The organism is Microcoleus sp. AT9b-C3 (assembly GCF_036705485.1).
Taxonomy (GTDB): domain Bacteria; phylum Cyanobacteriota; class Cyanobacteriia; order Cyanobacteriales; family Microcoleaceae; genus Microcoleus.
Window position 1 is genome coordinate 57,672 of record NZ_JAUBUR010000009.1, and the last position, 57,671, is coordinate 115,342.

Sequence of the window (57,671 nt, forward strand, 5' to 3'; positions counted from 1 at the left end):
GCGATCGTCCGGCAGTTGGTGGAACTCCACGGCGGCACGGTTTGGGCGAGCAGTCCGGGACTGGATAGGGGATCGACTTTTACTTTCCGTCTCCCTTCGCTGCAGGTAAATTCGATCGCCTGCGAGGAAGCGCAGGTTTTGGCTGGCGCTGGTAATTTACTGGGAGTTAAGATTTTGCTGGTTGATGACGAGGTTGATTCGCGGGAATTTATGAGGTTTGTCTTGGCAGATTCCGGGGCCGCTGTCAGGGCTGCATCGTCTGCTGCTGAGGCGTTTGAGGTGGCTTCGCAGTTTGGACCGGATGTTTTGGTCAGCGATATCGGAATGCCGCAGGAAGACGGCTATTCGCTGCTACGAAGGCTGCGTTCTTTGAACACTCAGACAGGGAAATTTTGGGCGATCGCTCTGACGGCTTATGCTAGGGATGAAGACCGCGATCGTGCTTTTACTGCGGGTTTTGACCGACATCTGTCTAAACCTGTGCAACCCGATGTCTTGGTAGAGACTATAGTCCAGTTGAGGCAGCAAGGGCTAACAACTTAAAAAATTATCTTAATAATTGGGAATTGGTAATTGAAAATTGGGAATTAGGAATTGTGTTTGTAGTGACGACTTTAATCCTCGTAAAACTCGCTCGTACTTGCATTCCTGACTACAAATATATAATGCTAATTTTACCGGATACGACCTGATTAACCCGACTGGATATCGACAGAATCGCTCACCTGAGAAATATAAAAATTTGTATTTTTCAAACTATTTAACTTCTTCTTGTGGAACCTTGCTTCTAGCCAGCCTAAAATATGCAATTTGTATGCCGATTAGGTGAGTGGTTTGTGTTAATATGCTAAAATATCCAACAACCACGCGGTAATTAGGTGGACAAAATTCAGACAGATATAGAGGCAATTTACTCTCAAATAGAGGAATTGCGACTGGAACGCCAGCAGCTTACTATTGCCGATGCTGTCCCAGCCGGTGATTCGCCCCAAGCGATCGCCGATGCTTATCGGCGTCACGCGAGGGAAAAAGCACAAGTGTCGGCAGAAGTCAAGGGTATAGATGACGCGATCGCGGCTCTGTCTGCTCAACTGAGTCAGAAACAGCAGCAGTCGGTAAAGTTGCAAAGAATCACTCCGATGGAGCAGCAAGTTGAAGAAGGAAGATTGCTCGCTCACGGACACGCGGAACGGATTAATGAACTGGCGGCGGAACTGGCGGCGGAAGTGAAGGGACTCAAAGCTATCGCCGACCAAATTAGTCCCAGCTACTGGCAGGTTTATTACAAGCCTTTTATTACTGGTTTTAAGAGTATTACTGTTCCCTACGTGCGCTCGGACGGGGATGTTTGGACTATTGTCAATCGAGTAGTTTAGAGAGGCTGCGGGAACAGAAATAATAAGCGCTCAAGACAATTTTTTCCTGTCCCTATTCCTCTACTTCAACCCCGCAGCAGTTGCTTAATAGTGCCGACCAATTCCTGTGGGTGAAATGGCTTGGCGATGTAAGCGTCGGCTCCTTGTTTCATTCCCCAATAGCGATCGAACTCTTCGCTTTTGCTCGAACACATTACCACCGGCAAATTTTGGGTTTTTGGGTCGCTTTTGAGCCGGCGACAGACTTCGTAGCCGTTCATCCGGGGCATCACGATATCCAGAACGACTAAATCTGGGCGGTTAGCCTTGATTTGCTCTAGAGCTTCTACGCCATCACTCGCTACTGTGACGTTGAGTCCTCTACCTTTGAGCAAGTCGGCGATCATCTCCCGCAGAGTGACGCTATCATCAACAACCATAACTGTACTCATAGAATAATCCCTACCAAGTTTCTGGGTTGAAACGTTCTCATTAACGTTTACACTAACGTTCACCTTCAAAGGTGTCTTTTCCTGATTGAGATTGCGCTCTGCTAAATGTAGTTTACCCACTTTTGCTGATTTCTCAATCATTTTCTGAGTAATTCCCGCAAAATTTAAAGATCCGCGCAATCTCGGTTGACACACGAGGCTATGTCCGTTAGTCTATCATTTTCTTTCTCAAATGGTACTATTATCAAAAAATCAGGGTATAGCTTGGTGGTGTGTTTCCCGTTGAGGACGGCGGCGCTCGGCCGTCTGCATCAACATTTGTCTAATTAGGATTTTTCGTACCTAAAGCCGATAATTTTTGGTCGTAGAGCGTGTCTAAAACGACGGGGCGCTGACGGTAGCTGTGACCGGTGTTTTTGCAGCCATTAGCAACGATTCCCAAGACGGAAGCTCCAGAAAATTTTAATTCTTCTAAAACTTTGCGAACTTGCGATCGGTCTGTTTGCCCAATTTGGACGACCATAATCGTAGCGTCTGTGTGAGCTGCGATCAAGTGGGTGTCTGCTAAGCCTGCTAGTGGCGGGGTGTCATAAATTACTAAGTCAAAAAATGCTTGAAATTGCTCCATCAGATACTGCATTTTTTTGGAAGAAAGAAGCTTGATCGGATCGGGGGGAATTTGGCCTGCGGTGAGTACGAACAAATTTTCTTGGTTTGGGGCTCGTTGAATTGCGTCGTTGAGGCTCAGATCAGTGGAGATGGCATCGCCCAGGCCACGCACGTTTGGCAGTCCTAACTTAGCGTGCAGTTGCGGGCAGCGCAAATCTGCATCTACTAACAATACTCGCTGTCCGACTGCTGCTGCTGTGGCTGCCAGGTGCAAAGCTACTGTAGATTTGCCGTCTCCGGCTAAGGCTGAGCCGACTAAGAGCGATCGAATTGCCGTGCCTGCACTCAGCAAGTGAATGTTCGTGTATAGCGATCGAAATGCTTCTAAAAAATGATAGTCCAAGTCGCTCAAAATACTTGATCTCCCGCTCATCGGATCAGTAGGTCTAGCTTCGACCGATTCGACTACTTCCACTTTCGAGTTCGATCGAGCCGATGTTAGTTTTCTCTGTCTAGCAGGCGGTCGGCGCTTAACTTTTTTGGTAAACGGAATCACCCCGATGATTGGCAATCTTGTAGCAATTCTCAGTGATTCTGGAGTGTGGAACACAGTATTTAATACCTCTACGAGCAAGCCGACTGCTATGCCTAGCAAACTGCTTAAAATTACTGCCAGCGCTAACTGTTTTCTGGTTTGTTTGACGGTAGCTGTTAGAGGCTTGCCAAATTTGTCTAGCGGAATTTCGGGAGGATTTATCAGCACCCAGGGTATTTGCTGCTGAGCTGCATCGATCCGCAAGGCTTCTCGTTTTGCCAAGAAGTCCGAAAAACTCTTAGTAACTACTTGCAGTTCCCGCTGTAAATTGTCGTATTGTCTGGTTGTGACTGAAAAGTTTCTAATTTTTTGGTTGAGAGCATTTTGCAAAGCTGTCATTTCGCGATCGCGCGCTTCAACTTCTTTGATTTGGGTCTCTAAATTTCCCATCACCACTTCTCTTGCTTGTTGGGTGGCGGTTAAAATCAGTTCTTCCCGACTTTTTCGCAGCGCTAAAACTGGCAAACTGTCTTCTCTGTACTGAGCTAATTTTAATGACAATTCCGAGTCTATTCTCTGAATTTGACCTAAGAGTCCGGCGTAAGCTTGTCCTTGGGTCATCAGCAGCCCCTGGGGATTATTTTCGTTGAGTAATTTTTCATAGCTTTGGTAGAGGTTTCGCATCCCTTTTAGCTGAACTCTAATTTCTACTTGCTTGCCCCGAATGCTTTGAACTTGTTCCGACAGAGATTTTCCCTCCATCTGAGGTTCAAACAAGTTGCTCTGCTGTCGCAGTCTTTGGACTTGCAGCTGCAGAACTTCCACTCTTTCTCGGAGCTTGGGCATCTCCCTATCTATAAATTTAATACCTTGATTAATGCCCATCAGCCGTTGCTGCAAGCTGTAATCTAGATAAGCTTTAGAAATTTTTTCCAATACGCGGTAAATTTTTTTTCGGTCGGAATCTTGGTAGCTAACTTGTAAAATTTTTGTGCCTTGCTGTTTGCCGTCTTTCGTGTAGCTAATGCGCTGGATCGACATTTTTGAGATCAGTTCGCTATAGTTCATTTTGGGATACGAAGCCCGCAATTCCTCAATCACTGGCTGCATCATTTTGGGACTTCGCAAAATCCTAATTTGGGTTTCGTAGTCTAGTAGGCTAATTCCTTCTATATTAATTCTTGCTAAGTCGGTCGATTGGGTGTTGTTTAATTGTTTGGATTGCAAACCTTCAGCCGTGGCTGGTTCTACTAACAGGGAAAAGGAGCCTTCATACTCGACCGTTATGCTTTTAGAAGTGGCGACAATCGCTGTTCCTGCCAGGGCGCTCAAAGCAATGGTGGCTGCAGCCATAACCAGGAATCGACGGCGCACGACGCCTAAGAGCCAGGACAAGTCTAGCTTTTCTTCTTCTCTCTCCTCTACGAAGTGATCTCTGTAGTTCTGAGCAGATAACTCCGGCAGTTTGCCATTCGATTTGGGTGTGAAGGGTTGGTAATCTTGTCTGCTATCCATATTCCGCCAGGGTATTTTTGAGGTTGATATTTTTGAGGTTGATATTTTTGAAGCGGCCAGGTCGCGGTTGGGTAATCTTATTGTTTAGTTTATTCTAGCCTTTGCCAGGAATTATCCACCTCACCCGCCGCCTTCTTACCTGAATAAAAATCGGAGAGCATTTATAAAATTTAACACCCCCGTAGCTGGTCCGACAGGTCCGATTACAGCGTTCATACGATCGACAAAATTGACGAGACCCCTGCGAGATACGATAATCATGTCGTTATTGCGAAGTTGAGGATTGGTTTCTTCGTTAATTCCTTGAGTTAAATTGACTTCGATCGTCCGTTTAGTAGCTGTACCGTCGGTATTGAGGCGGACCAGCTCAACTTTATCCCTTCTAGCTCTCGTATTTTCGTAGCCAAAAAATCCTCTGGAAACTAAAGCTTGATTCAGCGTGGCATTAGCTGGGAGCCTCAAGGGATCGAGGGATGTTCTGAGTTCTCCTACTACATAAACGTTAATGCCGACGGGGGCAAAGTTAGTGTTCGCGATCACACCAGCTTCTGCAGGGTTGACGATCGTGGCTTTGGGCACGACGATCGTGTCTCCCTCCTGGAGGATTGTATCTTGGGCGCCGTCGCCCGACTCTAGGAACTGCCACAGGTTGACTGGGATAATTTGTTCGCCTCTTCTGGTGACGCGCCGCACTTGGATTTGCCGGATGTCAGCATCGGAGGTGATGCCGCCAGCTAGCTGAATCGCCCGGATGACGGTGGGAAAACCTTCGCGGCTGAGGTCGTTTGTAGTGTTACCACCGATCACGACGTAAGCCCCAGGGCGGGTGACTTGACCAACGATGGAGATCGATCGAGGTTTTTCTGGGGGTGGCGAAAAGTTAGCCGTCGCAAATTGACGAGCTTCTGCTTGGTTGAAGTTGGCGACTGTGGGAATCACGATTGTGTCTCTGTCTTGCAAAATTATGTCTTGAGAGATGTCTCCTTCTTGCAAGAATTTCCACAGGTTGACGTTGAGCACTTGATCCGGGCCGTCTCGTTGGGGACGGCGGACGCGGATGTTGCGGATGTCGGCGACACCCGTGACGCCTTCTGCGAGTCTGATCGCTTGGGTGACGGTGGGGTACTGGACACTCGGCGTGGCTCCCGGCCCGGGAGTTAGGGTAATGGTGAAGTTTCCGGGCCTGGTTACTTCTCCGATGACGCCGACGTTGAGGGGGCGGGCGGCGACGAGGCTGACTGTGACTATGGGGTCTTTGAGGACGCGGCGGTAGGCGTTGCGGATGATGTTGGTGGCTTCTACTAAGGTGCGGCCACGGACGGAGACCAAGCCGATTAGCGGCAGGTTGACTGAACCGTCGGAAAGAACTTCGTAGCCGCGGCTGAGTTCGGGTACTTCGAGTATTTCTACTTGGATGCGATCGCCACCGCCGAGTTTATAGCTTTCCGGCGATCTCGTAACGGGCGCAACATTCTGCGCTTGCTGGGCGCCTAACGGGATGGGAAGTTGTGCCGGGGTGCTTCTGGCATCAGCGAGGACACTGGAAGCAAACAAGACAACACCCACAACCGACCGGGCTATCTGTCTTGGAAAATGGGTGTTAACCATACACCACCTAATTTTATTGACTATGATTTATATAAGTGTAGCCTTTTTAGTGCGGGGCAAAAAGCTCATTATTTTAAGCGATCGCCGAAAAAAAGATGCTCTAGTTTTGCTTTGTGGCTAATTTATGTGTTAGCGTAGTTGCGGGTTGACGGCTATATTTTATATCTATATAATTTGACTTGTTTTTGATAAAGGAAAGCAATAATGACTCAACCAGTGTCTAACGCAAACATGCTGAAAGAGCTGATTTTAGGTAGTTCTTCATTGACCTGGCTGCTAATGGCTATACTAGCACTTGCAACTTTATTATTATTTCAATTTGCTAGCTATAAAAAACTAGGTTTAGCTTTAGAAAAAAGCTTTGCTGGTCTTTATATTTTTATCTCTCCCTTTCTGACACAGCCTCCTTTTAATTATTTGCATTTTGTTAACTTGAAAGATCCCGAAGGTGGCATATTAAAACTAATGCCTTATTTTTTTTACCCCTGGGTAGTATTAATTTTGATTTCAAGAATTAAAATATTTAGTAACAATTTTATAGAAACTTTTGCCAAAATATTGATAATGAATCCTTTCTTTTTACTTTATATATTACTCCCATTACTGTCTACATTATGGTCTATATTTCCTGAAGGAACGCTAAGAGCAGGTCTAGCTTTTTCAGGATTTACTGCTTTCGGGTTTTACATTGCAGCCCAATATAAATGGGAGGATTTATCTCGTTTTTGGCGGTGGGGATACACGGCAATCGGTTTGGCAAGTTTTGTAATGAAACCCCCAGGAGCAGGCGATTTTGTTGGCTTAACCCAATCTAAAAATTCATTGGGGGGAGTCTTAGCTCTCTGTACGGCATTTTGGTATTTGCATTATTTTCAAGGAGCTAAAACTCAGAAAGAGCGGTGGATTGCTTTGGGAATGATGTTATTTTCATTTTACCTAGTAAGGGCGAATAAATCGGGTTCTGCTCTAGTGATTACTATCATATTAATAATTGCAGTGTCCTCACTAAACTTTCTAAAAAAATTAAGTTTTCAGTGGGCATTTACGGCAATTATATGCTTCCTAGTAGTCAGCATAATTATGACGGTTTTTGTAGTAGACAACCTAGAGGATATTATTGTAGGTGGGTTAGGCAAGGACTTGACTCTAACTGGGCGGACAGAATTCTGGCCGCAGTTAATGGCTGCGGTCAATCAGCGTCCCTGGTTGGGCTACGGATACGATGGATTTTTTCAACAAGATAAGTTAGGCTCGGCTACTCCTGCTTATTTTATTTATACTCCTAATGGATTTCAACCTAAAAATCCTCACAATGGGGGGATCGGGATCTTGTTAGCCTTCGGTTGGCCGGGATTAATTTTAATGATGGGTTCCTTGCTGCTGAATTTAGCTTATGCAGTTCGGTATTTGAGTCGTAGCACGCTGGAAGAAGCAGGAATACCTATTTGTTTTCTAGTGTCTATTATTATAAGCAACATCACAGAAGGTTATATTATAGAGATAGCAAATCCTTGGCTGAGTTACGCAATGTTGACGGTTCGACTTGCCATAGATAATACTAACAATTCTTCTAACAGTAGCAGCAGCAACCCTCCAAGGCGTTCTTTAGCTCGCACTGTCCATTGAAGTAACCTTGATTGGGCGAAGCGTGAATCCACTTGTGGTATGTTGTTATAGGATCAACAAGTCTAATTTTGCTAGATTGCCGACTCTGCCAGAACCGCGTTTGTGTTTTGTAAATATTTAAAATATTCTGATGCGAGATAAGTTAACTGCGGTGAGTCAAAGGCTCGGCCCTAGTCTGCGCCAGGTACTCAGCAATATAGCTTGGCTGTTCACTGACCAAATCTTGCAGATGGGTCTAGGCCTTTTTGTAGGTCTTTGGGTGGCTCGCTATCTTGGTCCGACACAATTTGGATTGCTCAACTACGCGCTCGCCTTTGTGTCGCTGTTTAGTTCGGTAGCAACAATGGGCTTGGGTACTCTGGTAGTGAGGAATATCGCTCGCGACCCAGAATGCAAAAATGAGACCCTGGGAACTGCCTTCGGACTCCAATTTACTGGTGGCTGCATCACTTTGGTGTTAACTGTCACCGTGATTGCGCTACTCAAGCCCAACGACACTCTGACTCGGTGGCTGGTAGGTATCATCGCAGCAGGAACTATATTTAACGCTTTTGAGGCTATCAATTTTTGGTTCCAGTCCCAAATCCAGTCAAAATATACAGTGTTGGCTAAAAATTCGGTATGTTTTTTAGTTGCTGCTGTCAGAATTGGGTTAGTGACAATTGAAGCCCCCCTGCTTGCCTTCGCCTGGGTTCGATTGGCAGAGGTGGCATTGGTAGGAATCGCTTATGTATATTTTTATAAGCTTACGGGGAATAAAATTAAGGATTGGCACTTCAGTTGGGAAAGGTGTAAGGAACTGCTATCGGAGAGTTGGCCGATAATTTTGTCGGGATTGGCAATTTATGTGTACTCAAAAACCGATCAGATAATGCTCGGTGCGATGAATCAAAATGCTCAACTGGGCTATTATGCTGCGGCTGTTAAAATTTCGGAAATCTGCGATTTCTTGCCGATGATCATATCCAGTTCTATTTTTCCCAAATTAGCGAATTTGAGAAAGACAAATTATGAAGAATATCTACATAAATTTCAAATTTACTCGGATATTATGATATTTTTATGGTTGGGAGTTGCCATACCGATATCATTACTTTCTCCCTGGATAGTGCATCTACTTTACGGTGAAAAATATACACAGTCAGCAGCGGTACTGTCAATCTATGTTTGGGCGCAATTTGGCAGTAACTTTGGAGTAGCACGGAGTACATATTTGAACATAGAAGGTCAGTTGCGCTACGGTCTTTACTTGACTGTAGTCGGCTCTATTTTTAATGTAGGGTTAAACTTTTTTCTGATTCCTAAGTATGGAGCTCTTGGAGCAACGGCGGCTACTCTGATAGCTTATTTTTACGTGATTATATTAGTCAATTTCTTGATTAAGGAATTGCGCCCATTCGGAAATTTAATCTGGCGCTCCCTTAACTTATACAAGGCCGCTTGTAGAATCAGAGGATTAGTAAAATGATTCAAATTAAACCTAACATCGAACAGCGCTCGAATTGCCCTTATTGCGGGACAGAACTCAATGCCAAAAATATTTTATGGCAAGGGATACATATTGTTCTTGACTGTAAGTGCGCGGGATGTGGCAGCGAAATAATCGACGAGTTGAGAGTAGGTCATGGAGTCAGAAATTCCCTCCAAGTTGATACAATCAAAGGTGAAGTTTTTGCAACAGTTGCTTACATAAAAGAATGGCTAGGCAAACCCTTACTAAATTCACTCCAAAATCCTCAATCAGAAAAACTTGAGATTGTCAAAGAAATTTTTGAACCCTGCAAACGGGTAATTATTTTAAACTGTATCGATCATCTTTATGGTCATTCCCTGCTGAAGTTGCTAAATGCACAAAGGCATTTAGAAGGCAACTCTGACTGCGGGTTAGTTGTGATAGTTCCTAAGTTTCTAAGGTGGATGGTTCCTGATGAAGTTGCAGAAGTCTGGACAGTACCTATTTCTTTAAAAAATGGTCAAAATTACTATCCCAGCTTCGCTGAGTTTGTTGAGGAAGAAACTAAACGCTTTGATGAAATTTATGTCAGCGAAGCTCATTCTCATCCGAGTCAGTTTGACATCACGCGGTTTACTAGAGTGCCCAAACACAAATTTGATGAACCAGAAACAAGAATTACTTTTATTTGGCGGGAAGATCGTTTATTAGTTAACAGTGGGCTGTTCCGAGTTCTGAAAAAGCTCAATCAACGAGAAAGGGCATTGCCATTGCAAAATTTGAAAATTCAGCAGTTATTTGAGAAAATCAGATTGCAAGTACCAGAAGCCAAATTTGCAGTAGCTGGTTTGGGGACAAAAACCCAGTTCCCAGCATGGATTGAAGATTACAGAGTGGATAGTTTTAATGAAAAAATTGAAAAGGAAATATGCAGTGTTTATTCACAAAGCCGTTTAGTAATTGGTCTTCACGGCTCTAATATGTTGCTACCTTCGGCTCATGCTGGTATGACAATTGATTTGATAGATGAGCGTTGGGGGAACTTTGCTCAAGATATTTTATACCAAGAGCGTGACCCGAGAATGGCTAGTTTTCGCTATAGATTTTTGCCCTATCAGACTAGCAATGATACACTGGCCTTCATAGCGGCTGTAATGCTTCTGAATTGGTCTAAGTTTAAATCCCAGATGACTGCTGATGTTATATAACCTAGGGTTTATTAGACATACTACCGAACCCGCGATCGTTCAACTATTTTCCGTGTTATAAAGATGGATAAATTTGTCAATGTTGTGAAAATATTTGACATTTTTTCTCAACCATTTTTCATCATTGTCCCACCACTTAAACTTCAGCAGAAAATCAATCTTTTGTTCATCAAACCTATAGCGAATAAGTTTGGCCGGAATTCCTCCATATATAGCATAAGGTGGCACATCTTTTGTGACAACAGCTCCGGCTGCGATAATGGCTCCATCACCAATAGTTACACCATCTACAACAATAACATTTGACCCAATCCAAACATCATTGCCGATATGGACAGCTTTTTCCTCTTCCTCAAAATATTTTTGGTCTACAAAGGTTGTCCCTACTAGCATCTTTGGCGAATAAAATATCGGATGGCTTGAAACAAAATTTCCCACAGGATGTAAGCCTAAGCGAATTATACAGTTTGGCCCTATCGAACAAAAATTGCCGACAACACCATTGAAAATTCGCGTATTATCGCGCACATAAGTGTAAGAACCAATGACAGAACCTTCTATGGCTACACGACTAGACACACTAACATTGTGACTGATAGTTGAATTTGTAACCAAAGCCATATAATCTTGATAAAAATTATTATATTTAAACTTGTTTCTCCACCAATTGACTAAAAATCGCAGATATTCAGTGATTGGATTTTTGAATATAGAAGTGAGAAATGTTGATATTTTAGACATGATTACTAATTACTTAGTGAAGGTTAAATATTGTGTTCCCACATAACTTATTTAATTTTTTCTTTATGCGCCTGATTAATGGGGGATGATAATCATAAAATGTATCTTGAGTGAATTGATCCGCTACAAAATTTCGGATCGCGTGGTTTGGATGCCTTAAAGGAAAGGTTATTGCTTCCGTTGGCATATTACTGTATATACTATCTTCTGCGGAAGTATGGGTGGCTTCACTGCCAAATCCAATATTAGAAATTAAATTTTTTTCTGGAATAATAGCAAGTCCATTTTGAACCCAACAAGTAAAAAGCCATCTAAAAAACCAATTGTTGACAGTTCCATCATAAGAAACCTGAAAAGCACTATCCCAAACTTTTACAGATTGAGGATTAGCTAATAAATTTTCGAGAAAACCTGTTTCCCGAAGTTGAGGCCATAACTTCATGTCAACATCATAGTATTGCCATGCTCTGCGCCAAGTCGCCCATCCCCAACAGTTACTAAAACGCGAAAAATAGTAACTGTCTTCTGTTCTTTTTCTACCAAATTGTAAATTTACGCCAGCGATTGACATAATCCGTTTGTCATCTCGATAATGCTCTAATAACTGCTCACAAAAAGGGAAGAAGTTTGGGTGGGGCAAACAGTCATCTTCTAAAATAATTGCTTCTTCTACGGTATTAAATACCCAGTCGAAACCGCTAGAAATGCGATCCCTGCAACCTAAATTAATCTCTGAATAATTTTTCAGAACTTCACAGTCCCAATCGACCCGATCGATAATTGCACGAACAGCGGCGCACTTTTCAGCTTCCCCAGGTTTGTTGGCACGAGGGCCGTCAGCAATTACTAACAGCTTAGAGGGTTTAACTTGTCGAATCGCCTCGAAGACTTTTTCAGTAGTATCCACTCGATTGAAAACCACAAAAACAATGGGAGTTTTTGTCTGATAATGGGGCATTTAAACTATTCAACTCCAACGATTATAAATATTTTTGCTTGGTAGAACTCATCAATATGATGAATGTGCTAGGAATTTTGCAGGCTTGGCTTGTTAACTTAAGTTCTTAGTTCCAATTTATCACCAAAAAGTTCGCTGGTCAACTATAATACAGTAATACTTTACCCAGACAGACTTCTACGACTGAGGCTCTTAAACTCTAAAACTTTGATACCCCCACACCGTTGCCCAAGTGCAGCGTGAGTTTATTCGGGTCGTATAATTATATAATATTGAGAGTGCGCTCGGATCAAGCCTGCGAGCCATCACGCTTGATTATCATTACAAAAGTTCATCAGCAATCAATTTAATTGTAGCAATTAAATCAGTACCAGACCACCGACATCCGAGAGGAATTAGACACCCCCTATGGCTGATACTCACAATAATTTTATTGGGCAGTTGTACGGGATATTGGGGATATCAACCCTTGGTGGAGTTGACCAAAAATCACCGCTCGACTCTGATAAAACTCTTTAACCTCCCGCAGGATATTAGCTTCCCATCGGACGCAAATTTTAGAAAAATTACTCACTCATTAGATTTTGAAGTGATTGCCGTTCTTTTTAATGTATGGTCGCAACAGACTTTACCGCTCGCACGCCTGAGAATTGATGGCAAGTGATGGAAAAAATATTAAAAGTACCAGTGTCGGTGGTAATAGCTATTACCAAAATTTTGTGAGTATAGTTTCTGTATACAGCCATAAGAGCGGGTGGGTAGTGCGGCACAAAGTTAGGGAAAATCAGCATCAGAGTGCAATAGAAGTTGTCGAGGAACTCATCAAAAAACTCTCAGGTACTCAAGTAGTTATTACAGCGGATGCCTTGCATTGTCAAAAAAACTCTTGCTTTAATCATTGATGGTGGTAATGACTACATAGTTACTATCAAAAAGAATCAATCAAATCTATTTAAAGTCGCTCAAAAATTAGTCAAATCCACTGCGCCGCTCGACTTAGCTCACACCTCGGAACGCCTACATGGACGCACCACAACTCGCCATACCACAAGTTATCCCATAGCAGCTCAATTATTACCGGCGTGGGCGGGTGCCAAACGTATAATTGCGAGAGAACTGGCAACCCATTGGAAGGTAAAAAAAGCCGTCGTCGCTTGGTTGATTTCCATGAAGTACATTACTATTTAAGTAGTAAGGATTGGTCAGCCCATCAATTTGCTGAGGCTGTTCGGGGACATTGGTTGCTAGAGAATCGGCTACATTGAATTAAAGATGTGACCTTAAATGAGGATAACTGCATTCATCGCGGTGGCAACGCACCTGCTAATTGGGCAATGGGCGTGACAGTTTTTAGCATCGCTCGCATGAGTGAGTGGTACAAATACTCTTCCTCAAGCTTTAAGATTGATGGCTAAAAAACTTGAATATATTAACGAGTTGCTTTTCGGTTTTAAAACTTGAGACAAAGCAGTTAAATTGTTCTCGATAGCGTCAGCAAATAAGTGTATCCCTTGATTTACTCTTTCAACCATAAATCCACCCTGCCACACCGTTGCCCAAGTGGGGAACTCTTAAAGCCCTCTTGTGAATGGGGGGGGAGCGACTACGTAAGCCCTAATTTCATTTTTGTAGCGACGGTTGCAACCGCCGATCGAGTGGTAAAATAAAACACTGTTACTTTTACTCTTACCTATCGTTAAAAGCAGCAAAATTGGGAACAATGAACCGTACTAAAATCGCCGCCCTTTTAACTTGCTTCAACCGCAAAGAGAAAACATTAGCTTGCTTAGATGCTCTTTTTAAGCAGGCACTTCCAGCCGATGTTGATATTTTAGCATATTTAGTGGATGATGCCAGTACCGATGGCACCAGCGAGGCAGTTCGTCAAATCTATCCTCAAGTCAATATTTTTTCCGGCGATGGAAACTTATTTTGGAACGGGGGAATGCGTGGGGCTTTCACGGAAGCAATGAAAAATGATCCCGACTACTACCTATGGTTAAATGATGACACTATTCTTGAGCCAAAAACCGTAAGTGTGTTGCTAGAAACAACTCAAAAATTATCAGAAAAAGGAGAAACAAAAGCCATCATTGGCGGTTCAACTTGCGACCCCGAAACGGGTAAAACAACATACGGTGGTGTGGTGCGAAATAACCCTTTGCACCCCTTCCGATATCGTATCCTCGAACCAACAAAAGAGCCTCAGATGTGCGATACTATGCACGGCAACTGCGTATTAATTCCCCGCAGCGTTGTGCAAATGGTCGGCAACCTCGATCCGGCTTTTGTCCATTATATTGGCGATTGGGATTATGGTTTACGAGCCAGACAAAAAGGATGTACAGTTTGGATTGCTCCTGGCTATTTAGGCACTTGTTCTCTCAACCCCCAGGTGACCAAAACGGCTGCTGATAATTTAAGTGAAGGATTGGATAAAATGAGCAAACCGAAAGGTTTATCCTTCAAAGATGCTACCCTGCAACCGGCTCAAGAGTGGAAAGTATTTACTCAGCGGCATGGGGGCTGGTTGTGGCCAATTTATTGGCTGCTACCTTATCGCAGGTTAGTTTGGCTTTCAGTATTGAGTAAACTGGGATTGACTAAAAACAAAACTCAAGGTGAATAGGATGGTTGATAGAAATGAAGTCCGCATTGCTTGGCTTGTCCCTTCGGCCGAATTTGGCGCCTATTGGCCGCCGATTTTACATGAACTCAAAAAACTAATTCCGAACACGATTTTTTATACAGGTCGCCTCTGGCCTCGCTATGATCCGGAAGCTCCTGGTACAGAAGTAGTCCAAGTTGTGGGAGATACTCAATTCATCACCACCCAAAAGATAGAAACGGGGTACAGTCGTGGTTATATTAAGGCTACTCCTGGGATTATTTTTCCTCTTTTGAAATTCAAGCCCCAGGTCATTTTTGCTAGTGGATTTTCGATCTGGACATTGGTAGCTATAATTTTTAAGCCTATAGGGAAATGGCGACTGGTCTTAGTTTATGAAAGTAGTTCCCCGAATGTAGACTTTCGAGATTCTAAGGTGCGCTCGACTATTCGACGCTGGATGGGTAAATTTGCTGATACCTTTGTTTCTAATAGTCGCCGAGGTAAAGAATATTTGGTAGAAGTGATAGGGGCCGCCGAAAGTAATATCTTTGCTAAACCTTACATGGTTCCTGATGCTCAAGCTTTGGTACAAAAGTTAGAAAATAATAAGTCTGTATCCTTGTCATTTCCCCACCCTATTTTTTTGTGCGTGGGTCAAGTAATTTCTCGCAAAGGGATTAAGAATCTGTTAGAAGCTTGCACAATTTTGCAAATCCAGGGATACTCGAATTACACAGTCATTATCGTTGGAGACGGAGAACAGCGATCGGAACTAGAAGCACTTACAAAAGAAAGGGGTTTAGAAAAACAAATTGTTTGGACAGGGTGGATAGAATACGGATACTTGGGATCTTATTTTCTAGAAGCTGATGTGTTTGTTTTTCCTACGTTAGAAGATACTTGGGGAATGGTGGTGCTAGAAGCGATGGCATTTGGTAAGCCGGTTTTGTGTTCAAAATGGGCTGGGGCTTGCGAAATGATCGTTGAAGGTGAAAATGGTTATATTTTTGATCCCTATGAGTCGGAAGGTATGGCAAACGCGATGCGGGACTTGATTGATTGCCCTGAAAAGTTAGTGATGATGGGCCAAAAATCCCAGCAACTGATCGCTGAACATACACCGGAAAAGGCGGCAAAATTAATAGCCGATGTGACATCGCTAGTATTGGAGAAAAGTTGATGAAAATTCTTTTATCTGCCTTTGCCTGCGAACCCGGACAAGGATCTGAGGAAGGAGTGGGCTGGAATGCGGTAGTAGAAGCCGCCAAACATCAAGAAGTTTGGGTACTAACTCGCACCTTTTACCGTGCCGCTATTGAAGCTTTCCTCGCCGCGAACCCTAACCCTAACCTGCACTTCGTCTACATTGAGCCTTTCGGCTGGAGCGAAAATTTTAAAGGTAGACAGGGAGGGCTGCAATTGCACTATTACCTGTGGCAAATTTTGGCTTATTTAGAGGCGCGCCAGCTCCACCGCCAAATTAATTTCGACATCGCCCGCCACGTCACCTACGTTAAATTTTGGTCGCCCAGCTTCATCTCGCTGCTGCCTATTCCTTTTATTTGGGGGCCTGTGGGCGGTGGCGAAGCAGCCCCTAAACCTTTTTGGGAAGATTTTAGCTTTAAGGCAAAACTTTACGAAACAGCGCGAGACTGGGGGCAGCGCCTGGGTGAGAGAGATCCCTTTGCCAGGATGACGGCTCGGAGAAGCCTCTTAGCTTTGGCGACGACGGAGGACACGGCTAAGCGGGTGCGGGCGATGGGGGCTAATAAGGTGCAGGTGCTTTCTGAAGCCGGTCTGTCAAAGGCAGAGATGGCGCGGCTGGGAGAGTGCAAAATGCCCGGGGATTCGCCGATCAGGTTCATCAGTATGGGGCGGTTGCTGCACTGGAAAGGCTATCACCTGGCGGTACGGGCTTTTGCCCAAGCTAACTTGCCGAATGCCGAATATTGGCTGCTGGGGGATGGCCCGGAACGGGATCGCCTTCAGTCTTTAGCGCAAGACTTGGGCATTGCTTCTCAAGTTAAGTTGTGGGGGAGGCTGCCACGGGAGGAAACTTTGAGTAAGCTAGGGGAGTCTCATGTACTTATTCACCCTAGCTTGCACGATTCAGGTGGGTGGACTTGCTTGGAGGGGATGGCGGCGGGGCGTCCCATCATCTGCTTGGATCTGGGAGGGCCTGCTACTCAAGTGACGGCGCAAACGGGGGTAAAAGTATCTGGTTACAATCCAGAACAGGCAGTGCAGGGTCTAGCTGAAGCGATCGCTAATTTAGCCGGCGATGCAGAGTTGCGATCGCGCTTGGGTGAAGCAGGTCGCAATCACGTCCGGGAAGTATATGATTGGGATGTTAAAGGCGAATTCTTTGCTCAATTGTGCGAAGATATAGTCTATCGAAAATCAGGATAACTTCTGATGGGTTCGATCAGGCCAAACAAAGAAAACTATATTTTTTCAGGCGGTGAAACGTGGGCGTTGCAATCATTACTGGCTCAGCGGGTTTAATTGGCTCTGAGGCGTGTCAGTTCTTTGCCAAACAAGGCTTAGATATAGTTGGCATCGACAATAATATGCGCCAGTTCTTTTTTGGTGCTGATGGTTCTACAAACTGGAACCGCCAACTGCTCGAAAAGTCTTTGGGTACCAAGTATTATCACTTAGATGTGGACATTCGCGACTATGAAGCGATTACCAATATCTTTCAGCGGTACGGAGAGTCGATCGAATTAGTAATTCACACAGCAGCCCAGCCCAGCCATGATTGGGCTTCCCGTGCTCCGAAAATAGACTTTACCGTCAATGCCAACGGCACTCTCAATCTTCTAGAAGTAACTCGCCTGTACTGTCCTAAAGCTGTTTTTATTTTCACTTCTACCAATAAAGTATACGGCGATACGCCTAACAGTTTGCCTTTAATTGAATTAGAACACAGGTGGGAAATTGAACCCGGGCATACTTACGAAGGTGGCATTCGGGAAGATATGTCAATCGACCAGTGCCTGCACAGTTTGTTTGGTGCTTCTAAGGTAGCTGCTGACGTTTTAGTTCAAGAATACGGTCGATATTTTAATATGAACACCGCTTGTTTTCGCGGTGGCTGTTTGACGGGGCCCAATCACTCGGGAGCTCAATTGCACGGCTTCCTCGCCTACTTGATGAAGTGTGCTGTCACGGGAACTCCTTACACCGTGTTTGGCTACAAAGGCAAGCAAGTTCGCGATAACATTCATAGCGCTGATTTAATTTCGGCATTTTATGAATTTTATAAAGCTCCCCGAAGTGCCCAAGTTTATAATACAGGAGGAGGCAGGTACAGCAATTGTTCGATGTTAGAAGCTATCCAGATGTGCGAGGCAATTGCGGAACGCAAATTTAATTGGACTTATGCTGAAGGGAATCGCATTGGTGATCACATTTGGTGGATTAGCGACAATTCCAAATTTTCCAGTCACTATCCCAACTGGAAAATGAAATATGACGTTAAACAAATCTTACAGGAGATTTATGACTGTAACCGCGAGCGTTGGCTGAAAGAGGATTCCAATGGTTGAGCGGGGCAAAAAGAATGTGGTGGGAATTTCGGTAAAGGATTGAAGAATACAAGGTTAAACAAATCTTAGGGGAGATTTATGACTGTAACTGCGAGCGTTGGCTTAAAGAGGAGTTCCATGATTGATAAAGGGAAAAAGAATGTACTCGGCATATTAGTAAATGCCGTTAATTATGAAGCGGCTGTTAGCCAAATTATTGCGGCAGCCAGCGCCGGAAAACCAATGTCAGTTTCTGCTCTAGCGGTTCACGGGGTAATGACTGGGGTTCTCGACAGAACTCATCGTTATCGGATTAATCACATAGACTTAGTATTGCCAGACGGACAGCCGGTCAGGTGGGCGTTAAATTGGCTATACCATACGGAATTGCCCGATCGAGTTTGCGGGCCGAATGCGATGTTACAAATCTGCGAACGTGCGGCAGAAGAAGGATTACCTATCTATTTGTACGGCTCTCAAGCTTCAGTACTGGAAGCTTTATCTCGCAATCTCTGCCAGCGTTTTCCCAAGTTAATTATTGCTGGAAGTCAGCCTTCTAAATTTAGGCAAGTTTCGCCCCAAGAGAAACAAGAAATTGCACAGCAAATTCGCAACAGCGGTGCAGCAATTACTTTTGTCGGTTTGGGGTGTCCCCGGCAAGAAGTCTGGGCTTACGAATACCGGAACGACTTATCAATGCCGTTGATTGCTGTAGGTGCTGCTTACGATTTTCATGCGGGTAATTTGGCTAAATCTCCTGACTTTTTATCTAAAATAGGTTTGGAATGGCTGTTTCGGATGATGAAGGAACCTCGGCGCCTTTGGCAGCGGTATGTTTTTTTAAATCCGCTTTATATCTGGCTGTTTTTGCTACAAGCTTTGAAAATCAAACAGTTCGACCCCACAGACGCCACGCCGCCTGTAGAAGAAGTATTATATGGTTGAAATTTAAAAGTTTCGGGTGAATTATGGGTGCTCACAAGAAAAAAGTAAAAAAGAAAACACATCGTAACTAATCGTTTTGAGGCGCCACTGCGATCGCCTATTTAAGAAAATTTATATCAAATCCGGTGGCATCCGCATTAAAGTGGGAGCTTAATATCTCGCTACCCAAATCGCGATATCTTAAGCTCCCACTGACATGATCCAAATATATTATTCTGATGCAACCGGAAACGATATTGCGCCAGAAAACAATTTTTACATTATCTATGCGGTAAGCGGCAGACTGCACACCTTACATACAAATTTTGTGCGTGAGTCTCGATCGAGTCAGGTGGATTGCTGGGTCAATAGTCGCATTTGGTGTGACTGTATTCCTGGCATGGGCGATGAGCGCAGGGTATCGCAAAAGTATGGTGAGTGTGTAACCAAACTTAATAATCAAACCAAAAGTTTATTGTCCTTCCCTCGATATGACTATGGCTTTTGTGCCACAATCCTGATCGAATCGTACTTGTTTTCATCAGCAGCAAAAATTGTTTTCAGCAGTAGCTTCCAAGCTTGGAATTTACTGTTTTCTTTGGGCTTTACTATCTGATGAGATGCCATTGAATCGAACACACGAAAAATTTTTCTTTCATCATTAATCCAAGTGTTGTCAAATTGGCGATAGTAGCCATTAAATTGGGTAGAAATTATCTCAAATCCTACTTTTTCACAGATAGTGCGAAAGCTCTGCGGTGTGAAGAAATACAAATGCCTTGGTACATCTAGATGCATCCATGCAATCCCTGATGACTTCAGCCCAATACAAGAGTTATTTGGTACTTCCATCACCAATTTGCCGCCATCCACGAGCAACTGCATGGCATTGCGGAGTGCAAGTAAAGGATCTCTGGTATGTTCGAGTACGTGGTTCATCACAATTATGTCGTACTGTCTAGACGTGACTTCCGGAGGCAAAGATTCAGCAGTACCATCAAATACATTAAGACCTCGCTGCTGTGCCAAAACCAAAGCTTGTCGATCGGGTTCTACGCCCCAGACTTTGTGACCATCTGCTTGCAGTTGTTGCAGCAGGTGTCCGTTGGCGCAACCAATTTCTAAGATCGAGGAGGAAGCAGTCCCGAACTGTTGCTTCCACCATTTACTTGTGACATCTACTCCGCGATCGAAACGCCAAGCTAGATGGGTACGCAATTTATCGAAGAAGGAAATAGAAGAGGCAGATACGAAGCCTGTAAAGTCTATATGATGAGTATAATACTCATCGATGTCGTAGAAGCTGGCGATTTTGTTGAGTTCGGGTAGAGGATGAACGCATCCAAGTTGTGACTTTTGGCACCAGTACAATTGAAATGACTCTTTGTTTCCAGGTCTACGCCAATCACCGGGTATGAATAGCCACGGTTTCATAATCTGTCCCGATATCGGACAGGCGACATTAGGGCTTAAGGACGTTTGACTTTGCATTTTAGTTTGCCTTACTTAGGAACTTGATGTACTAATAACCACTCACGTTGGATCGATCCGGGACGTGATGTACTGGTGATAATTGCGGAATCCGAGATATAGCAGATGAATGCCTAAAACTTATGAAGTTTTGGGAATACAATTGCTGATGCGTGGTTTTCAGGTAACATCGAATTTAAGATAACGCATTTAACTGGCTTTGTCACTTTTGATAACAAATTACACCTTCCGCGAGCGGGCTGTGAGTAAGTTTTTCTATTGTCAATCATTCAGCAATCATTTAAGGATATATTAAGTTATAAACAGGGTAGGTCTCTCGGCTATAATAATAAAAGCAGTTGTGCATATCCCTAAATACTGAATCAGTTGATTGAACAAGATTTCAACTAAAACCCCTGTTAGTTTTGCCAGTTGCGGTGGAAAAGAAAATGAGTTGGTCGCTCAATGCTTTAGATTTGGTGTGGGATCTGGTAGTTGCCCAGAAAATGTAACCCGTTAAATGAGACTTGAGAACCTATGGAAGAAATGCGATCGCCCAATCGAGTTTGATGCTATTAAGTTTGAAACAAAACATCTAAATCTAATGGCGATCGCTCACCTCAACCATTGCCTTTACAAGACCTCGGATTTCCGTGGCTACCTTAATGAAACCTGTCTCAATCATAGGCAGAAGGATTCTTAAGGCTGTTGACTGTATGCCAAAACCAGATCTGGAGCATCACATACTTGACTTTCGGTGACTTGACTAGGCCGTGTTGAGTAGGCAATAGCCTGCATATGTTTTATGCGAGCTTGAAAAGTCTTCTCAAATGTGTGCTGTTGAGCAAACTTCAGCGACTTGAACGACATCGATTTAATTTCTTCTCGGTTGTGGCTGAGTTCTGCAATTTTCTTCGCCATCTGTTTAGGCTGATTCATTGGCACCACCCATCCTGCCTCCGACATTTCTGCAATTCCCTGGAATGCTTCGTTGGCATATCCAATAATCGGCACGCCACCAGCCATAGTTTCTATGTAAGTACAAGAAGGGTCGCCCTGCCGATGACAGCAAACAAACAAATCAATATTGTTCTTGACAAAGGGGAAAAACTCTGTTTTAAAGTCAGGCACTCCGAGCATTTTCACGCAATCATTAAGTTGATGGGCAGCTATTTGCTGGTGCATCATCTCTTCTAATTCACCAATACCACTGATGAACATTTCAAATTTCACCTTCAGTTGTTTGAGTTCTTTAGCGACCTCAAGTAAATGATCGGCTCCTTTCATCTTAATTAGGCGACCGGAGAATACTAGCCGGAGAGGCATATCTTGAGAGCGGTTTTTAGTGCGCCCTTCAATGTTAGCTTCTGTTGCTAACATATCCTCTCTAATCCGCGTGTCCAAGAACAACTGTGGGTTTCGATTGAGATGCTTGTATTGTTGGTATGTAGGAGTGCCGTTGCACTGCAATCCCTCTGCCATTGCGATCGCCTTGCGCTGCTTATATTCCTGACTGTAGGTCCAGATGATTCTCCGCAACCGGATCAGGGGATTTTTCGTACTCACATTCACGATCTGTTTGCGAGTTTTCAGACTGTATTCGGAAACGTAAATACACGGTACTCCCGCTATTTTACACACTTGACTGATATGGTTCTGCCTGTATTCCGGGGCTGCCAATACCAGCGCACTCTGATGCTGATGTAGTAAAGCTGGGGTGATTCGATCAAAAGAAATTATTTCTAGTTTGAATGGCAATTCATCAAGTTTGAATATTTTTGCATCCATCTGGTCGTTGTCTTCTTTCGTTTCTTCCATCATCACAGTAATTGAACCCGACCAATAGGTGGCTAACTCACCAACTGCTTCTATTAACTTCCGGGTCAGTAAAACTTCACTGTTTGGCAAAAACTTGGCTTTTAGTGGCTGTACGATTGTCAGATTGTTGTTAGTAAGCATAGGTGAAGTAGTCCCTGATTTTAAGTGTTTACTGATGCGGTAGCGAATCTTTGCTGTACTTGGCAAGGGCTGTTGAGCGATCTATATAACAGACATCTACCTAATTTAAATTTCGTCGCCTGATAGGCGAAGCATTTCAGACTCTATTTCGGAGATATCTAATACTTAAGATGGTGTCAGCAACTGGATTAGACCTTTATTATTTAAGGTGAGGTCTGTTTGATATCTCGCAATCATCTGCGATCTACGTATAAGTGTCAATAACCTTTTCCGAGCTTTACTCAATCTTTATAATTGAGCGGTCAATTATAAAGAAAAGCGCAATTTTAGGGTAAATTTGGTTAAAACAAGGGCTATCATAAGTGTTTATACTTACGTAAAAACATTTAACTGCTTCTAGCAAGAATGAGCGCGAGTTGCGAATACGGCGAGACCAATGCTTTAAGTAAATCGGCGCGAAAAAACACCCATAGGTAAACGAGGGCAAAGTCTCCAAATGCTCTCTAATGGCTGACTTAAACCTGTTTACATACTGTTACAGTATGCGGTTTAATCCGGCGTACCTACTGAAACCATAGATTTATAACAAATTTATTAAAACTTTACATAAATAGATAGGTTGTAACATAATATTTATTTACAATTCAAGGCGCAGCAGAAGGAATAAAAAAAAGAAATTTTATCCCTTCTCTCTTCGCTAATGCGAAGCCTTGATGCTGAACTTTTCTTTAATAAACCGGATATAAAGGTGTTTGAAAGCGGACTTCACGACGCGGGGCATACCAAAGTCAATTGGCATCATGCTTTCCGGCAACTTCCAATCCAAAACCTTGAGATTTTCCGGCTGCAAAAGCGGAAAATCAAGATCCTCTAAATTCGAGCAAAGCCCCAATCTCATCGCCGCAGCTACAGTGGGAACCGTCGCCGGATCTGCATTAATAATTTCCACTAAAGTTCTGTCCAAAGCAAACACATCATCAGACGCGGCCAAAATTCCCAAAAACTTAGGTTCGCCACCGCTTGGCCCGTTACCTTCGTGGCCGATAATGCCATCCAAAATCGTCAAATTTGGGTTAATTGCCCGGGCAGTTTCTACCAGCATTTCACCAAATTTGGCGCTGTCTTTGCCAGCTTCCATGTGCCACCAAGCCTTCATTTTGCCGGGGACGCAGCCAAACAAATTTTTCACGCCCATTGTCACTGTTAATTGAACGTGAGATTTGAGTTTGGGTAAATTAATTACTACATCCGCTTCCATTGCTTCTTTGCAAATTCGCAGATGATTGAAATCTTGGCTGACAGTTTCGTAGCGTTTTCCTTGAAACTCCACTACTGGCAAATTCAGTTCTTCCAACAGCGGCAAATAACCGTTGGCTTTGGCTACACCCATGGCGCTACCAAAAGCTGGACTATCACCTAAAAAGGGTTTTCCTCCCGCTTCAATCACCATTTTAGCCACACAGTAAACCAATTCCGGGCGGGTGACACATTCTTTTGTAGGGCGAGAACCTGTCAGGAGATTGGGTTTGAGTAAAACCCGATCGCCCGATTTGACAAAAGCCGAGATTCCGCCCAAGGGTGCCAACAAACTTTCTACAGAGGTTTGCAAGAGTTGGCGATCGTATGAATTTGCCTGAATTAAACTAACAGCCGACATAATTTTTAATTCTTTTCTAAGGGAAATGGGGAATTAGGAATTGGGGATTTTTACCGGGACTTACGTACAACTTCTATATGTAGGGTGCGCAGTGCGCACCTTACCGCTTGTTGGTAATTGGTTATCGATGGGGAATAATCTCAATATAATGCAGGCACAGAACACCCTAAGCCGGGTGATATGCGCCTGCATTATATTGAATCATCTCAATACAAACGAACTCTAACTATTCATGGGCAATCTACCAACTGCAGCCCGCTGCATGGTACTAACTCGCAGCGAGTTAGAGAATATTCCTTGACCTTGCAGTTCAGGTATAGCAGGTTTTACTTCTACTTTTACCACCCTGGCTGTGCAGATAAAAACGGTTTGGTCTGCTAAATGGAAAGTCAACCAAGGTTGATTTAACAAATGCAGCACTTCCTCTTGGAATTCTTGGGCAGGCATCGGAATAGTAAAGGTTTCTGCATGACCTTCCACATAATGAAATGTCACTTGAGTGGTGTTCTCTTTATCTTGAGTTAATTTTGCAAAAGAACCGGCGCGCATAAATCTTGCTCCCAAACTTTAGACTATAAAAAATCCAGAATTAAATTTAAAAAATTGAATTCTGAAGAGTTTAACTTTAACCTATGACAGCCGTTAGGCTGAACTCAGAAGGCAGAAGGCAGAATTAAGTCGAGTTCAGCCTTCTAGTTTCTAGGTGATACCTGCGAGCTCCTAAACGTTAGCAGAAGATGTCGGCATCGCACTCATTTTCTCTAAATCTAGAACTTTTGCCAAGTCTTCTGCACTCATTAAACCCTGTTCTAACACAATTTGCCGCAAAGATTTGCCGGTTTCTAGGGATTCTTTGGCGACGGCGGCGGCGTTGAGATAGCCGATGTGAGTGTTGAGGGCGGTAACGAGGGCGAGACTACCTTCAGCATAAGCGAGACATCGATCGCCCTTAGCTTCAATTTTGGCGAGGCATTGTGTAGTCAGCGCGCTGATGGTATTGCCCAAAATTTCGATGCTGTGAATGAGATTGTAGGCAATCAATGGCATCATCACGTTCAATTCTAATTGTCCTGCTTGGGCTGCCAGGGCGATCGCGCTATCGTAACCCATAACTTGAAAACAAACCATCGATGTCATTTCTGCCATCACAGGATTGTATTTTCCCGGCATAATTGACGAACCAGGTTGCACGGGAGGCAGTTGAATTTCTTTCAAACCCGTTTTCGGCCCTGAGTCCATCAAACGCAAGTCGTGGGAGATTTTAACGCAATCCTGAGCGAGATTTCGCAGTGCACCGGAGACATTTACAAACGGTGCCATACTCTGCATAGCAGCCATTAAATGCTTTGCTGGTTTCACGGGGTGGTCGATTAATTCGGAGAGAATTTCAGCAACTTTTTGACAGTATTCTGGGTGAGTGTTTAAGCCTGTTCCTGCCGCACTTCCCCCCAATCCCAGGGATGTCAAATCATCGGATGCCCTGTCAATTCTCAAGGTATGTTCTCTGAGAATTTGCGCCCAAGCGCCGAAGGTGTCGCCGAGTCGAACCGGCACAGCATCTTGTAGGTGAGTGCGGCCAGATTTAACAATATTTTTGAATTCTTCTGCTTTGTTTTCTAGGGCGACTACGGCATCCGACAAAGCCGGAAACAGAGTTTTTTCTAACGCCAACAATCCGCCGATCCGAATCGCAGTTGGAATCACATCATTTGTCGATTGACCGTAGTTTACATGATCGTTAGGACTGACCCGCTTGTAGTTGCCTTTTTCGTCGCCCATAATTTCTAAAGCGCGATTTGAAAGAACTTCATTAACGTTCATGTGGTGAGAAGTTCCGGCCCCGGCTTGGTAGACATCAACTACAAATTGATCGCGCAATTTGCCAGCTAGGATTTCATCTGCTGCTTGGACAATTGCTTGACTGATGTCTTGGGGAATGCAGCCGAGTTCGCCATTGGCGATCGCCGTTGCTTTTTTAATTAAAACACAAGCATCAACGTATGTTGATAAAGGCTTAATGCCACTGATCGGGAAATTTTCAACTGCGCGCAGGGTTTGGATGCCGTAGTATACAGTAGATGGGATTTGTTTGTCTCCCATTGAGTCGCTTTCAATGCGATAGGTTGCGGTTGGCTTTTGAGTCATATCGTCTGGTTTGTGATAATTAGGAATTGTGCAAACAGAACTTACGCACAGTTGGTCAGAAACCGGGTTTCTTGTCGGGGAATCTGTTTGAAAGCGTAGTTTTTTGTCAAGAAACCCGGTTTCTGAAGGTTTTTGTGTGTCCTAGACTGGCAATTTTTTTTGGTAACACGGCTGACGGGCGATCTTACTTTTGGGCGCCCGCAGGCAACTTTACAGTAATGCGTAAGTCGCGATCGTACAAAATTATCCCACATCTTAGGCTTCAATCTAAAATCTCAAAGCTGAAATCGAGTGACAGTTTGCAAAAGCTAAAATTAGTCTATTGGTAAGAGCGATCGCACGCAGACAAGGCGAGTCAGCTATAATCCTACAAGTAAATCCATTGCACAAGAGTGTTAAACTCCCATGAACAAACCAGCAAAAACTTTCAAACACCCGCTAAATATTTTGATAATCGGCTTAAGCGCCTCTGCGCTTTTTCCGGCTTCAGTAAAGGCTATATCCAGCATTGTTCCCACCGCAGCCATCCCGGAAAAACCGGCGATTTTAATGAGTCAGCGCCAGCAGGAGATTCAGTTTAAGCGCGGTGCTAGTTCAGCGGAAGTAAAAGGAGGAGTAGCGCGCGGCGAAGTCATGATTTATCTGATTAACGCCAAAGAAGGTCAAACCATGAATGTTGAGATCCAATCAGTTGAGGGAAATGCTGCTTTTAAGGTTGTCGATCCGAATACAAACGCCGTAGCTGAAGGAGAAAAAAGCTGGTCGGGAGAATTGCCCCTGACGGGAAAATATCAGATAGTTGTTGGTACAGAACGAGGAGGAGCTAGTTACACTCTATCAGTTTCGATCAACTAATTGTATGGTGCGTCGCCACGAGATATTGAAGCTGCTTGGAGATTGTTGGTAGCGACGCATTCTACGTTCTGTCTCGCGCGGGCAATTTTGCCGTCGATTTACCCGAGGCCGATGTGTTAATTCAGGTATCAGGAAAGTATGGTTCTCGCCAAGAAGAAGCGCAGCGCCGGGGACGGATTCTCCGCCCGAAATCCGATGGACACAAGGCCAGCTTTTATACATTAGTATCGCTACAAACTTGCGAGGAAGATTTTGCCCGACACCGCCAACTGTTTCTGACTGAACCGGGCTACAGTTATACTATTGAGGTTCAAGGCGATGGTTAGTCAGCGATCGATAAATTCTTGGTAAAACTGCTCGTGCAAACCGGAGAAATTATCCATCCCCTCCTTTGTCAGATACCCGCTATTCTTACCAGTGTGCGGGTTTCTTACGTAGCTAGAAATGGTTTTTGAAACATTAGGATTCTCGCTCCACCTAATGTTGAACGCTGCATACTTGGGGAAAAATGTCATTTCTGCATAAGCATCAATGTGGTCATGTATCCACCATGCCAATGCTGTCCAATCTTGAGTGCGTTCATAGTAAGGGATGAATGATGTAACAATAATACATACTGTTGCTCCCATATACCCCTCTGAATCTTTTACGTCCCAGATATGTTGTGCATAGTTGTACTCATTACTGGCACAGTTGTACTGATTTTCATTCTCTGCTCCTTTGGCGTTCACCGCACACGAACGATAGGCTGAGCGGATACTAATCCGACCAAGCGCATCTTGAATTGGTTCAAGCACCCTCTCACACAAATTCTTTCCTGCTGCGATCGCCAAGTCAGGATCGTTAGGAATGTTAGGGATACCTTCAATTTGAGAGATTTCTGAATAAAGAAACTCACGCATGAAAAAACTCTTAGAGAGTTGAACCCTTCCTAGCTTTTCCAAAGCTTTAACAGTTTGTGGTTTTCTCATAGAATTAACTACAGCAATTAGAGGTGAATACCTTAATGTTACAATACTGACAGATAACTTAGAAGCATTGTTTCAGGCAAAAGCGAAGCCAGCTAACTGATAATTGTACCGCATTTACGGTACCATACATGATAAAGTCTAAAAATACCGCAACTTGCCCATGTCTGTCCCCGCCTTCTTACCCCCGTCGGAATCTCCTGTTCTCGATCGACGGCGCACCACCCGACTCAAACATCTTACTCGTCGCACTTAAAAACGCGATCTTTGATTACATATTAGACTATTTACTTTCACAATAAGCGACATCCACAAGACATGGGAGCTGAAGAGATTCGTGCTAATCTTTCCTAACCTAAATTCTGGAATATCGAATGTCTAGACGCGATAATTTACATTCCTCCCTGCGTCGCACCCTCGAAAAAGACGGGTGGACAATTACGGACGATCCTTTAGTCTTAGTGTTAGAGCAGACTCTTTTGAAAGCCGACTTAGGAGCAGAAAAGTTTTTCAGTGCCGAAAAAGAAGGGCATAAAATCGCTGTTGAAATCAAAGACTTTGATTCACCATCAGTCATTAGCGAACTGGAAAAAACTATGGGACAACTTCAGCTTTACCAATGGGCATTGGAAAACCAAGAACCGGAGCGTCAGTTGTTTTTAGCAGTGAGCCAAGCGATCTACGTTAAGCACTTTCAAAAACCGATTTTTCAGTTAGCCGTCCAGCGAAATAAAATTAACTTATTAGTTTACGAACCAAGTCAAGAGGCGATTCTCCAATGGATAACTCACTAACCTATGCAGACATTCTCAAAAAAACCCTGCAAGAAGCAACTCGCGCGCAACCCCGTTTACAGGCGATCGACCTTTACTCTGTCTGTGATGTCGATTCGGGTCACTTTCTGATTCTCGCGACAGGCTGGGATAAACAACGCTGGATTGACACCATTCTGTTTCATGCTCGTTTAGTTGACGATCGAGTTGTAATTGAAGAGGATAACTTTGAGGAAGGTCTAAGCCGATCGCTGATTGAGTCTGGTATAAAATCAGAGCATATTGTGACTAGCTCTTTTCCTGTTGCAAAAAGCTAAAATTGATTGGTAAGCGCGATCGCACGCAGACCGAGCAAGTCAGCTATAATCGCATAAGTACATTAATTTTACTGTTAGTGTAAAACTCCCATGAACAAACCAGCAAAAACTTTCACATATCCAGTGATTTTTTTGAGACTCGGAAAGCTCGAAAAAAAATTGTTAGAAAATTTGCGACTGCTTCCGACAGAAAGGCGACAGGAAGTTCTTGACTTTGTGCAATTTCTCGTACACCAAGCACAAAAAGTAAAACAGCCACCGAATGAAAGTTCTGAATCTAATATTTCGCAAACAGAACTACCGCATTCCAAGCGCTCATTTATTGATTGTTTAAGGGTATTAGTAGAATCCCCTCCAATACTAGAACCGTTTGTAGAGATAACAACCCAACAAGATTTAACCGCTGCCCAATTAACAGAGTTTTTTGCAGTCAACAGCGAAGAATATTTAATTGACTCAGCTATTACTCGCAGCCACGACGCTTTTTTGAAAGGTTACGCACCAGAAGACGAAGGACTTTATGACGACTATTGAACCTGGTGATTTTTGGGTGGCAAATATTCCCTTTACAAGTGGCGCAGGCTTTAAAAAACGTCCCGTACTTTTACTGTGGTTAGATGGCGAGGATGTAGTAGCAGCAGCCGTTACTTCTGCAAAACCTCGCACCCAAACTGATGTATTGGTTAATGATTGGTCTGCCAGCGGTTTGCGCGTTGCTTCAACAGTACGCTTGTCTAGATTAGATTGTCTGGAAAAGTCTTTGTTGCTAGCGAAAATCCGGCAAATTTCTCAACCGGATGCAGCAGAAGTGAAACGAGTTTGGGATTTGTACGTTAAGCCTCAATTCTAACATATAAAGGTTCTGCGTAAGTCCCTATCAGTAAACAGGTTGGGTTGAGAAACCAGGTGGCTGCGTCAGTCCAAAAAATGCGTCGGGCACATTACTCAAAATTTCCATCTTCTAAAGCGCCATCGGACAAATTATATTCATCATCAAAAACTTCTGACCAAGCAAGTGAGGTTAATTGACATTTTTTACCCATTTCGTCCTCGGCATCTTTCACCGCGACTTGAAAACATTTCTCCCAGATTGACTCAATAAAATCACGATTTAAACTCGGCATTTCTTCTTGACTTTCTTCAATCTCTCGCCGCGCAGAACGAATACTAATAGCCCAGCTAGCAGTTCGTTTTTCAGGTTGAGATTTCCATTTAATAATATGAAGCATTAAACGAATCAACTGGCTTTTTACTGCTCGTTTTTCGGTTCTTCCCATTGCTTCAATTAAAGATTCTAAACCTGCCGTTGCTTCCATAGATTTTCCTTCTTTGAGAAGTGTCTGGACTGTGACAGCCGTTTGATAATGAGAACACACTGCTAACCAGTCCCAATCTTGTTTAGTCAGCATTGCCCTATCCTTGAAATTGCTTATATTCCTAAATTTATCATAGCGATCGCCCTCAACTGGGTTCTCCCATCCCCGAACCCCGCACAATACTTAATAAAAACTTTACAAAACTTACCCGATCGCCCAACATAGGTTAGAGTTATCCTAGAAAATCCAGCAATCCTGCAAAGCGTCAACCTTCTCGTCACTTATCCAGTGGTTCGATGACTCAAACCCAAAGCACTAAAACCGCCACCCCAACTGCAATTTATTCCTTGACAATTGCTCCTGCCTGTGTATTGCGAGGTCGATCGGCCATCGCACAAGCCGGAGATGCGATCGCCCGTTTCGGAAAGCGGCCGCTAATCGTCGGCGGCAGTAACTCCCTCGCCGCCGCCCAACCCTACCTGCAACCCATCCTCGAACAACAGCAGTTACAATCCGCTGAAACAGCCTACGGCAAGGATTGCAGCGAAACCAGCCTCGAAACCCTCCGCGCAGCAGCCCAAACCCATCAAGCCGATTTCATCATCGGTGTCGGCGGCGGCAAAGCCTTAGATGCAGCCAAACTCGTCGCCCATCAGTGCAAAATCCCGATCGTCACCATACCCACATCAGCAGCCACCTGTGCCGCTTGGACAGCCCTATCTAACATTTATTCCGAACAAGGTGCATTCCAATACGATGTCACATTAGCCAGATGTCCCGACTTATTAATACTCGACTACGGCTTAATTCAAACCGCACCGCAGCGGACATTAGTAGCAGGAATTGGAGATGCGATCGCCAAATGGTATGAAGCATCAGTCAGCAGCGGACACTCCGAACAAACCCTGATTATTTCCGCCGTTCAACAAGCTAGAATACTGCGCGATATATTATTCCAAAAATCAGCCGCCGCCCTCAAAGAACCCGGTAGCGAAACCTGGCAAGAAGTCACAGATGCCGCCGTATTGTTAGCAGGAGTAATCGGCGGAATTGGCGGCGCCCAATGTCGCACCGTCGCCGCCCACGCTGTCCACAACGGCCTAACTCATCTATTAGCAAGTCACGGCACATTGCACGGCGAAAAAGTTGCCTACGGCATTTTAGTACAACTGCGACTAGAAGAAATGCTGCAAAACAATCAACTCGCCGCTAGCGCCAGACAGCAACTGCTAAAATTCTACAGCGAGATTGGATTACCCCAAACTTTAGAAAACCTCGGACTCGGAGACATTACCATCACAGAATTGCAGCGCGCCGCCGACATAGCCTGCAATCCCAATTCCGACATCCACCGACTGCCTTTTAAAGTAGTTCCCCAACAATTAATGGCAGCGATGGTTTCTACCACCGCACCTGTGGGAGAATTAAAGATTAAAAATTAAAACAGTTTGTAGTAAGGACTAAAGTCCTGAAAAGGCTGTGCTAGCAAGGACGAAAGTCCTTACTACAAACCAGGAAAACTGACAACAGACAAAAAATAAATGACCTTGGATTGGATTACCCCTGCTGACAGGTTGCAAAAACTACCGCCCTACGTATTTGCCCGTCTCGACGAACTCAAAGCCCGCGCCCGCGAACAAGGACTCGATTTAATAGACTTAGGAATGGGAAACCCCGACGGTGCCACTCCTCAACCAGTAGTAGAAGCCGCTGTCGCAGCCATCCAAAATACTGCCAATCACGGCTATCCACCCTTTGAAGGAACTGCCAGTTTTCGCCGTACTATTACTAAATGGTACAGCCGCCGCTACAACGTTGAACTCGATCCAGAAAGCGAAGCATTGCCTTTGTTGGGTTCTAAAGAAGGTTTAGCACATTTTGCGATCGCCTATATCAATCCCGGGGACTTAATATTAGTACCAAGTCCTGCTTATCCCGTATTATTTCGCGGTCCGATTATTGCCGGTGCAAAAGTTCACAACATCCTCCTCAAACCAGAAAACGACTGGGTAATTGACTTAGCCGACATTCCCGACAGCGTAGCCGAACAAGCCAAAATACTCTATTTCAATTATCCCAGTAATCCGACTGGAGCAACTGCACCCCGCGAATTTTACAAAGATATTGTGGCTTTCGCACACAAACATCAAATTTTGCTGGTTCACGACTTGTGTTATGCGGAATTAGCCTTTGACGGCTATCAACCGACAAGTTTATTAGAAATTCCCGGCGGTAAAGAAATCGGTGTCGAATTTCACACGATGTCCAAAACTTACAATATGGCCGGCTGGCGCGTCGGTTTTGTAGTAGGAAATAGCAAAATTATTCAAGGTTTGCGGACATTAAAAACAAACCTAGATTACGGTATATTTGCCGCTTTGCAAACAGCAGCAGAAACAGCACTGCAATTGCCGGACAGTTACTTGCACGAAGTGCAGAATCGTTACAGGACTCGCCGGGATTTCATGGTGGAAGGATTGGCAGAATTAGGGTGGAATATTCCCAAACCTCTGGCTGCAATGTATCTTTGGGTTCCCTGCACTCGCGGCATGAGTTCGACTGATTTTGCCCTGAATGTTTTGCAGCAAACGGGTGTTGTGGTGACTCCTGGTAATGCTTTTGGGCCGGGCGGCGAAGGATATGTGAGAATTAGTTTAATTGCAGATTGCGATCGGCTGGGAGAAGCATTGCGGCGTTTGAAACAAGCAAACATTCGCTATTAGTTATTGGGAATTAGGCATTGGGAATTCGGCATTGGCTCGCGCAGGGCATTGACTTTCAAGTACAGGACTTACCCGCAAACTCTATTCGTAGGGTGCGCACTGCGCACCTTACATTATTGCTCGAATGGATAAGGTTCTGCCAATTACACTCGGCATAAAGTCGAACTCATGGACTGGCTAATTTCATAAAGTCCTTTTTTTGTCAACTCCTAATACTGAACCGACGCCCTAGGATGACGTTTGCTCGTCAACATATTTTTGACTATGTTAAGAAGTGCGGAATGTGGGTTTTAACCGGAACTTGCCCTGCTACGTTCTTAACTTTCCTCTGAAACCATTTAGCAATGCCAGATGCCCCATCCCCAATGTCCAATTCCCCATAACTACGCTCTTTTAATTTCCTCAGTAATCCAATCAAAAGTTTCCATAACTTGCTTGAGGGCAGATTCGTCTTGCAAAGTAAACAAAGCCAGACTCGGCGACCTTCTCTCCCCAGGTTCTATAGGTAGCGACAGACCGATCGAACTTAGCTTACTTCTCAATTCCAGCCAATTTTGTTCCGCATTAAAAGGCGGCTGGGAACCATAATTATCAGCAGAAATCTCCATTCTGCCAGCAATATCTACAGTGAATAACTGATAGGGTTTTCTTCCCCTTTGAACCAATTGAGCGACGAAACCGCCGTAGGCGTCCCCCGTTCCCCAGTGGATTTGAACTTCGGGTTCTTGACTTTTTGCCCACAGGTAAATAGCTTTTGCCATTTGCGCCTCGTCTGCGCCTCGTCTAGCTTTGATTTCTGCAAAAAATGAAGATTCATCCCAGCGCCTTCTTTCGCGTGTTGCGCTGGATTTTTTCTGCTGTGCTTCCGCTGTCTGACCGATCACTCTGGGAACCAGCGTTTTTAAACCGTCTTCACTTACATACTGCTTAATTTCGAGGGCCAAAACTTCAACCGGGTCCATTTGTTCGTTGAGAAATTCCACCACTCGGCGCATTTCAGCAGAAATCTCGTCAGCTACAAACACTAAGCGAACTTTACCCGCTTGCAAATTAGTTTTAACCTTCTGCCAAAATAGGTCTTCATTAGCATCTGCACCGAGAAACTCTTCAAAAATCTGTTCGGGATCGCGACCCCGATCGCGACAATTAGCTTCAAACAGAGCAATAATTGAATCTATGGGCCAGTAAAACAACGCATTAGCAGCATAGTCGATCGACTGACCCAAAACTTTTTGCCGCAGTTCGGCATTAGGAGTTCGCCGGACATCCACCAAAGTAGGAACGGCATTTTGGTCGAGAAACAAATGATCCAGCGACCACTGCACCGCTGTTTCCTCATCGCTGGGTGCAGCTTCCCGCGAAATTAACAGCCACCTCCGCGCCGTAGCCCGATCGATTTGGTCTCCCGCGATCAAATTGGGATAAGTTACTAGCAAGTCTTGTAACTGGTCTTCCGAGTCGTAGGGCTGTTCCATCATTTCTACCAGCCTGTCGTCATCCTGAATCAGATAAATACCTCCAGCCATGCAAGCCCACCTACTTAATTTTAGATTTTAGATTTTAGATTTTAGATTTTAGATTTCAGGCTTAGTCCAGCCGTCATTAGTGATTGTCCTGCCGTCCTGCCGTCATTGGTCATCGGTCATTAGTCATCGGTCAGAAGGAGTTTTTTGTGGAATTGACAAACAAGAAAAATTTTTGAATTCAAAACTTTTCTTTAATTATGAAAAATGCTCAATGACTAATGCCTTGCGCCTTGTGAACTCATTGCCTGAAGACTGATTACTGATGACGGCAGGACTACTGTCAACTGTCAACTGTCAACTGTCAACTGTCAACTAACTAATACAACCAGTAAATACTCGCTGTGCCGGCCCGGTCATGTAAATCCGCCCAGAAACTTCTGCCCATTCGATTTCCAAAACGCCGCCAGGGAGCTCAACCGCAGTTGCCCGATCGCACTTCCCTACCAACACCCCAGCTACCACAGCAGCACAAGCACCAGTCCCACAAGCTAGAGTAACACCCGCGCCTCTTTCCCACACCCGCATTTTTACGTAGTCCGAACGTATCACTTGAATAAATTCCGTATTGGTACGCTGCGGGAATGCTTTGTTGTGCTCGAATTGAGGCCCGACAGTTTCTAAAGCAACAGTCGCAACATCCTCTACAAAAGTAATGCAGTGAGGATTGCCCATGCTGACACAGGTAACAGACCAAGATTTATCGGCAACTTCGATCGGCACATCTATAGCTTTGGCATCCGCTGCAGCCAAAGTTGTCGGAATTTCCGCAGCCAGCAGCCGGGGAACCCCCATATCCACCTTCACCTGACCGTCCGATCGCAATTCCGGGGTAATCACACCAGCCAGAGTGTGGATGCGGTACTGAGTTTTCGCCTCTGACGCTTCCAAATCGGCGATAAACTTAGCCAAACACCGAATCCCGTTGCCGCACATTTCCGGTTCCGAACCATCGGAGTTAAAAATCCGCATTGTATAATCAGTGTCGTTTTGACCCGGAAGAGCAAATATCACACCGTCTGCGCCAATCCCGAAATGTCGATCGCACAAATCCACAGCTTGTTCTGGCGTGATCACTGGTTCTGACGAGTGGCGGTTGTCAATCAGAATAAAATCATTTCCCAGTCCGTGATACTTCGCAAACTCGATCGGCATAAAAACAAACCTCTTTTGGTTAAAACTGATTAGATAATTTGATGACCAAATTACCCATTTCCCACTATTATAAAACTTTATGCAATTTATAGTCCTTTCTCGTCAAATATCAACAAATATAATTTTTATAACTCTACAGGGATATCTAATTAATGCTGATGTCAATGGCTGAATGAATATCTGTAGAAAAGTAACCGCCAATGGGTTTATGCCTCATCGCGTAGACGCGCTTTTAGGTGCGGCAGTAAGGGTTAAACGGTATAAACAGAAGAATATGGTTTAAGGTAATATTTGACTATATTTTTCTGAACTATGCCTGAATTTGAAACCGGATTGCCCAGCGTTCGCTTAATACAAAGCTACATCAAAGACAAACAACAGGTGGAGATCAAACTCCTGACCGGCGACTTAGTAGCTGGCAGAATTTTTTGGCAGGATAATAGCTGCATTTGCCTCCTCGATCCATCAGAAACACAAATTCTGATCTCGCGGCCAGCAATTGCTTATGTCAAACCCAACGGCTGAGGAGACGGGGAGAGTGGGAGAGTGGGAGAGTGGGAGAGTGGGGGAGGGGGAGAGGGAGACAGTGGAACAAATGTTCCCTCTTCCCTCTTCCTTCTTCCCTCTTCCTTCTTCCCTCTTCCTTCTTCCTTCTTCCTTCTTCCTTCTTCCTTCTTCCCTCTTCCTTCTTCCCTCTTCCTTCTTCCTTCTTCCTTCTTCCTTCTTCCTTCCCTAATCGCTAAACAGCTTTTCGCTGACTTGAGCCTTGACCAAAGGCAGCTTTAAAGCAGGTTGTGGCACCCGCGGTGAGGCCGTCCGCTGCATCAAGCCGAGCTCGTAGAAGCCGCCGCACAGCAGCAAACGATCGCCTTCTTGCAAATTGCTAGTTCCGTCCGGCCAGCGAGTAAATTTCCCTTCCCGGCGGATCGCCCGCACCTGCACCCCGTACTGGGTCAGCAAATCTACCTCTGACAGTTTTTTGCCCAACCAGGGGCTGTTTGCTGGCAACCTCAGCCACTGGCAAGAACTGTCGCCCTGCGGGACAGCAACTTCCCCCTTCGCCAGCAACTCAAAACTGATGAGTTCTTCCGGTTCTCCCACTACAAAAAGTCGATCGCCCGAGTGCAAAGCTGTCTTGCCGTTAGGATAATCAATTTCCTCGCCATTCTCGCGGACGATCGCCATCACACTAACGCCTGTCAACTGCCGCAAGTTAGTTTCTTCCAGAGTCATGCTGGCAATGGGAGAACCCGACGGCAAGTTGTACCACTCGCTGTTCATATCTCGAACTGCCACTTTCAAATCCCGCGAAACCGCCAAAGGTTCGCGCGGTGGCCGCAATTCCAGATAGCGGCTGCTGCGAATTTGCTGCACTTCCCGCCCGATCGCCATTGCCGAGATCCCAATACTAGCCAACAAGTGGGCAGACAATTCTAAACTCGCCTCAAACTCCGGCTGCACGACTTCCCAAGCCCCCAGTTGGTAAAGCAGTTCGATATCTTTATCTTGGTTGGCCCGCACCACAATATCCAAATCCGGGACTAATTCTAAAGCCCGCTTCAGACACAAGCGCGTACTCATGGGATCGGGAAGGGCGATCGCCATTGCTTTTGCCCGTTCCACCCGCGCGGCTTCCAATACGTGTAAGCTGGCAGCATTCCCGTAAATGTAAGGAATTCCTTGCACTCTGCACTCTTGAATTCTACTTTCTGACTCGTCGATCACCACAACTGAACAGTTGCGACTTTGCAGCATTTTGACTAAAATTCTGCCGACTCGCCCGTAGCCACAAACCACAACATAATTTTGTTCCGGCAAAGTTTCAGCTATTGCCACAGGTTGAGATGTTTCGTCAAAATAGTGCTGCAAAGGCCCGAAATTTTCCGCCCATTTCAATAACTGTGGCACGCTTCTCAACACAAACGGAGTCAGCACGAGGGTGACTGCCGTCGTTCCTAAAATTAACAGGTAAACGTTCCGCGAAACCAGCCCCATAGCTTGGCCGGCACTAGCGAGTACAAAGGAGAATTCTCCTATTTGAGCTAAGCCCAAACCTGCGATCAATGCTGTTTTTAGCGGATAGCCAAATAATCGGACGATCGGCGTTATAATCAAGAATTTGCCGACAAATACTATAAATACCAGTCCCAGAATTACTTCTAGATGGTTCCACAGAAACATCGGGTCAATTAACATTCCGATGGTGACAAAAAATAAGGATGCAAAAATATCTCGCAAAGGCTCGACATAAGTTAGAGTTTGGTCGGCATATTCCACCTCCGAAATCATTAAACCCGCCACAAATGCGCCCATCTCGATCGAAAAACCCAAATATTCTGTCAGTAGCGCAATCCCTAAAGCCAAAACCACAACTCCCAGCAAAAACAGTTCCCGGCTTTCTGTTTGCGCGAGGTAGCGCAGCAACTGCGGTACGATCCAAATGCCTGCGACTACAGCACCGACAGCAAATAACCCGATCCGTAGCAGGGCCCACGCTACCGTCATGCCGATCGCTTCTGCTGGCTGATTGAGTGCCGGCAAAACTGCTAGCATTAGCCCCAATGCCAAATCTTGAACTACTAATATTCCCAGCATGACTTGGCCGTGGGAAGTACCGGATTCATTGCGCTCCATCAAGCACTTGAGTACAACTGCTGTCGAAGAAAGCGACAGAATCGCTCCTAAAAACACGCCTTGAGCGGGCGATTCTACCCAGCCTACAGCCAAGGAAATTGCAGTAGTAATGGCGATCGTCAGCACAATTTGCAAGCCCCCCCCGCCCAAACTAATGGCTTTTACTTTCTGGAGTTCGGCGAAAGAAAATTCCACTCCCAAGGCAAATAACAGAAAGGCAACCCCAAATTCAGCCAGGGTGTCTACCTGAATTAATTCTTTAATCAGCCCCAAACCTGCCGGCCCAACTACGATCCCTCCAAGGAGGTAGCCGAGAATTACCGGCTGTCGCAAAAGCGATGCAAAGAGTCCTCCTGCTGCGGCAGCAGCGAGAACTAGAACTAAGTCAACGATCAGTCGGAAGTCTTCTTGCACAAGTTTATGAAAAAAGTATAAAGTTATATTATAGTGTCTAATGTGTTGATTATGTTTAGTGGGTTGAATGTAGTTGGGGAGTCAGGGCAACTGCAACTATAGAACCAGGTATTTTCTGATACCAAAGAGTTTCACTCCTCAAAAGAAGCTTAACCTCTTGCAAGTAGAGCGAGGAATTGCGCCTTGATTGAGGGTAATGTTTCACCTCAACGATATGAGCGCGGAAAGATTAAATCAAGTTACTTTATTTAATGAATTTCAGGCGGAATAAAGTGGTGTTGATTACTTTTTTGTATTGGGCGTTTTTATCACGGTTTACGTTCACAGATCGGCGCTCGGTAAAAAGGATTAGTTAACATCGTTTTTATTTATTCAAGCCCTGCTTGCGGATTTACCCGATATACTGGATAATTACTCAGGCACTTTTGTGTCTTTTTCTAGTAATCCTCGGTTTTGCTAACAATAAAGATTTAGGTTTTAGACAAGTGATTTGGTCGTTGCTCTTGATACCTCAAAATGACTTGTCCATTCGGGATGTAGGTTGAACAAAGCTGCCATCGCACCTGTAAAGACTGCGCTAGTGGCGATCGACTCCCTAACTGCAGGACACCCGTATGAGCTCGGTCACGAACTGAGCATTGCCGATTTCTACCTAATTCCCGTCTTCACCTACCTATCGCAGACCCCAGAGTACGAAGCAACGATCGCGCGAACTTCAAAGCTGCGGACTTGGTGGAATGAGGTCAGTCAACTTCCTAGTGTGAAGAAAGTCTGTACTTGACATCTGTGCATTTATATAACTCACGGGTTTACAACTATGTCGCATTTATTTGAGCCATTGGATCAACGTGGTGTTACCTTCCGAAATCGCATTGCAGTTTCTCCCATGTGCCAATATTCAAGCGTTGATGGATTCGCCAATGATTGGCATCTAGTTCATCTCGTCAGTCGAGCCGTAGGAGGGGCAGGGCTGGTGATGACGGAAGCAGCCGCAGTCGAGCCTGAAGGACGAATTACGCCGCAAGATTTGGGAATCTGGGACGATGCTCACATTGAAATGTTGGCGCGAATCGTCGAGTTAATTCACCGCAACGGTGCGGTTGCGGGAATTCAACTTGCTCATGCAGGTCGAAAAGCCAGTACAGCACTTCCGTGGGATGGTGGCGAGGTGCTTTCGGAATCTCAGGGAGGCTGGACTTCGATCGCCCCTAGCGCCATTCCATTTGCACCCGATAGCCCCGCCCCGCAAGCTCTGAGTATCGAAGGCATTCAGAAGCAGACGACACTCTTTGTGAACGCAGCCCAACGCGCCCTCGCAGCCGGATTTGACGTAATCGAGATTCATGCGGCTCACGGCTACCTACTGCATGAATTTCTGTCTCCCTTGAGCAATCAACGAACAGATGACTATGGTGGCAGTTTTGAGCATCGCATCCGGTTTTTATGTGAAGTCGTAGAAGCGGTGCGAAATGTTTTACCCGATCGAACACCGCTTTGGGTTCGCATCTCTGCAACCGATTGGGTTCCAAATGGTTGGGACATTGAACAAAGTATTGCACTCAGCGATAAATTAAAGTCACTGGGCGTTGATTTAATCGATTGTTCGTCAGGCGCAATTGTACCGGGTGAAAAGATTCCGACGGGTGCAGGTTATCAAACTATTTTTGCCGATCGCATTCGACGCGAAGCCAACATCGCCACCGGAGCAGTTGGTATGATTACTGCACCCGCCCAGGCCGACCAAATCATCCGTACAGGTCAAGCAGATATGGTATTACTTGCCAGAGAAATGCTGCGCGATCCTTATTGGCCGATGCGGGCTGCGAAGCAACTACGTCAATCAGTGCCTGCTCCAATTCAATACGCTCGCGCTTGGTAATTAAGCGAATTTGCGATCGCCCGGGCGATTGCCTATGCCATCGAGCAGCCCGGTAATGTGGATGTCAACGAAATGATCATCCGTCCGACTCGTCAGCAGTTGTAAAGTGGGGCGCATGAAAGTCGATCGACTCAACTGAATTTAACCCAATGGCTCAACGGGAGACCGAATGGCTGGTGAAATGCACTACCTTCGAGGTTGCACAGGTAAGCCGTTGCTGCTGATTAATAGTTGGGCGAGAAGCTGGCGATCGGGGCATCCCATCCTCAACGAGATCGCTGCTAAACGCGATCGGCTTGCTTACGGAGAAATCAGCAAAGTTTGTCGGTGGGTTCGATCGCACATCGCCTCGCGATCGGTTGGCACTCCCTATTCGTTCTTCTGAGTGCATCGTTGTGTCGATCGCACCTTCTCCCGTCCCACCCAACAATCTAATCAATCTCGCAACCATAATATCGGATAATTGTAAAGCAATTAACCAAGCTAACAGCATGAGTATTGACCAATTAAACACAGACTACGGCATTGTCGGCCACCTCACCTTCGCCACGGGAAACGGTGGTTTCCCGATGATTCACATCGACAACGGTCAAGCCAAAGCCTTAATTTCTGTGTATTCCGGTCAAGTGCTCTCTTTTCAACCGGCCACCGAAACCACAGACTTGATGTTCGTCAGCGAAAAAGCCTACTATGCCGAAGGGAAAGCCATCAAAGGCGGTATACCAATCTGTTGGCCCTGGTTTGGCCCAGATCCCGAAGGCTTGGGGCGTCCGAGTCATGGGTTTGTGCGGAATCGCCTCTGGAATGTGCTAGAAACCGCCACAACCCCAGACGGCGCCACCAAAGTCACTCTAGGACTCAAGGATACCGATGAAACTAGAGCAATTTGGCCCCAAGCCTTTGAACTGGCGATCGTGATTACGATCGGCACCAGCCTCACTGTAGAATTAATCAGCCACAATCTAGGCGACAAAGCATTTCCCCTCACGCAAGCTTTGCATACCTATTTCCAAGTCGGCGATATCAACCGCGTGCAGGTTTTAGGCTTAGAAAATAGCCAGTATCTTGATAAAGCCGATGGTGGTGTCGAAAAAACTCAAGTGGGTGCAGTGGTAGTAACAGGTGAAGTCGATCGCATTTATCTCGATGTCACCAATGAATTAGTCATTGACGATAGCGCCCTCAATCGTCGTATTCGCATTAAATCATCGGGTAGTAAATCCGCCGTAGTGTGGAATCCCTGGGTGACAATTTCGGCAAATATGGCCGACCTTGATGATGCAGATTATCAGCGTTTACTCTGCGTAGAAACGACCAATGCAGCTACAGATATTGTGGAAGTTCCCCCGAATGGTGAGTTCCGCTTGCAGGCAATTTACAGCGTTGAACGCGACTAAGGAATTAGAGCTTAATTTTAGCGGTGATAGGGCAAAAATTCTCAGTAAGCTGTTCAGCATTGCAAGTGGATATTTTGGGCGTTGCTCAAATCCCACCCACAAGACTGGGATTGTTTCTTTAAATACAACTTAAATGCCGATTAGCTGATTGAATTGAAAAACTCTGTCACCCTAATGACTAATAATACCAAATCCAAAATTTCTCGCCGATTTATTTCTTAGTCCGCGGAGGATGTTCGGCGAATCTGAGTCGAACCGTTTAGCCACAGAACAAACTTTGTACGATCGGTTTCAACCGCCGACTCCGATCTTTTTACTTACCATCAATTATTATGCAAAACTTCAACTGGACAAAACTTCAAAATGGATCAGACATTCGCGGTATCGCCCTCGAAGGCGTTCCCAATGAAAAAGTCAACCTAACGCCCGAAATTGCGACAATCTTAGGTAAATCCTTTGTCAGTTGGCTGATGCAAAAAGTCAATAAACCCGCGGCAGAATTAACGATCGCGATCGGGCGTGACAGTCGCCTATCAGGGCAAACTTTAATGCAAGCAGTCATGGAGGGAATCGCCTCAGTTGGTGCAACCGTGTACGACTTTGAAATGGCCTCAACCCCCGCCATGTTTATGAGTACCATTACGCCTGGTTTTGATTGCGAAGGCGCGATTATGCTTACTGCTAGCCATTTGCCCTTTAATCGAAACGGCTTAAAGTTTTTTACGGCCAAAGGTGGGTTACAAAAACAGGATATTACAGATATATTAGCACTAGCCCAAAGCAATAACTTCCAGCCAGCAGCCTCGCCCGGTAACATTACAAAGCATGATTTCATCTCTGTTTATGCTAACCAATTTGTCACAAAAATCAGGGAAGCAGTCAATCATCCCGATAACTTTGAGCAGCCGCTGACAGGATTAAAAATTGTTGTGGATGCGGGCAATGGTGCTGGCGGTTTTTATGTTGATAAAGTCTTAAAACCTTTAGGTGCAGACACCACGGGCAGTCAGTTTTTAGAACCAGATGGTACTTTCCCCAATCATGTGCCAAATCCCGAAGATAAACAAGCAATGCAGTCAATTTGTCAAGCGGTAATTGCACATCAAGCTGATTTTGGGATTATTTTTGATACCGATGTCGATCGCAGTGCGGCCGTCGATCAAGTTGGTAAGGAACTCAATCGCAATCGGTTAATTGCCTTGATTTCTGCGATCGTATTACAAGAACACCCAGGCTCTACCATTGTTACCGATTCTATTACCTCCGATGGCTTGACACAATTCATCGAACAGGATTTAAAAGGGATTCACCATCGCTTTAAACGCGGCTACAAAAATGTGATTGACGAGTCGATTCGCCTCAATAACGCCGGACAGGAATCATGGCTGGCGATTGAAACATCGGGACATGGCGCTTTGAAAGAAAATTACTTTTTGGATGATGGCGCTTATTTGGTCAGCAAATTATTGATTGAATTGGCTAAGTCAAAGCTAGCGAATCAATCTTTGCCAGATTTAATTGCGAATTTAACAGAGCCCGAAGAAAGTGCAGAATTTCGGATTAAACTTGGTGTGGATGATTTCAAGGCTCACGGATCTCGCGTTATTGAACAACTGCAAGAATTTGTCTCAACGCAAGCAGACTGGAAAATAGTTCCCAATAACTACGAAGGTTTGCGAATTTCCTGCACGTCAGCTAGCGAATCAGGCTGGTTTCTGTTACGCTTATCACTCCACGATCCGGTGATGCCTTTGAATGTTGAGTCGAATGTTAAGGGTGGTGTCGCTCGCATAGTGGCTCGGCTTTTAGCTTTTTTCCAAACAACAGAATCCCTTGATTTTTCGGGACTATCGAGCTAAGCTTCACGCTCTAAACCATTAGTAAACCAAACGAAAGAGGAATTTTATCATGTGGCTTATAACCATTAGCTGTTCTGCTGAAAGCTGGGATACCCATTCCAAAGTTTTTAAAGCCATTGCTGCCAAATATCCGGTCACGCCTCTTTCTTCCAAAAAGATGAAAGGCGACGGTCAACGCATCATGGAATATCAGGTTGAGGATGTAAATGATGTAGAGGAATTTATGGAAGAATGCTTGACCTTAGATGGTTTCACCGCTGCCTTTGAATCTCTATAATTCTAGGTGATAGATTATAGCCGTTCTCAATTTTTATTTCCTACCATTTTAGATGTGAGATTAAAAAATTGGGAATTAATACTATTTCCTCAAAAATAGACTACAATAACTAGAGAGTTTTAGCAAGGCTCTCCGAAAATAAACTGCCAACAAATAATTGATTTAACAGCAGAGGAGTTAAAAATAATTATGTTGTAGCGCCGTGAACTATAATTAATGCCAATTATTAAAAGCTATGCAACAGTAGCTAGGACTAATAAAATATAATTCCATCCGCTTAGATATGAAGAGTGTTTCTGTTGAAACTTGGGTTCTCCTAGATTTGTAGTGGAAACGGTAGTGTGAGCGTCTGGCTGAAGCGGGCTTTCTTCCCCGCACTACAGGAATTTTTATTGCGGATTGCTAGAGTTAGTCTAGATAGTTAAAAATATATCAGCGAGAGAAAGGTTAAGGACTGTTAGTGATGGTAATGACTGTGAATCGAGACAACTGCGGGCTAAGTACGGAAATAATTACAGGTCGGATTTTGCGGTGGGGGCAGTTGAAAGCAAACAAGCTAACCGCTAGTTCGATCGGGGGAATTGTTGCTGGCATTCTAAGTTTTGCTCTGCCGGCGCAAGCTTTGCAGGTAGTTGTGACGCCGACAAATCCCGAACTGGGAGATACGCTGTCAGTAATGATTCAGGTTGACGGTAACGGCGGGGAAACTCCCAAAGTTTCTCTACAGCAAAAAAACTACCCCGCGTTTCCCATCGGCAACGGCCGCTTTCGGGCCCTGCTGCCGACGACGCCGGTAGAGAAACCCGGTGCCCGCCAAATCCAAGTCACAGGTGACGGACAAGTGCAGAAGTTGAGCGTGCAAGTGCGCGATCGAGATTTTCCCACCCAATCCATCTGGCTGCCGCCTGGGAAAGACAGCGAAGGTACAGACGCTGAATTCGATCGCGTAGACGCATTTAAAGCACTGGTGACACCCGAAAAATTTTGGGACGGCAAATTGTTGCGCCCCAACTCCGGCGAAATTACTACTATTTACGGGGTGCGACGTTATTATAATGGGGTATTTGCTCAAGACTACTACCACCGCGGCGTTGATTACGCGGGTGCTTACGGTTCCCCTGTAGTCGCACCAGCAGCAGGTCGGGTGTCTCTAGTGGGACGCGAATCTCAAGGCTTCAAAATCCACGGGAACGTCGTTGGTATCGACCACGGTCAGGGGGTAGCAAGTATTTTGATGCACCTCAGCCGGATTGATGTCAAGGAAGGCGATGTCGTGAAAGCCGGTCAAGTAATTGGTGCTCTGGGGTCAACGGGCGCTTCTACAGGTCCTCACCTGCACTGGGGCTTGTACGTGCACGGGCAGTCCGTCGATCCTGTACCTTGGCGGCTTCAGGGAATTGAGTAGGACTTCTTACTGATTTTGACGGATTTATCAGTCAATTATGGGGTAAGTTTGTGGCTAGGGTGTGCAGATAACTGTGATGGGTTATCAGTATTGAGTTAGGATTTGTATAAAATTTCTCAACTCAACTCTCAAAACTCGAATCTCAAGACGCTAACAATCGCGTCTTCACAAAACTTTATTGATGATGCCGTTGAGCGGGGACGCATATATGAGTATTGAAAAAATTGTTGAACAGGCTTTGCAGGATGGTTATTTAACGCCGTCTATGGAAGCTGAGGTGGGACGGATCTGCAATACGGCTTCGGAATTGTCGATCGAAGAGTACATGGCTCTCGATCGTCTGATGGGCTCTTTGTTGACTGGCGAAGTTGTAGTTCTGCCACGCAAACAGTTCATCAACGTGATGGAAGAGTTGGTGCTCAGCGATGCGATCGCTAGGGTAGCGGAAATTGAGGCGACGAGCGACCTGAGTCTGGATGTGGGAGATATTGCAGCTTATGCTTTAAATAGGCTGCCACCTCTGTACGCTACGACGGAAGAGGGAGCTCACTTTCAAAGGGCTAGGGCTAAAGAGCAACTTCACGATTTGATTTCTAAAGAAGTCAACGCAGCGATCGCCCGCAACTTGGACAGGCCAGACACCCCAAACCCCACAGCCTTGGGCAAGTCTTCGGGAAACGAAGTTCTTTCACAGCTAAGCACTTGGCTGCAAGCTAACGCCACTAATTTTGAGCCGCAGCCTTAGTACCACCCCAACAGATCTATTTCAGTTAAGTCGATCCCGCTCAATTCAGAAAGCGGGATTTTTAGTGTCTGAGTCAGCAAGATTCATCTGAAGACCGAAGCCAGAAGGCACAAGACCTAAGCCATAATTCAAGAAAAAAAATTAAAATTTAAGAGTTTTCTTTATTTGTTACATCAAATAAAAAATTCCCTCTTCCTTCTTCCTTCTTCCCTCTTCCTTCTTCCTTCTTCCCTCAAACGATTAATTGTTGCTGTCAGAAGAGTCGGCCGAGGGGCCAGCGGTAACTTTTGTTTCTCGCTTTTCGCGTTTTTTCCGTTCCGCTTGGATGACATCTTGAAGCACTATTCGCGCTTGAGCCATTTTTTCCAAATTGCTGCGGTACAAATCTAAATCTTTGCTAACTTTGTCTTCTGGCAGGTGCAAAGCCGCACTCACTTTAGCGATCGCGTTGTTTCGCGTTTCTTGGTCTTTTACTAAGTTAGGGTCAGCTTTTTCTAGTAGGGAGAACAAACCGATCGCGAACAAGCGGCTGTACTTAAATTGAGGGTTGCTGGCGATCGCCCCTAAAGACGCTTGCAAATCCGCTGTATCTTCAAAGCTGGTCGAACGATCGAGCCACGAGAGCAACTCTTGCCCGGAAAGTCTATCCGCCAAGCTTTCCAATCGCTGAGCGTCTTGCTTGTAGCGTTCTGGATCGTCTTCTAGGGACTTGCACAAAGCGTTAAAAATCGAAACTCTGTCTGCTTCTGGGGCGTACCCAAGCATGAATCGATCGAAAGCTGTCACTACACCCAAAGCATAAATCGGGTCGTATTGAAAATCGGCATTCGCCGAAAGCAAGTGCATTTCTACCATCAACTCTTCCACCACTCGACGGTAAATTGAGTTGATCGGTCGAGTGTGAATCGTATAGAAACTTCGCTTAGTATCTGAAACAGTACGGTTATTGTTCACCTGAGTCTTATAGATAAATAATTTTGCCGTAGCGGGCGTGCCAGCGCGGCGTGAGTAAAGTCGGGGAGTCAATTCTGCGATCGGGCTGACAAAGATTGCCAGTTTTTTAAGCGTTGCCGCCTGCTTGCGATACAAAATTTTATCAAAAAGATTTTACGCGCGATCGGCAGCAACAATTAATATGTCGCAATAGGATGGAAAAACCCCAGTATCTTTACAATCATAGCTTAGCTGGGATCGCTCATAAATCTAATCTTCTGACTTGCCCAGCCTAGATATGTTCTCATATCACACTAACTTTTTTTTGTCAACCCCTCCCTCATCGTGAAAAATCAAACAAACATGACAATTTCTCCTGAATTAATAGCTTTAGCCCAGTACATGGCGGGCGAATTTGACAACCGGGAACAAGCCCTAGCAGACGCGGCGTGGTACGTCCACCTTCGTATGTGGCAAAGACCACTACCCGTTCCTTTATTTTCCGAACCCAGCATTGCCCTGTTTGCCGAACAAGCCAACATTCTGGAATTAGACAAGCCCTACCGCCCCCGCATCGTGCAACTGAGGCACTCACAGATAGCGCCCGGACTGATTGAAGCTCAGTATTATATGTTCAAGGATATCGCAGCCGTCAAAGGAGCCGGTTGCAACCCCGACTTGCTTGGAAAGCTAACGAACGAGCAAATCCAACTCCTTCCTGGCTGCACCCTCTCGGTTGCGGTGCAAAATTTAGCCTCAAACGGCTATCGCTTTCGCGCATCTTTGCCGGAGGGCACTCGCTGCGGCTTTGCCTACGGGGGGCAAAATTACCAAGTAGACTTGGGATTTGAAGCCACAGGCGAGGAATTTCTCAGCTATGACAAAGGAATAAGCCCCACGACAGGTAAGGCTATCTGGGGAGCTTTAATGGGCCCTTTTAGATTTGTCAAGCGTCAGGATTTTGCTGCTGAGATATTGGTTTGAAGCAAGAAGCAACAAGGAACAATGAAGAAAGATTTAGCTATCTAGGATAGAAGGCAAGACTTTACCTTGACCTATTCTTCTACTTTAGTGTTTTGAACATCTCAACCTCTCAAGAAAGGAAGAAAGCATAAGGAAGCTGGCAAAAATTTACCTGCTTCCTGTTCTTGTCCAGGGTTACGGCGCATTTTGAGAGCCTCAAGCTTAAATTACCCGCGACACTGCAATAGATGCCAGCAGGAGTGCTCAACTTGCGCGAGGCACCCCCTCTAGAGCTTCTTCTTCCGTTTCAAAGATTTCAAACACAGAATCCATCATGGTGACTTCAAACACCAGTTTGGCTTCTGGATGAACATTGCAAATGCGGAAACTTCCCTTAACTTTATCCGCATCCCGCATACCTGCTACAAGTGAGGTCAGGCCAGAACTATCGATAAAGTTAACCTGACCAAGATTCACTACGACATGGCGGCTAAGTTTGGAAATACACTCTTGCAACTTGAGGCGGAATTGCCAAGCTGTAGTGATGTCCAACCGTCCTGTCGGTGCTAAGACGATAACTGTTGTACCGTCTTGAAGCGTGTGGGTTTTTTGATCAATATGAATCACTGACCCTTCCCTCAAATTTATTATCTATCGCGGTGGTTACTGTCCCAGTAGTTTAACTCAGGTCGGTGACTGCTGAGGCATCCAATTCGCCCAATCTTGCGGTTTTAAGAACTTCGAGTAGAGTTCGGCTTCGGGAGAGTTGGGTTCTGGCTCGTAACAGTATTCCCAGCGTACCAAAGGTGGCAGGGACATTAAAATCGATTCGGTGCGTCCGTTGGTTTGCAAGCCAAAGGTCGTGCCTCGATCGTACACCAAGTTAAATTCAACGTAACGGCCGCGGCGGTAAAGTTGGAAATTACGCTCGCGCTCGCCGTATTCTTTCGATCGGTGCTTTTCAATAATAGGGGTGTAAGCCGGCAAAAATGCCCGGCCGCAGTCCTGTACGAAGGCGAACAGCGACTCCCATGTTCTAGGTTCAGGCACGCCGATGTTGTTGCTGCACTCAGCGGCTTTGCCTTTGACATTATGGTCGCGGTAAAGCGCGCCTTGAGCGCTTTGGTAGTCAAAAAACAGGCCACCCACACCGCGGGTTTCTTGGCGGTGCGGCAGGTAGAAATATTCGTCGCACCAAAGTTTAAAAGTCGGATAATATCCGGGATGGTGGCGATCGCAAGCTGCTTTCAGAGTTTTGTGAAAATGAGCTGCATCCTCAGCCAACGGGTAATAAGGAGTCAAATCCACACCGCCGCCAAACCACCAAATCGGGCCGGCCTCAAAATAGCGATAATTCAGGTGAACCGTAGGCAAGTAGGGATTGCGGGGGTGCAGCACCATCGAAGTGCCCGTTGCATAGAAATCGTGACCTGCAGCTTCGGGGTGCTTTGCCAGAATCAAAGCCGGCAAACTTTCGCCCCACACTTGGGAAAAATTGACTCCCCCTTGTTCAAAAATATTACCTTCGCGCATGACGCGAGAACGTCCGCCGCCGCCTTCGGAGCGTTCCCAAGAGTCCTCCTTAAATTTGCCCACACCATCGAGCTGTTCGAGGGATTGACAAATTTCGTCCTGTAGGCTTTTCATAAATTGGCTGACTCTAGCTCTAGAGTCAGCGGGCGGCAAAAACGGGGAAGTGGCGGTTTTAAGTGTTGTAGAAACTGTCATCCGATTTTAGATTTTAGATTTTAGATTTTAGATTGAAGAATTGCGACCACCGCTCAATTCGGGGATTGTGACCAAATTGCTTTCGGTCGTAGAAATTCTTGCCGATCGCATTTGAGTTTGAGATTGACCGTGAGTCCCAAATCCTGTCGTCATGTAATTATGCCACCGTAGGTCTGCAAATGATCGCTATGAAGTTACATTAAAAAATAGCAATAAAAATATACTTAAACCTGCGAGCGAAAATTCGCAAACTCAATTGCAGAGCTATGGTGGAGAACACAATGCCCAATACACTCGATGTTAGTTCAGTCTTAGAAATCCTGCGACCTGTGCAAGACCCCGAACTACAAAAGAGTTTGGTGGAATTGAACATGATTCGTAACATAAAAATTGACGGCGGTGTCGTCAGTTTTACTTTAGTGCTGACAACGCCTGCTTGCCCGCTGCGAGAATTTATTGTCGAAGATTGCCAAAAAGCGGTCAAACAGTTGCCAGGAGTCGAAAAAGTGGCGGTGGAGGTGACAGCCGAGACGCCACAGCAGAAGGGAGTGGTCGATCGCCAAGGCATTGAAGGAGTGAAAAATATTATCGCAATTTCCAGCGGCAAAGGCGGCGTCGGCAAAAGCACAGTGGCGGTAAATGTGGCAGTAGCGCTAGCGCAAACCGGCGCTAAGGTGGGTTTGCTGGATGCGGATATCTATGGACCCAACGACCCAAATATGTTGGGTTTGGGGGACGCGAAAGTCATGGTTAGGGACGGAAAAAGCGGAGAAACCCTCGAACCCGCCTTTAATTACGGCGTCAAATTGGTGTCGATGGCGTTTTTAATTGACAAAGACCAGCCCGTCATTTGGCGCGGCCCGATGTTGAACGGAATCATCCGGCAGTTCCTCTACCAGGCGAATTGGGGCGATTTAGACTATCTGATTGTCGATATGCCTCCGGGTACTGGAGACGCACAGTTGACAATGGCGCAAGCTGTGCCGATGGCTGGTGTTGTAATTGTGACGACACCGCAGACTGTGGCATTGTTGGACTCCCGCAAGGGCTTAAAGATGTTCCAGCAGTTGGGAGTGCCGGTGTTGGGAATTGTGGAAAACATGAGCTATTTTGTGCCGCCCGATATGCCTGACAAGCAATACGATATTTTCGGTTCCGGTGGCGGGGAAAAGACTGCTGCTGAGTTGGGAGTGCCGCTGTTAGGCTGCATTCCGCTGGAAATTCCGTTGCGGGAAGGTGGCGATTCGGGGGTGCCGATCGTGGTGGGGCAACCGGGTTCTGCTTCAGCTAGGGAGTTGCGGGCGATCGCGGGTCGCATTGCCGGTAAAGTTTCCGTAGCAGCCTTAGCCTAACAAACTCTCCTTTCTGGGGTTTGTCCCCCGTCTTCCTGTACACGAAGATTTGCCTAGTTCTCAGGCTCTGCTTGGGAACTAGAAACGAGAAAAGGTAAACTATAACCAGCAAACTTAACATTCAAAGAATTATGATTTTTCCAGGTTCGGCAGTTCGCGTTAAAGATAAGGGTGAGATTTACTACGCCTTTCAAGGACAAGTCCAGCGAGTTACCGACGGAAAGGTCGCGGTACTGTTTGAAGGTGGCAATTGGGACAAGCTGATCACGTTCCGCCTGTCGCAGTTGGAACTTGTCGATGCTACGGCTGGTCGCGTGAAATAGTCAGCGGTCATTAGTCATTGGGACAGGATTTACGCCTCATAAACCCGGTTTCTGCGGGAAATCTTGGTTTAGTAGCGAAATATCTAGGAAGAAACCGGGTTTATGACCCGCGTGAGTCCAGCACTATAGGAATTGGTAATTGGTAATTCAGTCCTGGACGCAAAAAATGATTTGACGCACTTCTTATAGGGGTAAGGTGCGCAGTGCGCACCCTACATATAGAAGTTATTCGTAATTCCTTTAGGTAAGGTGCGCAGTGCGCACCCTACATATAGAAGTTATTCGTAATTCCTTTAATTGCCAAAGTACCCAAGTCCAGGCCACTGACCCAATAGCATTGATAACTAGCACCAAACCAATGACTAATGACTAATGACTGATGACTAATGACTAATCACTAAAACTATGCGTTTACCTTTACCCCAATTTGCTACAAAAGAGCGCCATCCCGATCGTATTGCTGAGGTCATCGAGACGGCAACGTCGGAGTTTTTGGCTCAATGTTTGGAACCGGAAGACTTAAGCTTTCCTGTGATGCCACCTTTTGGCAGTTGGGTGAAGGCCGAGGATGAAGAGTCGAAAAATCAAATTTACGGCGTGGTTTATTACGCTACGACTAGCCCGATCGACTCGGTGCACAGAGCTCGCGCTTTGGGTTTGTCGCTGGAAGAGTTGCGGGAAGAACAACCGCAGATTTTTGCGATGCTAAAAACCGAGTTTCGAGTGGCGATTGTGGGGTTTGAGGCTGCTCCGGAAAGGTTGAACGGTCACGGCCCATCTAGGGGTAAAATTTATCAGTATTTGCCGCCACGCCCGCCGCAAATTCACCAGGCGGTTTATCGCTGCGAACCCGATGAGGTGATTGATTTTACGGTGCAGTTGGATTTTTTGAGGACGCTGCTGGGGGTGGCTAATGCGCCGGTGGAGGCGCTGACGGCGGCGGCGATTCGGGAGATTTATCAGTTGCGGATGCGCGATCGATCTTGGTTGGTGGAAGCAGGGAGGAGTTTGAGTGTTTTGTTGAAGGATGATTATGACAGGTTGAGGGTGATTTTGAGTCAGATTCATCCGTAGGGGACAACTGACTAATCTGTTTGAGAGCGATCGTCAAATATTGAGGCGATCGCACCAGCCAGACTCTGGTATTTTATCAGCCTTACAATTAAATTGAGAAGGAAGAAACGATCGCACTTAATTTAAAATGCGATCGCCCCCTTCAGTTTTGCAGAACACTGCGTCTGATGTAAAAGAGCATTTTTGCCCAATTTAATCTAAAGAAACATAGCGAATCAAACTCCGCATGAGCTTGCCGATAGTCGGGGCAGGTAAAATCTGCGACCATTCTTGAACTCCTGCAAAGCGACGCAAGTAGAGTGCGCTAACAATTTTATCGATTCCCTTCTGGGAGCCAATCACTAGGATCAGCACAGGTTCCCGGTCTGGTTCAGCAGGCACAGGATTTGGCTGCGATGTCGGCGATGTCGGGATTTCGTTGATATCTGTGGAAACAAAAAGCTGTGTTTGAGTCATTGCGGTCTATCTCCTCGATCTAATAGGTGCTAATTGTCAATGGATCGCAGTGTAGCGCGTTAGATGACAATCAGCAACGTTTACAGGAGCATGACTCTCTGACACAATCGGGAGCATGGGAAGAGCAGGTAAAGCCCTCAAAAAAATATTAGAGGCATACGATATCAGTCAATATCAATTGGCGGCCAAGATGGAAATCGATCGCTCAAACGTTAGCCGTTGGGTGAGCGAAGAACGAGATCCATCCGCTGAGGCGGTATTTGCGATTAAGCAAGCGTTGCAGACATTCAATCGGGAGGCGGCTAATGAATTCGTCAGATTGTACTTGGGAAATGGCGAGGAAAACGATTAGGTTATCAGGTGTGGAGAGTGTCGCACCGATCGCCCTTGCTGCATTCAAGGGCGATCGCGCATTAATTTGCAATAATTTATTTAAACCGAGAAAGATTATATGTGGATAGAAATAACAGCGCTAAATCAAGTTCCCGAATGGGGTGTCTTGAAGGTAAAGGTTGACGAAACTTCAGTGATTTTGAATCGTCAAGGCATGAATGTAACTTGTTACCGCAATGCCTGCACTCATTTAGAATATCCGATCGACATGGGTAAGGTAAGCAGCGGTATCATTACCTGTCCCTTTCACAAATATCAGTATAAGTTAGATACTGGTAAATGTTTGAATGCACCAGGGGATTCCCTGGAATCTTATCCGGTAAAGATTGAGGGCGATCGCGTTTTTGTGGACATAGATTAGTATTCGTTATTAGCTAAGTCCGACAGGGGTTGAAACCCCTGTCTCATAGCTCAAGTCGTCTAAAGACGACTGTAGATTAATATTTGATATCAAGTCCGGCTTAAATACCCCCTCACTCTCTTAGTCTGCGGAGGCAGACTTTGTTTGACAAGGAGCGGTTTCAACCGCCGAACCATCGAGGGAGTAGCCAACCCGGATTTACTTTCAACCTACCATTTTCGCGCGCCGCTGACGGAGGAAAATCACCAAAAGCCCGATCGCACCTACCGCCAAAAGCAGCCATTCTTCGGGTTCAGGAACGCCAGAAACATTCAGAGGATTATTCGGCTTAGTTAACTCCTCCTTACCCGATTCTACCTCTCTGTCAAATCGATCGCTCTTAGCTTCCGCTGCTTTTAGTTGCTCCCTTTGCGCGTCATTAACTAACACAATCATCGAAGAATAAGGCGTCACCACTTTGAAATTTTTAGCTACTGCGTGCATCGCATCCAGTTGCGTCAATTGATTGGAACTTTTCTGCTTGCTAAGTGCAGTTATCAACTGCCGCGCAGCTATCGGTTTAAAGCCTTCATTTCCGGTATCTTTTAACTCTGCAACTGGCGCCGATTTGGCGGTTTTTTTCGACTGCGGGGTTTTGGCATAACTCCAAACATAGCCGTCAACAACACTAACTGTAGATTGGCCGGAAGCTGCTGTGGTTGCTACTCGCTGCATCGCCTCTTTCATACCCGTAGCCACTCCGCCACCGCTATCTTGAATCACCTTTAAAGTTGCGTCGTCGTAGCCGGGGGGCAAACCTCCCAAATGCACTGTCCATAGAGGTGCAGAGATGGAAAGTTTAAGTTTGCGATCGTCCGACAATTCGTAACTGTGGCGATCGCTCACCACAAATACAGTATCGTAACTTTTATCGCCCCGCAACTGTGCAAACTGTTGCAGGATATCTTTGAGCTGGATTGTACCGTAAAATGTCACCTTTGCGGCATCAAAATTGCGTACATCTTCAACAAATTTAGGCGGCATTCCCGCAGGGCTGGCGACATACAAATCAACAGCATTTTTGGCTGCTGCATTAGTTTTCAACCATTCAAAAGTCTCTTTTACTTCCTTACTTTCCGCCGCCATGCTGCGTGAAGTATCGAAAATAACTGCAAATTTCTTGCCTTGCGGTAGGGAGTAATTTGCATCAGCCAGCGGCTTAGCAGAAATGATATTTCCTCCCGGTAGAATCGCCTGCTGCGCTGTTAGAGGTTGCTGTGCGACTGCGGGCAAAAAGGGTGGCAGCCAAGTTTCTCTTGCTTCTTTCCCGCTGTATTTTACCTCTTTTCCGGCGATCGTGCGGCGAGTATTTTGGTTCCAAAAAATGTTGCGTTTCTCAGCCAAAACAGGCATAGCCCAACCCTGCGGCTGGCGCATGACTTTGTAAGTAAGCCACAGGTGCATTTCCGTTGGCCCGTCAGTTTGGGTGAATTCTCGTTTAGCTGGGATTGGAAAAGCCCGCAAACGGTATTGTTTGGGGCCAATTTGTTCTAGCAAAGCCGGATCTACTCTTTCTCTCACCTGTTGATTGTAAACTTGCTGTGCGGCACCGCGAGGCGATACCGTAAATACAAAACGTTTGTTTAAATCGCCAGTATCGCCCAGCCAAACTCCTGTAACTGCGGCGCTTTCCGGCAGAGAAAAGTAGTAGAAGACTTCTTGCAAGTTCGGCGTTTGATTTTTGTAAACTTCGTAGAGTTGAACGTCAGCCCAGTCGCCGTTTTCTTTGACTGTCACTTCTTGCGACTGCAACCATACTTTTTCCTGATTGACATTCAGCAAACCTGCTTTAGCTTCTTCCCGATTTGATGTTGACTGTACCGCGTGTTTTACTGCTTCTGTGTCGCCTTTTTGCAGTTCCGTATCGAAGAATTCGCCGTAGAGTTTTTCGGCTTTTTCCACATCAGCACTAGAGCCTTGATACAAAAACGGCGACATTAAAAAATTATAGCTGTTCTGCAAAGTTTGAGCTGCTTCGTCAGGGAAAATCCAAATATTTTTGTATATCTCATAAATGTGGTTGTTTTCTCCTACAGTGCTGAGGTAGCGGTAAGGGGACAAATAAGCATTGACTAAGCCCGATCGAATCATATCAGACTTGGCTAATAAAGTTTGGCGAACCGTGTCATTTGCGGGGGGAGTCGCCAACATTTTCAGTGCTGCAACTTGCGGTTGCTGCTGCAAAGCTGAGAAAATAGCCAGCCAAGCTGCTATCACTCCCAAACTTCCGATTAGCGCTTTATTTTTCCCGTATTGTGCAGCAAAACTCTGCCATATTTTCCGGCCCGAATGAATGTAGAGAAAGCCGTACAGCGAAGGCATAACCACGAACAAGCTACAGGTTAAACCAAACAATATAAACGATAGCGGTATCCAAATTAAAGCCGAGGCCCACGCCCCGTATTTAAACATCTCCAGAAATGGTGAAACCCATGTAAACTTGAAAAATTGAATGACGAAAAATAAGAATCCATAAAGTGTATACAATGCCACAGGTATAGCGTAATAAAGCAGCAATGTTGCCGCCCAAACGCCAACTACTATCATTAAACTGTGACATCCTAATTGCAGCCACGCACTTCGCTTTTCTCCGATCCAACTGAAAAAACGAGGCGGTTTCTTATGGGAATTCTGGGAATCGAAAATATTTTGAACATTTTCTCTTTTACCCAGATATCCGTACAGAATTTCCACTGAAAATGCTGCAATGCACAAAGCAATAGTAGCGATGATTTGAGAACTAGCTGGAGTGAGTTCTCGCAGCAGGAACAAGCGGAGCAAACACAGCAAAAATAGCGGTGCTTCTACGCCGTAAAACCAACGCATTAGCTGTAGGGGTTGCTTGCCAAAACGCCTAGCTCCTATTACAGTACATACAGTGGGTACTGCGATCGTAGATGCCATCGTCAAAGAAAACTCTAGCGGGATAATGCCATCGATTGTCGCTTTAATTAATGGCACTCCTATAATCGGCAAAATCCCCAAGTAAACAATCGATAAAAAAGTCAAATTCCACACCCAAAATATTGTTTGAAAAAGTGTATTAAATACCTGTTTAATTTTCATTTATTTCTCCTTTTAAGCTTTGTTTAACGGTATCGTATACATTACTAGCAAATTTTTTTACTTCAGAATTTTCTGCTTTTAGCGAACTGTTAAATAAAATAGAAACTAGCACCCAAGTATGGTTTTTGTGAGTGAGATCGCTGCCGATACGCGACAAGAAGTTATCGGTAGTTTGCTGGGCAGATTGCAGCCAGTATGTAGCGGATAGTTGGTTGTCTTTGAGAGACAGCCAGCGCGCCGTTACAGCAGGAGTTAGCTGTTTTATTTCTATTCGATTTACGGGAATGCCACTGGCTACAAAACACAGTTCCGGTGCGTGATAAGTCTGCCAAGATGTGCTGGCTACTGTGAGCATGGAACCGCGCAAGTTGCCTGACACAAATCTCT

The 57,671-nt window shown here is 45.3% G+C and carries 58 protein-coding genes (2 of these 58 cut by a window edge); 36 read left to right on the top strand and 22 right to left on the bottom strand.

The annotated features are described in order from the left end of the window. Window positions 1–543 carry the final stretch of a response regulator gene (locus QUB77_RS10885; protein ID WP_333173803.1) on the top strand. 2,376 nt of this gene lie to the left of the window's left edge, so the window shows 543 of its 2,919 coding nt (coding positions 2,377–2,919); the start codon falls outside the window, past its left edge; it ends in the stop codon at window positions 541–543. A 335-nt stretch (window positions 544–878) separates the two neighbouring features. Beyond that, window positions 879–1,376, top strand: coding sequence for a hypothetical protein (locus tag QUB77_RS10890; RefSeq protein WP_333173805.1), 498 nt, complete (start codon window positions 879–881; stop codon window positions 1,374–1,376). Window positions 1,377–1,441: 65 nt separating this feature from the next. Here QUB77_RS10890 and QUB77_RS10895 read toward each other — a convergent pair whose 3' ends face one another. The 3 genes from QUB77_RS10895 to QUB77_RS10905 form a co-directional block, all read right to left on the bottom strand. Beyond that, a complete protein-coding gene (locus QUB77_RS10895; protein ID WP_039886668.1) occupies window positions 1,442–1,807 on the bottom strand; it encodes a response regulator transcription factor in 366 nt (121 codons plus the stop codon). Between the two features lie 322 nt (window positions 1,808–2,129). Then, window positions 2,130–4,466 (bottom strand): polysaccharide biosynthesis tyrosine autokinase, encoded by a 2,337-nt coding sequence (locus QUB77_RS10900; protein WP_333173807.1) that lies wholly within the window; start codon window positions 4,464–4,466, stop codon window positions 2,130–2,132. A gap of 135 nt (window positions 4,467–4,601) precedes the next feature. Next, complete coding sequence (locus QUB77_RS10905) at window positions 4,602–6,074, bottom strand: polysaccharide biosynthesis/export family protein (RefSeq protein ID WP_333173810.1); 1,473 nt, start codon at window positions 6,072–6,074, stop codon at window positions 4,602–4,604. A gap of 204 nt (window positions 6,075–6,278) precedes the next feature. On the opposite strand from QUB77_RS10905, the gene QUB77_RS10910 reads away from it, so the two are divergent. The 3 genes from QUB77_RS10910 (at window position 6,279) to QUB77_RS10920 (ending at window position 10,361) form a co-directional block, all read left to right on the top strand. Further along, window positions 6,279–7,700: an O-antigen ligase family protein gene (locus QUB77_RS10910; RefSeq protein ID WP_333173812.1), complete on the top strand. Its 1,422-nt coding sequence runs from the start codon at window positions 6,279–6,281 to the stop codon at window positions 7,698–7,700. Window positions 7,701–7,830: 130 nt separating this feature from the next. After that, window positions 7,831–9,168 carry a flippase gene (locus QUB77_RS10915; RefSeq protein ID WP_333173814.1) on the top strand — a complete coding sequence of 446 codons (1,338 nt, stop codon included), beginning with the start codon at window positions 7,831–7,833 and terminating at the stop codon, window positions 9,166–9,168. Then, on the top strand, window positions 9,165–10,361 hold the full coding sequence (locus tag QUB77_RS10920; protein WP_333173816.1) for a hypothetical protein: 1,197 nt from the start codon (window positions 9,165–9,167) through the stop codon (window positions 10,359–10,361). Before QUB77_RS10915 ends, QUB77_RS10920 begins: the two co-directional genes overlap by 4 nt. Before the next feature lie 39 nt (window positions 10,362–10,400). On the opposite strand, the gene QUB77_RS10925 is transcribed toward QUB77_RS10920, so the two are convergent. After that, on the bottom strand, window positions 10,401–11,102 hold the full coding sequence (locus QUB77_RS10925; RefSeq protein ID WP_333173819.1) for a CatB-related O-acetyltransferase: 702 nt from the start codon (window positions 11,100–11,102) through the stop codon (window positions 10,401–10,403). A gap of 13 nt (window positions 11,103–11,115) precedes the next feature. Further along, entirely contained in the window at window positions 11,116–12,060 is a 945-nt protein-coding gene (locus QUB77_RS10930; protein WP_333173821.1) for a glycosyltransferase family 2 protein, read from the bottom strand. Between the two features lie 358 nt (window positions 12,061–12,418). Between QUB77_RS10930 and QUB77_RS31715 the strand changes: the two genes are divergently transcribed. From QUB77_RS31715 to QUB77_RS10965, 8 genes are all read left to right on the top strand, one after another. After that, complete coding sequence (locus tag QUB77_RS31715; RefSeq protein ID WP_445251742.1) at window positions 12,419–12,724, top strand: transposase family protein; 306 nt, start codon at window positions 12,419–12,421, stop codon at window positions 12,722–12,724. Between the two features lie 197 nt (window positions 12,725–12,921). Beyond that, a complete protein-coding gene (locus tag QUB77_RS10935; protein WP_333174095.1) occupies window positions 12,922–13,248 on the top strand; it encodes a hypothetical protein in 327 nt (108 codons plus the stop codon). An 86-nt stretch (window positions 13,249–13,334) separates the two neighbouring features. Next, window positions 13,335–13,475: a hypothetical protein gene (locus QUB77_RS10940; protein ID WP_333173824.1), complete on the top strand. Its 141-nt coding sequence runs from the start codon at window positions 13,335–13,337 to the stop codon at window positions 13,473–13,475. A 305-nt stretch (window positions 13,476–13,780) separates the two neighbouring features. Further along, the gene (locus QUB77_RS10945; RefSeq protein ID WP_333173826.1) at window positions 13,781–14,689 is read left to right on the top strand and encodes a glycosyltransferase family 2 protein; all 909 of its coding nucleotides are present in this window, start codon (window positions 13,781–13,783) and stop codon (window positions 14,687–14,689) included. A gap of 1 nt (window position 14,690) precedes the next feature. Beyond that, window positions 14,691–15,851, top strand: coding sequence for a glycosyltransferase family 4 protein (locus QUB77_RS10950; protein WP_333173828.1), 1,161 nt, complete (start codon window positions 14,691–14,693; stop codon window positions 15,849–15,851). Next, on the top strand, window positions 15,851–17,080 hold the full coding sequence (locus QUB77_RS10955) for a glycosyltransferase (protein ID WP_333173831.1): 1,230 nt from the start codon (window positions 15,851–15,853) through the stop codon (window positions 17,078–17,080). Before QUB77_RS10950 ends, QUB77_RS10955 begins: the two co-directional genes overlap by 1 nt. Before the next feature lie 59 nt (window positions 17,081–17,139). Continuing rightward, window positions 17,140–18,222, top strand: coding sequence for an NAD-dependent epimerase/dehydratase family protein (locus QUB77_RS10960; protein WP_333173834.1), 1,083 nt, complete (start codon window positions 17,140–17,142; stop codon window positions 18,220–18,222). Between the two features lie 78 nt (window positions 18,223–18,300). Further along, window positions 18,301–19,146, top strand: a complete 846-nt coding sequence (locus tag QUB77_RS10965) for a WecB/TagA/CpsF family glycosyltransferase (protein ID WP_333173837.1) — start codon at window positions 18,301–18,303, stop codon at window positions 19,144–19,146. 474 nt (window positions 19,147–19,620) lie between these two features. Here the strand turns inward: QUB77_RS10965 and QUB77_RS10970 are convergent, their stop codons facing one another. The 5 genes from QUB77_RS10970 to QUB77_RS10990 all read right to left on the bottom strand — a co-directional run bounded on the left by QUB77_RS10970 (window position 19,621) and on the right by QUB77_RS10990 (window position 26,356). After that, entirely contained in the window at window positions 19,621–20,559 is a 939-nt protein-coding gene (locus QUB77_RS10970; RefSeq protein WP_333173839.1) for a class I SAM-dependent methyltransferase, read from the bottom strand. A gap of 735 nt (window positions 20,560–21,294) precedes the next feature. Beyond that, a complete protein-coding gene (locus tag QUB77_RS10975) occupies window positions 21,295–22,554 on the bottom strand; it encodes a glycosyltransferase (protein ID WP_333173841.1) in 1,260 nt (419 codons plus the stop codon). 697 nt (window positions 22,555–23,251) lie between these two features. Next, entirely contained in the window at window positions 23,252–24,211 is a 960-nt protein-coding gene (locus QUB77_RS10980; RefSeq protein ID WP_333173844.1) for a DUF362 domain-containing protein, read from the bottom strand. A gap of 222 nt (window positions 24,212–24,433) precedes the next feature. Continuing rightward, complete coding sequence (locus QUB77_RS10985) at window positions 24,434–24,760, bottom strand: hypothetical protein (RefSeq protein WP_333173847.1); 327 nt, start codon at window positions 24,758–24,760, stop codon at window positions 24,434–24,436. Between the two features lie 171 nt (window positions 24,761–24,931). Continuing rightward, complete coding sequence (locus QUB77_RS10990; RefSeq protein WP_333173850.1) at window positions 24,932–26,356, bottom strand: aspartate ammonia-lyase; 1,425 nt, start codon at window positions 26,354–26,356, stop codon at window positions 24,932–24,934. 405 nt (window positions 26,357–26,761) lie between these two features. Here QUB77_RS10990 and QUB77_RS10995 point away from each other — a divergent pair, with 405 nt between their 5' ends. Together QUB77_RS10995 and QUB77_RS11000 are read left to right on the top strand one after the other, a co-directional pair. Further along, the gene (locus QUB77_RS10995) at window positions 26,762–27,211 is read left to right on the top strand and encodes a hypothetical protein (protein ID WP_333173853.1); all 450 of its coding nucleotides are present in this window, start codon (window positions 26,762–26,764) and stop codon (window positions 27,209–27,211) included. Window positions 27,212–27,246: 35 nt separating this feature from the next. Further along, on the top strand, window positions 27,247–27,537 hold the full coding sequence (locus QUB77_RS11000; protein ID WP_333173855.1) for a hypothetical protein: 291 nt from the start codon (window positions 27,247–27,249) through the stop codon (window positions 27,535–27,537). Here the strand turns inward: QUB77_RS11000 and QUB77_RS11005 are convergent, their stop codons facing one another. Beyond that, a complete protein-coding gene (locus QUB77_RS11005) occupies window positions 27,538–28,182 on the bottom strand; it encodes a peptidase M15 (protein WP_333173858.1) in 645 nt (214 codons plus the stop codon). It lies immediately after the preceding gene. A 371-nt stretch (window positions 28,183–28,553) separates the two neighbouring features. Between QUB77_RS11005 and QUB77_RS11010 the strand changes: the two genes are divergently transcribed. The 4 genes from QUB77_RS11010 to QUB77_RS11025 all read left to right on the top strand — a co-directional run bounded on the left by QUB77_RS11010 (window position 28,554) and on the right by QUB77_RS11025 (window position 30,119). Beyond that, a complete protein-coding gene (locus QUB77_RS11010) occupies window positions 28,554–28,973 on the top strand; it encodes a XisH family protein (protein ID WP_333173861.1) in 420 nt (139 codons plus the stop codon). Continuing rightward, window positions 28,958–29,269: an element excision factor XisI family protein gene (locus tag QUB77_RS11015; protein WP_333173863.1), complete on the top strand. Its 312-nt coding sequence runs from the start codon at window positions 28,958–28,960 to the stop codon at window positions 29,267–29,269. Before QUB77_RS11010 ends, QUB77_RS11015 begins: the two co-directional genes overlap by 16 nt. Window positions 29,270–29,359: 90 nt before the next feature. Then, the gene (locus tag QUB77_RS11020) at window positions 29,360–29,803 is read left to right on the top strand and encodes a hypothetical protein (RefSeq protein ID WP_333173866.1); all 444 of its coding nucleotides are present in this window, start codon (window positions 29,360–29,362) and stop codon (window positions 29,801–29,803) included. Beyond that, window positions 29,790–30,119, top strand: a complete 330-nt coding sequence (locus QUB77_RS11025; RefSeq protein ID WP_333173868.1) for a type II toxin-antitoxin system PemK/MazF family toxin — start codon at window positions 29,790–29,792, stop codon at window positions 30,117–30,119. The genes QUB77_RS11020 and QUB77_RS11025 overlap by 14 nt, the downstream gene beginning before the upstream one ends. A gap of 91 nt (window positions 30,120–30,210) precedes the next feature. On the opposite strand, the gene QUB77_RS11030 is transcribed toward QUB77_RS11025, so the two are convergent. Continuing rightward, a complete protein-coding gene (locus tag QUB77_RS11030) occupies window positions 30,211–30,678 on the bottom strand; it encodes a DUF29 domain-containing protein (protein WP_333173871.1) in 468 nt (155 codons plus the stop codon). 203 nt (window positions 30,679–30,881) lie between these two features. On the opposite strand from QUB77_RS11030, the gene QUB77_RS11035 reads away from it, so the two are divergent. Further along, window positions 30,882–32,027, top strand: a complete 1,146-nt coding sequence (locus tag QUB77_RS11035; protein ID WP_333173873.1) for an iron-containing alcohol dehydrogenase family protein — start codon at window positions 30,882–30,884, stop codon at window positions 32,025–32,027. A 99-nt stretch (window positions 32,028–32,126) separates the two neighbouring features. Continuing rightward, the gene (locus QUB77_RS11040; RefSeq protein ID WP_333173875.1) at window positions 32,127–33,308 is read left to right on the top strand and encodes an aspartate aminotransferase; all 1,182 of its coding nucleotides are present in this window, start codon (window positions 32,127–32,129) and stop codon (window positions 33,306–33,308) included. 383 nt (window positions 33,309–33,691) lie between these two features. Here QUB77_RS11040 and QUB77_RS11045 read toward each other — a convergent pair whose 3' ends face one another. Together QUB77_RS11045 and dapF are read right to left on the bottom strand one after the other, a co-directional pair. Next, window positions 33,692–34,834: a hypothetical protein gene (locus QUB77_RS11045; RefSeq protein WP_333173877.1), complete on the bottom strand. Its 1,143-nt coding sequence runs from the start codon at window positions 34,832–34,834 to the stop codon at window positions 33,692–33,694. Between the two features lie 312 nt (window positions 34,835–35,146). After that, a complete protein-coding gene (gene dapF / locus QUB77_RS11050) occupies window positions 35,147–35,986 on the bottom strand; it encodes a diaminopimelate epimerase (protein ID WP_333173880.1) in 840 nt (279 codons plus the stop codon). Between the two features lie 312 nt (window positions 35,987–36,298). On the opposite strand from dapF, the gene QUB77_RS11055 reads away from it, so the two are divergent. Next, window positions 36,299–36,511: an Hfq-related RNA-binding protein gene (locus tag QUB77_RS11055; RefSeq protein WP_333173883.1), complete on the top strand. Its 213-nt coding sequence runs from the start codon at window positions 36,299–36,301 to the stop codon at window positions 36,509–36,511. Window positions 36,512–36,718: 207 nt separating this feature from the next. Here the strand turns inward: QUB77_RS11055 and QUB77_RS11060 are convergent, their stop codons facing one another. Then, window positions 36,719–39,034: a cation:proton antiporter domain-containing protein gene (locus QUB77_RS11060; protein ID WP_333173885.1), complete on the bottom strand. Its 2,316-nt coding sequence runs from the start codon at window positions 39,032–39,034 to the stop codon at window positions 36,719–36,721. A 541-nt stretch (window positions 39,035–39,575) separates the two neighbouring features. Between QUB77_RS11060 and QUB77_RS11065 the strand changes: the two genes are divergently transcribed. The 8 genes from QUB77_RS11065 (at window position 39,576) to QUB77_RS11100 (ending at window position 46,596) form a co-directional block, all read left to right on the top strand. Continuing rightward, on the top strand, window positions 39,576–39,815 hold the full coding sequence (locus QUB77_RS11065; protein ID WP_333173888.1) for a glutathione S-transferase domain-containing protein: 240 nt from the start codon (window positions 39,576–39,578) through the stop codon (window positions 39,813–39,815). A 36-nt stretch (window positions 39,816–39,851) separates the two neighbouring features. Next, window positions 39,852–40,913, top strand: a complete 1,062-nt coding sequence (locus QUB77_RS11070) for an NADH:flavin oxidoreductase/NADH oxidase (RefSeq protein WP_333173890.1) — start codon at window positions 39,852–39,854, stop codon at window positions 40,911–40,913. A gap of 169 nt (window positions 40,914–41,082) precedes the next feature. Next, window positions 41,083–41,298, top strand: coding sequence for a hypothetical protein (locus tag QUB77_RS11075; RefSeq protein ID WP_333173893.1), 216 nt, complete (start codon window positions 41,083–41,085; stop codon window positions 41,296–41,298). Next, the gene (locus tag QUB77_RS11080) at window positions 41,273–42,310 is read left to right on the top strand and encodes a D-hexose-6-phosphate mutarotase (protein WP_333323019.1); all 1,038 of its coding nucleotides are present in this window, start codon (window positions 41,273–41,275) and stop codon (window positions 42,308–42,310) included. Before QUB77_RS11075 ends, QUB77_RS11080 begins: the two co-directional genes overlap by 26 nt. Before the next feature lie 332 nt (window positions 42,311–42,642). Next, window positions 42,643–44,169: a phosphomannomutase/phosphoglucomutase gene (locus QUB77_RS11085; protein ID WP_333173899.1), complete on the top strand. Its 1,527-nt coding sequence runs from the start codon at window positions 42,643–42,645 to the stop codon at window positions 44,167–44,169. Between the two features lie 49 nt (window positions 44,170–44,218). Continuing rightward, window positions 44,219–44,446 carry a hypothetical protein gene (locus QUB77_RS11090; RefSeq protein ID WP_333173901.1) on the top strand — a complete coding sequence of 76 codons (228 nt, stop codon included), beginning with the start codon at window positions 44,219–44,221 and terminating at the stop codon, window positions 44,444–44,446. 463 nt (window positions 44,447–44,909) lie between these two features. Next, window positions 44,910–45,851: a M23 family metallopeptidase gene (locus tag QUB77_RS11095; RefSeq protein WP_333173903.1), complete on the top strand. Its 942-nt coding sequence runs from the start codon at window positions 44,910–44,912 to the stop codon at window positions 45,849–45,851. Window positions 45,852–46,059: 208 nt separating this feature from the next. After that, the gene (locus QUB77_RS11100; RefSeq protein ID WP_006631395.1) at window positions 46,060–46,596 is read left to right on the top strand and encodes a late competence development ComFB family protein; all 537 of its coding nucleotides are present in this window, start codon (window positions 46,060–46,062) and stop codon (window positions 46,594–46,596) included. Window positions 46,597–46,836: 240 nt separating this feature from the next. Here QUB77_RS11100 and psb29 read toward each other — a convergent pair whose 3' ends face one another. Continuing rightward, window positions 46,837–47,550, bottom strand: a complete 714-nt coding sequence (psb29, locus tag QUB77_RS11105) for a photosystem II biogenesis protein Psp29 (protein ID WP_333174091.1) — start codon at window positions 47,548–47,550, stop codon at window positions 46,837–46,839. Window positions 47,551–47,892: 342 nt separating this feature from the next. On the opposite strand from psb29, the gene QUB77_RS11110 reads away from it, so the two are divergent. Further along, window positions 47,893–48,513: a chromophore lyase CpcT/CpeT gene (locus tag QUB77_RS11110; protein WP_333173904.1), complete on the top strand. Its 621-nt coding sequence runs from the start codon at window positions 47,893–47,895 to the stop codon at window positions 48,511–48,513. Window positions 48,514–48,756: 243 nt separating this feature from the next. Here the strand turns inward: QUB77_RS11110 and QUB77_RS11115 are convergent, their stop codons facing one another. From QUB77_RS11115 to QUB77_RS11125, 3 genes are read right to left on the bottom strand one after another with little or no spacing between them, the layout of a single operon-like run. Further along, window positions 48,757–49,119, bottom strand: coding sequence for an STAS domain-containing protein (locus tag QUB77_RS11115; protein WP_006631392.1), 363 nt, complete (start codon window positions 49,117–49,119; stop codon window positions 48,757–48,759). A 57-nt stretch (window positions 49,120–49,176) separates the two neighbouring features. Then, window positions 49,177–50,220 carry an oxygen-dependent coproporphyrinogen oxidase gene (hemF, locus tag QUB77_RS11120; RefSeq protein ID WP_333173906.1) on the bottom strand — a complete coding sequence of 348 codons (1,044 nt, stop codon included), beginning with the start codon at window positions 50,218–50,220 and terminating at the stop codon, window positions 49,177–49,179. A gap of 27 nt (window positions 50,221–50,247) precedes the next feature. Continuing rightward, window positions 50,248–50,373 carry a hypothetical protein gene (locus tag QUB77_RS11125; RefSeq protein WP_333173908.1) on the bottom strand — a complete coding sequence of 42 codons (126 nt, stop codon included), beginning with the start codon at window positions 50,371–50,373 and terminating at the stop codon, window positions 50,248–50,250. A 128-nt stretch (window positions 50,374–50,501) separates the two neighbouring features. On the opposite strand from QUB77_RS11125, the gene QUB77_RS11130 reads away from it, so the two are divergent. From QUB77_RS11130 to QUB77_RS11140, 3 genes are all read left to right on the top strand, one after another. Next, window positions 50,502–51,572, top strand: coding sequence for an Mrp/NBP35 family ATP-binding protein (locus tag QUB77_RS11130; protein WP_333173910.1), 1,071 nt, complete (start codon window positions 50,502–50,504; stop codon window positions 51,570–51,572). A gap of 131 nt (window positions 51,573–51,703) precedes the next feature. Next, window positions 51,704–51,895: an NAD(P)H dehydrogenase subunit NdhS gene (locus tag QUB77_RS11135; protein ID WP_332977793.1), complete on the top strand. Its 192-nt coding sequence runs from the start codon at window positions 51,704–51,706 to the stop codon at window positions 51,893–51,895. A gap of 405 nt (window positions 51,896–52,300) precedes the next feature. Further along, a complete protein-coding gene (locus QUB77_RS11140; RefSeq protein ID WP_006631388.1) occupies window positions 52,301–52,969 on the top strand; it encodes an HAS-barrel domain-containing protein in 669 nt (222 codons plus the stop codon). 192 nt (window positions 52,970–53,161) lie between these two features. Here QUB77_RS11140 and QUB77_RS11145 read toward each other — a convergent pair whose 3' ends face one another. Next, window positions 53,162–53,425 (bottom strand): peptide ABC transporter substrate-binding protein, encoded by a 264-nt coding sequence (locus QUB77_RS11145; protein ID WP_333173915.1) that lies wholly within the window; start codon window positions 53,423–53,425, stop codon window positions 53,162–53,164. A gap of 115 nt (window positions 53,426–53,540) precedes the next feature. On the opposite strand from QUB77_RS11145, the gene QUB77_RS11150 reads away from it, so the two are divergent. After that, entirely contained in the window at window positions 53,541–53,777 is a 237-nt protein-coding gene (locus QUB77_RS11150) for a helix-turn-helix transcriptional regulator (protein WP_333173917.1), read from the top strand. Between the two features lie 99 nt (window positions 53,778–53,876). After that, window positions 53,877–54,179, top strand: coding sequence for a Rieske (2Fe-2S) protein (locus tag QUB77_RS11155; RefSeq protein WP_333173919.1), 303 nt, complete (start codon window positions 53,877–53,879; stop codon window positions 54,177–54,179). Window positions 54,180–54,383: 204 nt separating this feature from the next. Here QUB77_RS11155 and QUB77_RS11160 read toward each other — a convergent pair whose 3' ends face one another. Together QUB77_RS11160 and xrtO are read right to left on the bottom strand one after the other, a co-directional pair. Beyond that, window positions 54,384–57,284 (bottom strand): TIGR02921 family PEP-CTERM protein, encoded by a 2,901-nt coding sequence (locus QUB77_RS11160; RefSeq protein ID WP_333173921.1) that lies wholly within the window; start codon window positions 57,282–57,284, stop codon window positions 54,384–54,386. Beyond that, window positions 57,274–57,671, bottom strand: partial view of an exosortase O gene (gene xrtO / locus QUB77_RS11165; RefSeq protein WP_333173924.1) — the end only. It continues 1,156 nt past the right edge of the window; only the last 398 of its 1,554 coding nucleotides appear in the window; its start codon lies beyond the right edge, outside the window; its stop codon occupies window positions 57,274–57,276. The genes QUB77_RS11160 and xrtO overlap by 11 nt, the downstream gene beginning before the upstream one ends.

Coding starts and splice junctions, on each gene's coding strand:
- QUB77_RS10895 (WP_039886668.1), bottom strand. CDS start 1,807: ATGAGTACAGTTATGGTTGTTGATGATAGCGTCACTCTGCGGGAGATG.
- QUB77_RS10900 (WP_333173807.1), bottom strand. CDS start 4,466: ATGGATAGCAGACAAGATTACCAACCCTTCACACCCAAATCGAATGGC.
- QUB77_RS10905 (WP_333173810.1), bottom strand. CDS start 6,074: ATGGTTAACACCCATTTTCCAAGACAGATAGCCCGGTCGGTTGTGGGT.
- QUB77_RS10910 (WP_333173812.1), top strand. CDS start 6,279: ATGACTCAACCAGTGTCTAACGCAAACATGCTGAAAGAGCTGATTTTA.
- QUB77_RS10915 (WP_333173814.1), top strand. CDS start 7,831: ATGCGAGATAAGTTAACTGCGGTGAGTCAAAGGCTCGGCCCTAGTCTG.
- QUB77_RS10920 (WP_333173816.1), top strand. CDS start 9,165: ATGATTCAAATTAAACCTAACATCGAACAGCGCTCGAATTGCCCTTAT.
- QUB77_RS10925 (WP_333173819.1), bottom strand. CDS start 11,102: ATGTCTAAAATATCAACATTTCTCACTTCTATATTCAAAAATCCAATC.
- QUB77_RS10930 (WP_333173821.1), bottom strand. CDS start 12,060: ATGCCCCATTATCAGACAAAAACTCCCATTGTTTTTGTGGTTTTCAAT.
- QUB77_RS10935 (WP_333174095.1), top strand. CDS start 12,922: ATGCCTTGCATTGTCAAAAAAACTCTTGCTTTAATCATTGATGGTGGT.
- QUB77_RS10945 (WP_333173826.1), top strand. CDS start 13,781: ATGAACCGTACTAAAATCGCCGCCCTTTTAACTTGCTTCAACCGCAAA.
- QUB77_RS10950 (WP_333173828.1), top strand. CDS start 14,691: ATGGTTGATAGAAATGAAGTCCGCATTGCTTGGCTTGTCCCTTCGGCC.
- QUB77_RS10955 (WP_333173831.1), top strand. CDS start 15,851: ATGAAAATTCTTTTATCTGCCTTTGCCTGCGAACCCGGACAAGGATCT.
- QUB77_RS10965 (WP_333173837.1), top strand. CDS start 18,301: ATGACTGTAACTGCGAGCGTTGGCTTAAAGAGGAGTTCCATGATTGAT.
- QUB77_RS10970 (WP_333173839.1), bottom strand. CDS start 20,559: ATGAAACCGTGGCTATTCATACCCGGTGATTGGCGTAGACCTGGAAAC.
- QUB77_RS10975 (WP_333173841.1), bottom strand. CDS start 22,554: ATGCTTACTAACAACAATCTGACAATCGTACAGCCACTAAAAGCCAAG.
- QUB77_RS10980 (WP_333173844.1), bottom strand. CDS start 24,211: ATGTCGGCTGTTAGTTTAATTCAGGCAAATTCATACGATCGCCAACTC.
- QUB77_RS10985 (WP_333173847.1), bottom strand. CDS start 24,760: ATGCGCGCCGGTTCTTTTGCAAAATTAACTCAAGATAAAGAGAACACC.
- QUB77_RS10990 (WP_333173850.1), bottom strand. CDS start 26,356: ATGACTCAAAAGCCAACCGCAACCTATCGCATTGAAAGCGACTCAATG.
- QUB77_RS10995 (WP_333173853.1), top strand. CDS start 26,762: ATGAACAAACCAGCAAAAACTTTCAAACACCCGCTAAATATTTTGATA.
- QUB77_RS11005 (WP_333173858.1), bottom strand. CDS start 28,182: ATGAGAAAACCACAAACTGTTAAAGCTTTGGAAAAGCTAGGAAGGGTT.
- QUB77_RS11010 (WP_333173861.1), top strand. CDS start 28,554: ATGTCTAGACGCGATAATTTACATTCCTCCCTGCGTCGCACCCTCGAA.
- QUB77_RS11015 (WP_333173863.1), top strand. CDS start 28,958: ATGGATAACTCACTAACCTATGCAGACATTCTCAAAAAAACCCTGCAA.
- QUB77_RS11020 (WP_333173866.1), top strand. CDS start 29,360: ATGAACAAACCAGCAAAAACTTTCACATATCCAGTGATTTTTTTGAGA.
- QUB77_RS11025 (WP_333173868.1), top strand. CDS start 29,790: ATGACGACTATTGAACCTGGTGATTTTTGGGTGGCAAATATTCCCTTT.
- QUB77_RS11030 (WP_333173871.1), bottom strand. CDS start 30,678: ATGCTGACTAAACAAGATTGGGACTGGTTAGCAGTGTGTTCTCATTAT.
- QUB77_RS11035 (WP_333173873.1), top strand. CDS start 30,882: ATGACTCAAACCCAAAGCACTAAAACCGCCACCCCAACTGCAATTTAT.
- QUB77_RS11040 (WP_333173875.1), top strand. CDS start 32,127: ATGACCTTGGATTGGATTACCCCTGCTGACAGGTTGCAAAAACTACCG.
- QUB77_RS11045 (WP_333173877.1), bottom strand. CDS start 34,834: ATGGCTGGAGGTATTTATCTGATTCAGGATGACGACAGGCTGGTAGAA.
- dapF (WP_333173880.1), bottom strand. CDS start 35,986: ATGCCGATCGAGTTTGCGAAGTATCACGGACTGGGAAATGATTTTATT.
- QUB77_RS11055 (WP_333173883.1), top strand. CDS start 36,299: ATGCCTGAATTTGAAACCGGATTGCCCAGCGTTCGCTTAATACAAAGC.
- QUB77_RS11070 (WP_333173890.1), top strand. CDS start 39,852: ATGTCGCATTTATTTGAGCCATTGGATCAACGTGGTGTTACCTTCCGA.
- QUB77_RS11075 (WP_333173893.1), top strand. CDS start 41,083: ATGGCTGGTGAAATGCACTACCTTCGAGGTTGCACAGGTAAGCCGTTG.
- QUB77_RS11085 (WP_333173899.1), top strand. CDS start 42,643: ATGCAAAACTTCAACTGGACAAAACTTCAAAATGGATCAGACATTCGC.
- QUB77_RS11090 (WP_333173901.1), top strand. CDS start 44,219: ATGTGGCTTATAACCATTAGCTGTTCTGCTGAAAGCTGGGATACCCAT.
- QUB77_RS11095 (WP_333173903.1), top strand. CDS start 44,910: ATGGTAATGACTGTGAATCGAGACAACTGCGGGCTAAGTACGGAAATA.
- QUB77_RS11100 (WP_006631395.1), top strand. CDS start 46,060: ATGAGTATTGAAAAAATTGTTGAACAGGCTTTGCAGGATGGTTATTTA.
- QUB77_RS11110 (WP_333173904.1), top strand. CDS start 47,893: ATGACAATTTCTCCTGAATTAATAGCTTTAGCCCAGTACATGGCGGGC.
- hemF (WP_333173906.1), bottom strand. CDS start 50,220: ATGACAGTTTCTACAACACTTAAAACCGCCACTTCCCCGTTTTTGCCG.
- QUB77_RS11125 (WP_333173908.1), bottom strand. CDS start 50,373: ATGACGACAGGATTTGGGACTCACGGTCAATCTCAAACTCAAATGCGA.
- QUB77_RS11130 (WP_333173910.1), top strand. CDS start 50,502: ATGCCCAATACACTCGATGTTAGTTCAGTCTTAGAAATCCTGCGACCT.
- QUB77_RS11135 (WP_332977793.1), top strand. CDS start 51,704: ATGATTTTTCCAGGTTCGGCAGTTCGCGTTAAAGATAAGGGTGAGATT.
- QUB77_RS11140 (WP_006631388.1), top strand. CDS start 52,301: ATGCGTTTACCTTTACCCCAATTTGCTACAAAAGAGCGCCATCCCGAT.
- QUB77_RS11145 (WP_333173915.1), bottom strand. CDS start 53,425: ATGACTCAAACACAGCTTTTTGTTTCCACAGATATCAACGAAATCCCG.
- QUB77_RS11150 (WP_333173917.1), top strand. CDS start 53,541: ATGGGAAGAGCAGGTAAAGCCCTCAAAAAAATATTAGAGGCATACGAT.
- QUB77_RS11155 (WP_333173919.1), top strand. CDS start 53,877: ATGTGGATAGAAATAACAGCGCTAAATCAAGTTCCCGAATGGGGTGTC.
- QUB77_RS11160 (WP_333173921.1), bottom strand. CDS start 57,284: ATGAAAATTAAACAGGTATTTAATACACTTTTTCAAACAATATTTTGG.